The organism is Paenibacillus sp. SER-28 (genome assembly GCF_052906305.1).
Genome location: NZ_JBRECM010000013.1, coordinates 1 through 57671, shown reverse-complemented (window position 1 = coordinate 57671; position 57671 = coordinate 1). Strand labels below are relative to the sequence as shown.

The window sequence follows — 57671 nt, the reverse complement described above, 5'->3', positions numbered from 1 at the left end:
TTTTGAGGAACAAAATGCACTCTGTATTCGAACTCAAAACCTTATCTATATCATGAAGGAGAAGATGAATATGAGTATCTTAGAGGATTTATATTACGGAAAATGGTACCCAAGCGAACGAACCAAACCTAAAAACCCTGAGCTTGAACTAGTCCATCAGAAAATATCCGCTTCTATGAAAGCACTAAAAGCAAGACTGTCGGAACAAGATTACGAATTAATTGAAGAACTATCAGATTTAAATGATGTTTTGTTTTCTATATTATCCCCCTCAGATTATATTTCTGGATACAAAGCTGGTGCTTTGACGATGGTTGAAATATTTGATAGAAAAATCATCTAAACTAAGATAGATCCTAGTACTTTAAAGTTAAAAAAATGTATAGTTAAAAGGCTTTACATTGTGATTAAGGGGCACCAACGTTTAATAATATATAAGTCAGAGGTCGTAGGGATTAAGTCTTCTAATTCATATAACAATTAGTAATAAAGATGGTTTTCCATAAATATGAATAATGTTATTATGTCTTAATGAACTCAACCGAGGTAAATTATGACAACAATTAAAGTGACACCTGAACAACTTATAACTGTCTCTAAGAAATTTGAGCTTGCGCAGCAAACGGCGATGCAAATGAATAGTCAGTTATCGCAGCAAATTTCGTTTATGGAACGATTTTGGGAGGGGATAACAAAGGAGCAATTCTATTATAGATTCCAAACATCTCAGAAGAATATGGCTGACTTTGTTACACTAACAGATTCGATTGCTAGAGAACTACGGCAGCATGCAAATAAGTTTAGATTAACAGATATGATGGAGGATGGGAATCTAGACCCAGGTTGCTTGCCACCTCCACCGAATACTTGCACAGTTCCTGTTGCAGATACACGAAATGCGCTCCAGAAATCGGCGGATAGCTTAACGGAGCTTGGGCAGGATTTTGTAGCAGCTAATTCAGAACGATATGAGAAAAAATTTGATTCAGTCTGGAGCTTCCTAGATTATATGTCGTATGGCATTCCGAAGGGAATGTATCAAGGGTACATGGAACGGGCAGCTAAACAAAACGATTCATGGAATGACATGCTCAATTTCGGTACATTTGGAGTATCGGGCATGATTCAGGGAGCATTTAATCCCACAAATGCATGGTCAAAAGAACATATGGCAAATTTGATTGGTACAGCTGGTTTGATGATAGGTTCTACGACAACTAAAGCGCTGATTAAGCCCAAGAATATTTTGGAGGGATCTGTTAAGTATGAAGGTGCTAAAAGTACAAATATTTTAAAAGAAAGCGAACAGCACCCTGCTTTTGTAAGAGGGCTAAATACAGATATTGATGATATATTCAGAAAGAATCCTGATGATCCTTTAAAAGAAGTTATTGGATCTGGAAGAGAGTCACATCCACAAGAATGGAATAAAATTATTGATGAGTTACATTCAGAGGGAGTAGAAGTAATATATAAAGGTAACACAATGGCATATTCTCCTAGCAAGGGAGGGCCTGGCCAACTAATAATAGATGAAGATGCTTCTATAGGAGCGTTAATTCATGAGTATACTCATTACCTAGATGATTCAAAACAAGGATTTCCAGGAATGAGTTACCATTTTCAAACAATAAATCGTGTGAAGATGGAATTAAATGCATATATGAGAGAAATAAAAATTGCCGAAGATATGGGACGTAATGATATTGCAAATATGCTGTTTGAAAATTATATTCAAGAAAGAAGATTACTGACCAGTCACTTGAAATAAAAATAATTCAGGAGGAACAAAATGAATATAGTAAAAAAAATAGAAGAAGGAAAATGTTCAATACAGGAGTTAGAAAATTTGCTGGATGAAAAGAACCCCATAGTTTTATATCATGCATTGACCCATATCGGAAAAGAAGGCCTCCGTACAGAGGGAATTATAAAAAAGTTGAGTGAATTGTCTTCAAAAAGGGAACCTCAAGATAAGATGATAGGTCATTATAAAGTAGGAGACTTAGCAATAGCTACTATGATAAAACTTGGAGAAAAAGAAGATGAGATAACTGGGTTTAAGATATTAGATGAATTTGAAAAAAAGATGGTTTTCCGTTTATTTGAAGAAATCGAATGGTAATGCCTCCTGTTCGTTTGAATGAATGCACTTAATTCAAAACTTATTTCACCTCGAACCATGAGGAGAAATAAGTTTTTTTCATATCTAATGGAGGTGAACCAAATGAATAGAATACTTATTCAAGCTGTAGAGCGTTTGTATTCAATTCATTTTGAAAGTTTAGTCAAGTCCAAAATTCGCCGAAAACGTCGCTCTAGGAGAAACTACTTAGCTGCTGAGTGTGTAGAGTAAAAGCCTAACCAAAAATGGGTAACGGATATTACGCAATATTGAGTGGGCGAACGCTGGTGGTATCTTTCTGCGATAAGGACTTGCCAAAGCTTTTGCAAGGCAAAAGACGTGACCGGGCTGATCGTTCATAACGACTAGGGATTCCAGATACAAAATAACAATTGTTTATTTAATGTAGTAAATTTCCAAATGATCATTGTCACCATGTTGACGATAATACAAAATGCTGTTATTGTAATTATAGTCAGTATGGTGACAATAAAAAGAAAAGGATATATTTATGGAATATTCTAAAGCGCTTAGAGAGTTATATATAATGCAACAAACTTACGCTACTTTTTTTTCAGTTACTAATAAGTTGCAAATACAAGGCGACAACTATTTTGAGAAATTAACATCACGACAGTACATGATCATGCTGGCAATAGCTCATTTGCCAGAGGATGAAACGACACTTGTTAATATTGCAAGAAAGTTAGAAACAAGCAAACAAAGTGCACAAAAGCTTGTAGTCAATTTAGAGAATAAAGGATACTTGATTACGACACCAAGCAAACGGGACAAACGTGCCATTAACGTGGAAATCACGGAATTAGGGAAAAGAGTCATGCTGGAATGTGGTGAGAAAGCAATATGCCTAATGGCAGATATTTTTAATGAATTCACAACTGAAGAATTAGAAGTGTTATGGAGTTTATTGAAAAGAATATATGGTACTCACAACGAAGAGTACGTTGGTTTTGAGGAAGACGTAAATTATAAATTTGAAGACCTGGAAGGGTTTCAAGGAGCACAAATTCGAGCTTTAGATAGTTTTATTTTGCGGAGAAAACATTTTAAATGATGGAATTGAAAATAGGCAATATTTCCATTCAAGTTCTATATTTTCTTTGGAGGCTACGAGATGAAATTACAAGTACAACCAAGAGTTGCACTTATTGATGAAAAAATCGATTTTTGTGTCACAGGGTTACCACCAGAGGGCAAAACGAAAATAACTGCAACCATGCATTTTCCATGGGCAGTAAGTGAAAAGTATCAATCATTTGCTTGGTTTACTGCGGATTCAAATGGCAGTGTTGATTTATCAAAACACAAACCTGATTCTGGAACTTATGATTATATAGATAGTATGGGGCTTATTACTTCTTTACAAAAGATTAATAGTGAGGGAGGGAATATCGCTCTTAATATTTCAATAGATGATAGTGTATTTATTGATATAGTATGTGAAAATGGACAAGATCGAGAATGTATAAGACTAGAGCGTATATTCAAGTTACCGGAAGTGAAAAGACAACAGATCACTGATGAATTTATGGGAGAGTTATTTTATTCTGAAAACTCAAATAATAAAACGATTGTAGTATTGGGTGGATCTGATGGTGAACGAAGTGGTCTTTCGCTTTTGTCAGGACCATTGGCATCTAGAGGTTTTAATGTTTTAACCGTTGGATATTTCAATGAAAAGGGATTGCCTAAAAAACTAGAGGAAATTCCCCTTGAATATTTTGAAAAGGTGTTCTCTTGGCTTAAAAAGAATCCATTAACACGTGCTAATGAAATATATGTACACGGTACATCTAAAGGCGGAGAATTGGCGTTACTTTTGGCATCGCGATATAATTTCATTTCTAAAGTTGTGGCTTCTGCACCCCATGCATATTGTTTTCAAGCGTTGGATGGTTTGATGAGTGGTAAAAATGTTTCATCATGGTCATATGAAGGGAGATCATTACCATTTATACCCGTTGATAATGATATTTTTTACGATCATCAGCGTCATTGCTTAGAAAAGAATATACCTTTTGGTTTTACTACTACATATAAAAAAGTGTGGAAAGGGCAAGAAATAAAGAGGAGGCTCGAATAAAAATAGAGAATGCAAATGCAAATTTATTGCTAATTTCAGGCCATCAAGATAATATTTGGAATACTCACGAGGCATGTGTAGAAATAATGAGTATTTTGAAAAAAAACAATTATAAATACAAATACAATCTTTTAGATTATAAGGATTTAGGTCACTCATTACCATTACCGTTTATTATACCTTTAAGCGAAACATTGAACTTAAAAATGGGTGGAGGCGTTTTTACTTGTGGTGGTACTTTAAAAGGAAATTCTTTTGGTCAATCAGATTCTTGGCAGAAAACAATAGAATTTTTTATGAATTAGGGCGTGTCTTCAAACTCTAGGCAAGCCAAACCATAATGGTGGCCAAGGCAAAAAAAGACTTGAAAGTACACGCTAATTTATCATAGTGAGTTGCCAGACGACGATAAATTCTTTACTTTATTAAAGAAGCATTCCACCAAATAACGTTTTTTTTGTAAACGTCCTGATCATATTTTAGGGTGACTCGGCGATTTTTCTTTCCGGGAATCACTGAATAGCCTGTTGTTCCTTCAAAAACATGCGAATGACATGGATATCTTACGCGCGGTCGTCAAACACTTGGGATGAACATTCCGGGATTATTCGTTTTAGGCTCCATGTTTTCGACAAACAGTAATGATGGAAGGAGATAAAGGAGTAAACGGTGTTTTATCCCAGTCGGAATATTGATTTTCAATACAAAAGCCGCGGCTCGTTAATAAACGCTGAAGCGTGTCATTATCAGTAAAGCGACATGCAATTCGAGAAATTGTTTTCTCCGATCCCCAATCACGGAATGTGACCCAGTGCATGATCTGGTTACTTGAATCATACGACTGTGTCCCAGATATCTTGACTTTAATTCCATCTTTATCGATAAAATTTCCCCAGATGCTTTCCTCTTGGTTGGATAAATCGGTTCCCAAGGGATTTCGTGTTTCAAAAACAAATATCCCATTTGATTCTAGGTGCTTGTAGACGGTTTCGAGTAAGGCTCGTTGATCCTCATCGCTCAAAAATGCCTGGAATGCATTTCCTGTCAAATAAATCATGGAAAAACGCTTTTCGGAAACGAATGTACGAGCATCACCTTCAATAAAATCCACAGGCAAACCTTGAGCTTTAACCCGCGCATATTCAAGCATCGATGAAGAAATATCAACACCTGTTATATGTATCCCCGATTTTGATAAATGAATGGTTGTCAATCCTGTACCACATGCAAGTTCCAGAACCTCGCCTGGGTTCAATCTAGCCATATCAAGATAGAAATTGTATTTATTAGTCTCACCGCCAAATTCAAGATCATAATTAATCGGGTCTCGATACTCTTCAAGATTATCGTGATTTATCAATATGAATCATCCCTTCACTACACTACAGATTTCTTTAAATCATCCTTCATTATACCATCCATTCTCAGTTTTGCGATATATGGAAACCATGTTGATGTTTTATAAAAAAAAGGACTGACGCGCCAGCACTTTTAAAACAAAAAAGCCGCTAATTTAGCGGATCTGATGAGGCAATATCTTTTTACTGGACGAGAGCGTGTCTTTAAACCTAATTTAACATCACTTGAAGGAATTACACTACTAAGAGATACCATAACCCGTTTAAAAAATGCTGATTTGCATATACGTGATATTAAGGGAGAACTTTATATTGAAGAACGATAAAGGGGCAACGTTAAAATGGGAAAAATAATGGATGTTAGTTTAAGTTTTGAGTCAAAAGATGAAGGTACAATTATAGTAGGAACAAACAAAGGATTAGATCATTTAACCTACCCAGAAATAAAAAAAATGATAGGTAATAAAATTCTTATTAAATATGCAAATCAAAATGAAATGGTATTAAGCGTTGGCTCTGTTCAAATTTCAACTTCAATGGCTGAAAGGAAAAATATTGGAATATGCGTTGGTAAGTTAGCATCTCCTGATCTTGTTCAAGTGGGGGCAAGTATTTACAGTTTGGAACATTAATTAATATTTGTTTAAAGGAGGAATAAAATGAATATAGTAAAAAAAATTGAAGAAGGAAAATGTTCAATAGATGAGTTAGAAAATTTGCTAGAAGAAAAGAACCCCATTGTTTTATATCATGCAATGACACATATCGGAAAAGAAGGCATTCGTACAGAGGAAATATTTTAAAAATTAAATGGATTATCTTTAAAAAGGGAACATCAAGATAAGCTGTTAGGCCATTATAAGTTGGGAGACTTAGCAATAGCTACTATGATAAAACTTGGAGAAAATGAAGATGAAATATCTGGTTTTACAATTTTAGATGAATTTGAAAAAAAGATGCATTTCCGTCTTTTTGAAGAAGTCGATTGGTAAGTCTCCTGTTCATCTGGATAAATGTACTCAGTTAAAAACTTATTTCACCTCGAACGCTGAGGAGAAATAAGTTTTTTATATCTAAATGGGCGACTAAAAGAAAAGGATCGGGCATTAATGAGAGGGGATAAATGTTATTTATAGATTGAAGTTTGAATTGTAAGATAACTCATGATTGATGGCTATTCTGGATAGAACTAGTCGCATAAAATGGCATGAATATAAGCTTCGCAACACCCTGGAATTATTAGCATACTCCACAAGTTGCAAAGCTGTCGCACTTGTTTCAAAGTGGCGTTTATGGTATTATATTCCTGGATATCATTTCCCCGACTGCGTAGCCTAAAATTCGTTTCCACGCTTACCAACGACATAATATTCCTTTGTAATTATGTAAAAGCTTTCAAGTTCAACTCTAAAGTTAAAGTTTTCAATCGGTACGTGAAATGATAAAGAAGGGAGGGGAATTTGGGAATTGACTTTTGAGCACAAACAGTTCGAATGCACCATCTTGTATGAAGACGACTGTTATGGCTTGCCATCGGTGAATTAAGGCGCTGATATCCAAAAGAATGCCTGGAACCCGTGCAACGCAGTTTGCTGTATGTACCGTAACCAAGGTAATTATAAAAAGCCATTAACTGAAATTTATTGGGCGAAAATAAAAATGATGAACTGGCTAATTCGGCTTGATTCGAGTCTCCATTCAAAATTGAAAGCGGTTACAAGTTTAGGGGAGAAGCTATAAACATCTGCTGAAAATATTAAAAGTCCAAGTTTCGGAGCACCAACCTTCAAATAGGATACAAAATTACTAATTAAATCTATGCATAGGCAATTTGTAAACTGTTAATAGACATGATATATAAAAATGGAGGTAATATGTTTATGATTAAAAAAATTTCGGTGTTTTTATTAGCTTTTACATTATTGCTGAGTTGTTTACCAATGGTACCTGTACATGCTGCTAACAATGCAATTGCAAAGCTTCCAGGGAATTCAAATCCTCTTATGGACCATAAATTGGGGGCGGATCCCTATGCGTTGGTCTATGATGGAAGGGTTTATATCTATATGTCAAGTGATGCATATGTATATAACAGTAATGGAACGGTGAAAGAGAATGATTTTAGTGAACTAAATAAAATATTCGTCATATCTTCTGCTGACATGGTGAACTGGACAGACCACGGTGCAATTCCGGTCGCAGGATACAATAACGAAAATAATGGAAAAGGTATTGCAAAATGGGCATCACTCTCATGGGCACCGGCCGTTGCACATAAAAAAATAAATGGTAAGGATAAATTCTTCCTTTATTTTGCAAATGGTGCCTCAGGTATTGGTGTGCTAACTGCAGACACTCCGATAGGACCATGGACAGACCCACTCGGAAAGGCACTTGTTACACACAGTACAACTGGAATGTCTGGAGTTACATGGCTTTTTGACCCGGCAGTATTGGTGGATGATGATGGTACAGGATATCTGTATGTTGGTGGAGGTATACCCAATACTTCGGATCCAGCTTCAATTGCAAATCCTAAAACAGCCAGAGTTTTAAAACTGGGCGCTGATATGACCAGTATTATTGGAAGTGCAGTAACCATTGATGCTCCTTACATGTTTGAAGACTCAGGAATTCATAAGTATAACGGCAAATATTATTATTCTTATTGTATCAATTTCTCCGGTACACACCCGTCAAATTACCCAGCAGGTGAAATAGGCTACATGGTGAGCAGCAGTCCTATGGGACCCTTTACTTATACAGGACATTTCCTGAAAAATCCACAAGCATTTTTCGGAGTTGGTGGAAATAACCATCATTCGGTGTTTAACTTTAATAACCAATGGTATGTAGTGTACCATTCCCAAACTGTCAGCAAGGCTCAGTTGGGAGAAGGGAAAGGATATCGTTCTCCTAATATTAACAAGCTTATCCATAATACGAATGTAACGATACAAGAGGTTCAGGGAAATATGGCAGGCGTGCCTCAGATAGCCAATCTTAATCCATACAATAGGATTGAGGCTGAAACAATCGGGTGGAATGCAGGGATTACAACCGAGGCGAGTCAAGCATCAGGCGGACCGACAAATAATCTTTATGTGACAAACGTTCACAATGGAGATTGGATCGCTGTAGGAAATGCCGACTTTGGTAGCGGTGGAGCCAAGACGTTTAAAGCAAACATAGCATCCAATGCAGGCGGTAAAATAGAAATACGTCTGGACAGTGCAACGGGTCCTCTGGTTGGAACTCTTAATGTCAGTTCTACTGGAGGAACACAGACCTGGAAGGAAGTCGAAACCACTGTAAGCAATGCAACAGGAGTCCACAAGGTTTTCTTAGTGTTTACCGGAACAGGGACTGGTAACTTATTTAATATTGATTACTGGCAGTTTACACCCAATACTACTGGAACAAGGGTTGAAGCTGAGGATATGACTCTCGGTGGTACTTACGCTGGGAAGATCAGTTCTCCTTTCAATGGGGTCGCCTTATACGCCAATGATGATTATAGTGCATACACTCAGTATTTTGCCAACTCTACTCATAGTATTTCAGTCAGGGGTGCTTCGAATAACTCCAGTACCGCCAGAGTAGACTTGCAAATAGGAGGAACCACAGTTGGTTCCTTTTATTTTACGGGAACTACGCCGACGGTCCAAACCTTGTCTAATATCACCCATGTAACCGGAAATCAAGAGGTCAGACTGATCGTAACCACCGATAACGGGACTTGGGATGCCTATGTGGATTATTTACAATTTAATTAACTAAAACTAAAAGCTTTTGAACCTATCAAAGATTAGGGGCGATTCTAATATGTATAGGAGGATAAGTGTGCTTTTATTAGTTTTACCATTATTCATGAGTATGATGTCCAATACTTCTGTATTTGCAACTACTACTTTTACAAATCCGTTTATACATGCTGATTCTCCAGACAACGATGTTATCAGGGTAGGCAATACTTTTTATATGACTAGCACGACCATGCACATGAATCATGGAGTTCCGATCATGAAATCTTATGATCTCGTCAATTGGGAAATCGTAAATTATGTTTACGATACGTATGCCAACAATGACGCACAAAATCTTAACAACGGGCAGAACGAATATGGAAAAGGCTCGTGGGCAAGCAGCCTTAGATATTATAACGGCATCTACTATGTGTCCTTTGGCTCCAATTCTACCGGCAAAACATACATCTATCAAACCAGCAATATAGAAACTGGTCCATGGACATCATCAGTGCTTGGCAACTATTATCATGACGCATCGCTGCTGTTTGATAATGGACGTGTATTCTTGGTTTATGGCAGTGATAATATCAGCATTATTGAGCTTACTGCAGATGCAAAGGCTATCAAGCCAGGGGGACTTAATCAGGTGATTATTTCCGCTGCCAGTAATATTGCCGGGTCCAGCTTCATAGTCAAGGCTGAAGGGGCGCATATACAAAAGATCAAGGGAATGTACTATATATTTCTTATATGCTGGCCATCGGGAGGTAACCGCACACAATTAACCTATCGTGCAAGTAGCTTGACAGGACCCTATACAGGTCAGGTGTCATTGAATGATTGAGGTATTGCACAGGGGGGAATTGTTGATACTCCTTCTGGCTCCTGGTATGCTATGCTGTTTAAAGACAGCGGAGCAATTGGACGTATGCCGTATCTTGTTCCGGTTACATGGTCAAATAATTGGCCGGTATTCAGTGTTAACGGTAAGGTTCCTCTTACGATGGATGTTCCTGTTGAAGGTTATCCCGAAAAGAAGGTCTATGCGTCTGATGAGTTTTCATCTTCTCAAGCCTCCAGTCAGCTTATTGCAAACGGTGGATTTGAAAATGCCACCATAAGCCCGTGGACGAATAATAACACTGCAATTGTTGCAGCAACCACTACAGACTATTACATCGGCTCAAAAAGCTTGTTTGTCAGCGGTAGACAACAAACAGCTGCTGGTCCAAAACAAGTAATTACCGGAAAAGTAACAGCCGGCGGAATGTATAATTTTTCTGCAAAGGTTAAATACACTGAAGGTCCTGCCACTAAGCAATTTAATTTTGGTATTCAGAATGGTCCAAGTTACACAGGTATATCGATTCTTGGGTCCACCACGCTAACCAAGGGCCAATGGGGCACAATTCAAGGAACATATACACTTCCGGCAGGTGCCGACCTCTCACAAACGTTTATTTTCATTGAGACACCCTACAGTTCAACCCCAGACCCAACAAATGATTTGATGAATTTCTATGTGGACGATGTTTCGTTTACAGGAACCTCGTCTTCTGAAGCGACTCTTAAAAAGGAGTGGCAATGGAACCACAATCCTGACAATACTCATTGGTCCCTTACACAGCGTCCTGGATTTATGAGAATGACTACAGGGAAAGTGAGTAGAAGTATTCTGGATGCCAGAAATACGCTTACCCAAAGGACATTTGGACCGAAAAGTATAGGAATCATTGCAATGGAAACAAGCGGGATGAAGGACGGAGACTATTCCGGTCTTGCAGCTTTTCAGGCTAATTATGGATTTGTAGGCATAAAGATGAACGGGACCTCCAAATCCATTGTTATGGTGAATGCCAGCTCTGGAGCAATGACTGAAGTGGCAAGTGTCCCTTTCACCCAGAACAGAGTATATCTTAAGCTTATATGTGATTTTACAAATCAGATGGATAAAGCATATTTCTACTACAGTCTTGACGGCACAAATTGGACGGCTATAGGCAACACACTTCAGATGTCATATACAATCCCTCACTTTATGGGATACCGTTTTGCTTTGTTCAATTATGCTACTAAATCAACGGGTGGTTTTGTTGATTTTGATTATTTAAACTTGCAGTGACAAACAAGAGGGTTTGAAGCTGTGGATCTAAGTTCGTTTCTTGCGCTCCTTCAAGGTTCTTCGGTTCGAAAATCTAACCTTGCTAGGCCGCATGAATTGAAAAGCTCAGAGGAAATTACGGACTTCTCCATTGAGATAACAAGGGAAAATGAATGGACTAAACCGACTCCATAATTGGAGTCGGTTTTTACTTGCCAATTGGATAACAACGATTGAAGCTATGGAACTACGATTTTGATGGGCATGTTGCGTATGAAAAATATATATATTTACAGTTGTTATAGGAACTTCTTCATTTCATTAAATGCTAACTCTCTGTGACCTGCTTGGCAATGTTGCTCACCGCCCGTTTCTTTAGTAAATACTTTGGTTGTAATGGACGCAGCATTGATTAATTCTTGTTGGATTTGAGCGAGTCGGCTAATAGGTACGTATTGATCATCTTCTCCAGCTAATAAAAGAACATCTTGATTAATGAATGCTCCAATGCCTTGCATCGTGTGCTTTTCAAAATTTTTAATGAGATCAAAAGGCGTTACTTCACCGGTGTTTTCCATCCCTTTGGTAATCTTCCAATGCAAATCAATATTGTGAGTCATCATCTGTTCGAATAATGTATTCACTTGATCTACTTCATTGTGATCGACTAGCTGCATCATACTCTGATACGTTTCTTCTGGCATCCCCATTTTTAAGGCATCTAAACCACAATAGAAAATGTTAAAAGCAACTACTTTATCGATTCTCTTTTCGAAGGCTGCCGCACGCATAGCTAAATATCCTCCCCAAGAAGCACCTACGAGACTAACACGATCTAATTTGAAATAATCAATCACCGTTGATATGGGCTTTTCCAAGTTATGAATGAATTTTAGGCCGTTTTTTAAAGCAGTTCCTTGGCCAGGGCCATCGAATACAAATAATATTGCAATCAATTCCCTTCATAAATCTCATCATTTTAAGCATCTCTTCCATGTAAGAATCATACCCACCAAAGACAAGCAATGTTTTCGTAGCTCCAGGTGTCAATAATTTTACAGCAGGAAGATAGGAATCTTCATAGGGAATCTTGTAGGATTCATAATCAAAATCATGAAAGCCTTTATAGAATGTTTCTCTATATTTTCGATACATTTTTTCTTTATTGGGGTCTGTGGTTGCAAGATAAAATTCTGCAGCTTGATAGTAGACTGAGGCTAAGTCATAGTCCTTGCTGTCTTCGCGTTTCTTTGCAAAATTGAGCCAAGCTTCATACCAGCTATGGGTGTCGTTTAATTTCGGAATCATTTTTTCCAAGTCAGCTTGTGCTCGATCATCTTCTTGATAATAATCATTGATAAAACGATTAATTTGAAGATTGAACTGTTCGTTATTGACATAGGATTTAAACATATATTGTCCTCCTTCAATTTGGGTATGTGCTTACTATAGAGTATAGTTACTACATAAAAAATAATTAGTATCGCATAATCTGTAAGATATCTTACACGGTATATATAAAGTGTTCGAAAACTTACACATAAGGAGCAAGTGGTTAAATGAATGAAGATATCAGAATTTATAAAACAAAAATAGCTATTGAGCGAGCTTTTATTGAATTACTTCAAGAACATAATTTTAAAGATATTACGATCAAAAAAATCTGTGATCAAGCTCTTATCGGACGTTCTACCTTTTATAGTCATTATTTGGATAAGTACGACTTGCTAGAAAAAGTAGTTAAACAGGATGCTTCTGATTTTAAAGTTGAAATTGAGCAGCGTTTTGATTCCACGGAAGATGGCAAGGTGGCAAACGCCATAGAACTTGTAACCGATAATATGATTAAAAATAAGCTGGAAATTTCAACATTGTTAACCGTTCATGAAGTATCCGCTGATTTACGTAAAGAATTTGAACAAATTTTGTTTCGGACTTGTTTAGATTATTTAAAGCAACAGAATTCTTCAACTTCGATCGCATTGGAGTATTTAGCTGAACTATATGCTGCTAACTCAATGACGTCTATTCAGTGGGTTTTGAAAAATGGTAAAGATACTAACATCATTCTTCTTTTAGATCAAATGCAGGAATATATTTTTTCTCAGTTAAAGTCTGATCTATATACAAGTTAGCACGCGTGGAGTATGGGTTGCAGGAATAAACAATGAAGATCTATTTTGTGAAATGCAAAATAACACTTTGTTAAAGTTCAATAACGAATTAACAAAGTGTTATTTTAAATAATCTTCTCGATCACAACATCGTTTCACCAAAGGTAACTTGCTGGAACTTTAACTTTATAATCCTTGGGTAAGTCCTAATATCTGATCATTCACATGTACATTACTTAATCCCCCGTGATAACAAACTACGGATGCAATGTCGAGATCTAAATACTTTTTCAATGAGAGACAAGCTGCATCCATATCCGGTGTGGTCGGGACATGAATTCCCCCGAGAATACCGTTAACACTGTACATCGAATCCCCGGCAATAAGAGTCTTACTTTGCATTAAATAAAGGCTGATATGGCCAGGAGTATGCCCAGGCGTATGGATGACTCGAATTCTGCCGCAAAAAGGCAGTTCCTGACCATCTATTAAGGTATCATCCACTTTGCCCTTCGGGGGATTCTCAAGGTGACTATCTTTTAAAAGGGGGATATCCCCCTGAATATACGGCTTATCTAGTTCTTGTGCATAGACTTTGATATGATGGCCACACTCCTGCAAAATCTTAGGAAGACAACCTATATGATCCACATCTTGATGCGTCAAAATCACAACTTTTAGTTTGTCAAACGACACGCCTACCTTTTCCATAGCCTCGCGTAAATCTTCCATTTGCCCAGGGAATCCTGTGTCTATTAAAACAGACGTTTCTTGATCCCACAAAAGAATGGGGTGAATCATATTCCCATGAAAATCTAGCTGAAGCATTTCTACTCCCTGTGAAATTTTCAAAATATCGGGCCTCCGTAACATGAAATTGCCACCCATGCTAAAATAGGTTCAAGGGGCGAATCCAACTCTGTGGCGTTGCCGTTCCTTAATGTCAATGGATACGGTGCGAATGGATGTAATAGGAATAACAAGTGTCTGATATTGCGTAAGGTATTTAACGAACTTGTCGTTAATCTGATCCAGTACCCCGTCACATACATTTGTCCCATCTATAAAATGAATAGTTACTTCCTTGCCTTGTAAGCTTGCTAACATGATATCACCTCGTATTATTTCTTGAAGTTTCTTGCAGATCATTAGCTTTTGAGCATACTCTACAAAGAAGTTATCACTTGATCAATAACACCATATTCCAGTGCCTCCTGAGCGGACATGTAAAAATCCCGGTCCATATCTTTTTCGACTTTTTCAAAAGGTTGCCCGGTCCGTTCAGCTGTGATACGGGTTGCCTTTTCACGAGTCCATAAAATTCGTTTTGCGCTGATCGCAATATCGCTGGCCTGACCTTGTGCGCCGCCGTGCGGCTGATGGATCATGATTTCACTGTTCGGCAACGCCGAACGTTTCCCTTTGGCGCCCGCCAGCAACAGGATCGCGCCAAACGAAGCAGCGAATCCCGTACATATCGTGTGTACATCGGGTTTGATGTACTGCATCGTATCATAAATGGCAAATCCTGCGGAAGTAGAGCCACCCGGGCTGTTGATATACATGTAAATTTCTTTTTCCGGATCTTCTGCCGCCAGGAACAATAATTGAGCAATAATACTGTTAGCCAAATGATCATCGATGGCTGCCCCGACAAACACAATACGATCCTTTAAGAGTCTGGAATAGATATCGTACGATCTTTCACCTTGAGCGGTTTGCTCGACAACATAAGGAACATAAACACTCATTTTGATACCCCCAATTTCCTGTTTTCAGTTGATTTCTCCTTGTAAACGAACCGAGGCCGTAAAAAGATACGGAGGTTTCCAATGGGAAAACGATTTGCGTAAAAGGTGTAACTTTTACAACCACTTGTTCGTTTACTTTGGAGGTAACAAATGGCTTTGCTCTAGGAAAGGGCAGAATAAGACCGTGGAGGAGAGGACCTATGCGCATAGATGATTCTATACAAATGACAGATAATACAATAAACATCGAGAACTTGGAGGAATTACAGGCGGTCCTGAAACGTTACTGTCTGTCGCTTACGAAATCAAATTGGGATGCGGAAGAACTGGCTCAGGACACTTGGATAAAAGCATTAGGTAAGTTAAATAGCTTCGAGCATACAAACCCCAAAGCGCTTTTGCTACGAATTGCTAAGAACACCTGGATTGATGATATACGGAGAAAAGCAGTCTACACTCGAATATTGAATAGGGAACAAGCGAAAGTAACTGTACCGGATCATGGATCTTTTGAAATCGAGATAGCGTTGCAGTCCTTAATGAAACATTTATCTCCGCTTCAGAGAACTGTTTTTTTGCTGCGAGATGTGTTTGGATATTCGATTAGCGAGACATCCGACATGCTCGAAACAACGGAGGGAGCGGTAAAAGTTGCACTCCACCGGGCACGAAAATCGCTTGAAGCAGTCAAGAAGGATATCCTCAAAGGAGAGTTATCCTTACCGGAAAGTGAAAACTCGAAGACTTTTCTAAGGGCGTTGACGGCGGCATATCAGATGGGAGATATTGCAGCAATGCTTATGCTCTCCCATCAGGATGAAATGGAGCCGGACGTGGTGATCGGAATCGTCAATCATAAGCTGCACCGGAGTCTCGCTACAATAAAACAAACGAATTCCCATACCATGAGTATGATAGCGGCGTAGTTTGCGAAGAGAAATGCGGGGCTGATCATAGTAGTTGTTTCTGACCCGGGGGTAGTGTCAGCTTCGCTAGTACTACCCCGTGTAGATCAAGAGGGTACTAGCGATGCATAGGACAAGCACATTGCGAATTTGTCTAGCAAAGCAACCTACCTAAACGAAATGAGTGTAATATTCCAAACGCACTTTTATTGATAACGATGCAAGAAGCCATCAACTAATTTGGCGTTTGTCATCTGAATTACGGACTGATTTTCCAGTTCCTCAGCCATATCATCATCCGTCATGGACACGAAAAAAATAATATCTTCTTTGGATTGGCCAAATTGATTAAAAAGTACATCGTCTGTTTCCTTAACTACTTTGGCCATAATTTTTATCATTTCATCTTTATAGTCAAACACATTTTCGGTTGCATGCAGAAATTTGCTAATATGATTGAGATGTGTTGTATCGCCATATTGATATTCGCTTAATCCCCATCTATAATAATTTTCATCTTCCTTGCTGTTGCACAGGTCTTGGGCTTTCATGTTTGTGATATGTCTAACAAGTGATTCCTCCGTATTAACAGCAAGAAACAAGGTGATAAAATCGCTGTCTGTGCCAAAAGCACAAGCGTAAACCTGCTCATTCTTCACTTCTTCCAGTATGCTTTTAAGATCATCCAAAAATCCTGCCCTAAATCTTTCCTCAAATTCATTTAGAAAATTGTTCATCTGGTTCATATACTCCTTTATCAGTTCTATACTTGATTATATTTTACATTATTAGCACGACCATGTAGCCTAGCGTTCATTCTCTTGCTACTCTTGTCTTGTAGCGACAATCCAAGGATCGTCACAGTTAACGAATGTCACCTTGATAAACTTAGAAAACCCTTTTATTTGTTTAAAAAAAGTTGTTATAATTGTTAGATCAGTGTGTAGAGATATTGGTACTAGTTTTAATGACCAAAAATATATGTCGCATGATACGTCTACCATCTGAAATATTTTTATTTCGGAGGGAAACAATATAACCTTTTCAGAACTTCTTTCACAGTTGGTTTAGAAATTTTGGTGTAGCATTTTGGATTGAGCTATTGGTCGCTCAGCCAATAGCAAGATTTGCAATGAAAAAAATACACGCAAGACAGGCTAGCAAAGCAGAGAGTGTAAATCCGTAACACGATACCAAAGGCATAATAAAAAAACCGTATAACAACGTGGTTTTTCGTAAATCGGTAAAGTTACAAACTATATAAAACAAGCGCTGGTCCCAAGCTGGAACCAGCGCTTTTTCGCGTTTCGAATTACAAACTTTCGTCAGGCCAAGGAGGGCGGGTTGGCGACTTATTTTCCTAAAATGACGCATTGCTGTCCGTTCTCCTCTATTCTTACTGGGCCGTTAAAATCAGTGGTCCGTCCGCAGTAACTGCGATCGTATGCTCATATTGCGCCGACAACTTGCCGTCGGCCGTTCTCGCCGTCCACTGATCGTCGTCGATCGTGATACGGAACGTACCTTCGTTGAGCATCGGTTCAATCGTAAACACCATGCCTTCCTTTAACCGAATGCCTTTGCCGGCTACGCCGATATGCTCGTAGCTCGGCTCCTCGTGCAGGCTCCGCCCGATCCCATGCGCCAGCAGATCGCGTACGACCGAAAACCCGTTCGCTTCCGCATGTTGTTGAATCGCCGACGTTATGTCGCCGAGCCGGCCCCCCGGGAGTGCCCGGGCGATCCCCATATCCAAGCATTCCTTTGTCACCTTCATTAATTTTTGCGCTTCCGGCCGGATATTGCCCACTGCATAGCACCAGCACGAATCGCCAAACCATCCACCGTATTCCACGACGATGTCGAGCTTCAGCAAGTCACCGTCCATAAGTGCCTGGTTCGAAGGAATGCCGTGGGCCACCACATCGTTGACCGAAATGCAGGTTTCGGCGGGGAAACCGTTGTACCCTTTCGTAAACTGCTTGCCACCCAGCTTGGTGATGTGTCTGGCAACAAAGTCATTGATTTCCCGGGTGGTGATCCCAGGCTCGATCAGTTTGACCACCTCGCGGTAGCAGTCCGCAACGATTTGGCTCGCCGGCTTCATCTCTTCGATTTCCCTAGGTGATTTTAAAATGATCATTTTTGTCTATTCGCTCCTTATCAATTCTATAATTTTAAAAACCGGACGATATCTTTGGCCTCTTCGTGCAGCTTTCCGCGGCGAAGCGAAAGCGACGCGCAGCCGACCAAGGCGGCCAGCAGCATTTCCGCGCGCTGTAGCCGATACGGTGGCTCAGCCGCGTTTCCGCCGGAAGCGGCAGCCCCGTCCGCCGCACGACCGGTTTCCAGCAGCGCGGCAAGCGGCGCGAGCACCTCCCGGCGAAAGGCAGCCGAGAGTGGGGCAGAGCGCGCTTCAGGCAGCGAGGCAAAGCCCTCACCGGCCAGCTTATGCAGCAGGTACAAGGCGTGGTCCTCCGCCCAAAGCTGCAGCAGCCGAATGCCGGCGACGGCGACGGAGCCAAGCTCTGTGGAAGCGGCCGTTTCGCGGCTGCTGCTTTGGGAATCCGCGGCAGCCGAGTTCCCGGTGTCCGCCGCAGCAGCCAAGCCGAATTGCCCGCCCGCCGGTGCCTCCCCCGAAGCCGAAGCGCGCGGGGCCTCCAGCCATCCCCCGGCCCGCTCCAACGCGTCCCAAAGCAGATCGTGGAGCAAATTGCCCTTGTTGCTGTAATAATGGTATACCGTGCCATAGCCGAGTCCCGCCTGCACGGCCACATCGCGGATTTCCAGTAAAGGCCCTTTATTCAAAAACACATCGGCAGCGGCTTTTCGGATTTGCGCCAGACGCCGCAGCCGGATCTCTTCGTTTTGTTCCTTCGTACGTGGAGACATCTCGTCCGTTCACCTCTTTTATTTTTGACATACTCTTATGTCAATATAAAACATCGGCTTGCGAATAACAAGAGTCGGGCAAACAAAAGTCCCGGCAACACCTCACAAACGAATGAAGATCAGTTATTTATCAGCTCAATTTTAATGGTTTGATTGTACTGATATCATTTAGCTGGTCCCAGGTGAGCAGAAGTTATGCTATACTTGCGAAGTAAAAGGGGGTGCCTACTGATGGAGAATCTATTGGGATTGTCTGTGACTTCTTACACTCATGCAAAGCCAATTATTAGGAAAGCGTTACTTTGTATGGGGCGAAACAATTTTTAACGCTACAAGCTTTTTTAATATTTTTGGCTTTGCACCTTATTTTAAAGAATCAAAATAAGGGGCGAGCAAAATTGAGATATACGAATGCTACAAAAGTTTTACCTCAAAAATTAATTATGGAAATCCAAAAATATGTTCAAGGAGAGACGCTGTATATTCCTAAGCCAAAAACGGAATATATGGATTGGGGAAGTTTGAGTGGCGGGAGAAGGTTGCTTGAACAGCGAAATGCTGCAATCAGAAATGCTTTTCAAAATAGCAGCAGTATCGAGCAATTAGCTAAGGAGTTTTTCCTCTCTACCGAAACCATTAAGAAAATTGTGTATTCACATAAAAATACCTAGTTTGCAAAGTGGCGTGGTGCTATACTCGCGTCAATGAATTTAATTTTGGCCTCATAACATGGTGAGCTTAGGGCGTGACCGGATGATCGTGGTGAAAAATCAATCCGGTCACGTCTTTTTGTTTGGCAAAAGGTTTAATGTGTGTTCGCATTTCATTTTCTCTCTTGAGCTTTTTTACATACCGTTCTTGATCCCAAAATTCCGTTCACCCTCCCCGATGATCCAACAGACCCATTCTATTTCAAAGGCTGTACTTCATTTTTTCATTATTGTTTTTATGCCAAAAATGATTCTAAATCGTTGTTTTCATTTATTAAGCTTATTTTAATCTTTAAAATATGAATATAAACAACAGCAACAATTAAAGGGAAAAATGTATTGATTCATTGTCTTAAAACAAGAAAGTGAGGAAACGATTACTATGGGAGAGCAAAAAAGTAGAAGTAGACATCTGATTGATCCGGAAATTATCAGTACAGTTGATTTAATACCAACAACCGATCTTACCGAATCTACACTAATGGAAGCACGTAAAAATCAATCTCAAATGATGCAACAAATAGATGTAACGCAGATGTTCCCTATTACATTAGAAAAAAAGGTTGTGCCAAGTTACTTTAGTGGTCCAGATATTCAAATAGAAATCATTAAGCCCAAACATTCAAAGCATCATAAGATGCCTCTATATTATTCGATACACGGAGGCGGGATGGTCTTAGGAAGTCCAGTCGTGGATCGTCCTGCTAATGCATCTCTTGCTGCACAACATGGTTTCTGTTGTGTATCCGTGTACTATCGCCTAGCACCAGAGCATGTGCAGCCAAGTCAGTTACAGGATTGTTATTCGGGCCTAAAATGGTGTATTGAACATGCGGAAGAGTTAGGGATAGATACTCAGAAAGTTGCCGTAGGGGGCAGTAGCGCTGGCGGCGGTCTGGCGGCTGGCCTAGCCTTGTACATTCGTGATCAGAAGGAATTCGAAATCCATCATCTAAGATTGATGAGGCCAATGCTAGACGATCGGACAAGTACCGCACCAGAGCATCCATACGCAGGAGAGTTTATTTGGACAAAACAAAGTAATTATTTTGGCTGGAAATCTGTATTGGGGGAAGAACCGGGTCAAGAGGAGGTAAATGAGTATTATGCGCCGGCCCGTGCTAAGTCATTGGCCGGGTTACCACCGACTTATATAAATATAGGTACCATTGATTTATTCATTGATGAAGCATTGGTTTTTGCCAAACAACTGGCTTTTGATGGAGTCTTAGTGGAATTACATGTCTATCCCGGGTACCATCATATGTCTCCTGCGTTTCCGGATGCACATTTTTCAAAAGAAGGGGCCAGAACAAGTGAATACGCCTTACTGAAAGCGCTGGGGATCTTTGATATAAATTCTAATGAGTATAATGCTAAACGCTAATAAGGTACGATTGCAGTAAATAAAGCACTGATGAAGAATATCCATCAGTGCTTTTTCATACCTACTTATGATCTGAATAAACAATTTATGGATAGATTCGGTTGAGAGTCATTGATACTTCTTAACAATATATTAATTCTAATCTATATCATCTTTTTTTCATCTCTTCCGACTTTTACCACCCATTTAGGGTAAAATAGTACCAAGCATAAAATCCAACTACGGAAGTGGTGATGTCCCATGACAACGAGCAGCAAACCGAATAGACTATCCAAGGAAAAATCACCGTATTTGATACAGCATGCTCACAATCCGGTAAATTGGTTCCCTTGGTCAGATGAGGCTTTTGAAATTGCCAAACGTGATAACAAGCCTATTTTCCTATCTGTTGGCTATTCCACTTGCCATTGGTGCCATGTAATGGGGAGAGAATCTTTCGAGGATGAAGAAGTGGCTGAGCTATTAAACAGGGATTACGTATCCATTAAGGTGGATCGTGAAGAACGTCCGGATGTGGATCATATCTATATGTCCATCTGCCAGACGATGACAGGGCATGGAGGCTGGCCACTGACGATATTGATGACGCCGGATCAGAAGCCTTTTTTTGCGGGGACGTATTTGCCCAAGGAGCAAAAGTATGGCCGTGTCGGACTGTTGGAGCTGCTGAACAAGGTGGGCGCCCGGTGGAAAGAACAGCCCGAAGAGCTGGTGGAGCTGAGTGAGCAGGTGCTTACCGAGCATGAGCGGCAGGACTTGCTTGCAGGTTATCGCGGTGAACTGGATGAACAGAGCTTGAATAAAGCTTTCCATGAATACAGCCACACCTTCGATAAGGAATATGGCGGCTTCGGGGAAGCTCCTAAGTTTCCTTCTCCGCATAACCTGTCTTTTCTGTTGCGATATGCACAGCATACGGGGAATCAACAGGCACTGGAAATGGCAGAGAAAACGCTAGATGCGATGTCCCGTGGCGGAATCTACGACCACGTAGGCATGGGGTTCTCACGATACTCCGTGGACGAGAAATGGTTGGTGCCGCATTTTGAAAAAATGCTGTATGACAATGCTCTGTTGGCCATCGCGTATACAGAAGCTTGGCAGGTGACAGGCAAGGAACTGTACCGACGGATTACAGAACAAATCTTTACATATATCGCAAGAGACATGACGGATGCAGGGGGTGCCTTTTATTCGGCGGAGGATGCGGATTCCGAAGGAGAAGAGGGGAGATTCTATGTCTGGGACCACTCTGAGGTAAGGGCTATACTAGGCGATGAGGATGCCGCCTTTTTCAACGATTTGTATGGGATTACACCTTACGGCAATTTTGAAGGCCACAACATTCCAAACCTGATTGATATCAATCTGGAAGCCTATCGGATCAAGCATGACTTGACTGAGCAGGAACTGGAGCAGCGGGTTAGTGAGCTGCGCGCCAAGCTGTTTGCTGCCAGAAAGCAGCGGGTTCATCCTCATAAGGATGACAAGATTTTGACCTCGTGGAACGGGTTGATGATTGCTGCTCTTGCGAAGGCGGGACAAGCTTTTGGAGACACAAGATATACAGAGCAAGCTCGGAAGGCTGAGACGTTTTTGTGGAACCATTTGAGACAGGAGAATGGACGGCTGTTGGCACGTTATCGGGACGGAGAAGCAGCTTATCCCGGTTATGTAGATGATTATGCTTTTTATGTGTGGGGCTTGATCGAGCTGTACCAGGTGACCTTCGATATAGAGTATCTGCAACGGGCGTTGACGCTCAATCAAAATATGATCGACTTATTCTGGGATGAGGAACGGGACGGATTATTCTTTTATGGGTCAGATAGTGAGCAGCTAATTGCCAAGCCTAAAGAAATCTATGACGGTGCGATTCCGTCGGGTAACAGCATTGCGGCTCATAATTTTGTGCGGCTTGCACGGCTAACGGGTGAATCCCGATTGGAGAATTATGCAGCCAAGCAGTTTAAGGCTTTTGGCGGCATGGTTGCTCATTACCCGTCAGGCTGCTCAGCCTTGCTCAGCGCGTTGCTGTATGCAACAGGAACGACAAAAGAGATTGTGATTGTAGGTCATAGGGACGATCCGCAGACCGTACAGTTCATTCAGGCGATTCGAGCGGGGTTCAGGCCGAATACGGTCGTTATTTTGAAGGATGAAGGACAGTCGGAGATTGCAGAGACGGTTTCTTATATCCGTGATTACGATCTTGTGGAAGGCAAACCAGCTGTATATGTGTGTGAGCATTTTACCTGTCAGGCACCTGTTACCAGGCTTGAAGATCTGAAGGTAGTGTTGGATTGAACTGAATAAAGCGATCAAACCTAATCCCCTTGGGGGTAGTAAGCATAAGGTGATTTTCGAAAATGACCCTATGTTTGCTACCTACAAGGGGATTATTTTCATATTAAGAGGTAGGTATAGTGAGATGAAACTAATATTTTCTTAACATATGCTACGCATTTTTTTTAATATTTTTTAGGTATATTATATCAAAGAACCGGTTCCGACCAGCCTTGCTGTTTTCGAAAATAAGTACATATACCTATTTAACTAGCGTGTTTATATCTTTTATGTCCAAGCGTTTTAGCAGCAGATGTGAAAAATGTGAAAGAGAGTCTGTCGGGTGATTGTCGTCATCGGCAAGACGAAGAGGTTCGCCATAGGTTAGGAAATCCAGGTAATGAAATGGAGATGTTTATTAATGAAGAAGTTATCGGGGAAAAAGTGGCTAGTCGCAAGGATGCTCAGCAAAAATTTTAAAACGAAGCTAATGGTCGCCTTTATTGCATTTCTGATTTTACCGTCCATGATCGTGGGGGCTTTGTCGTTTGTGAGCGCTAGTCAGCAGATTCGAAACCAGATTGAAGAAAGTGCCGAGCAGGCTATCATCCGCACTAATTTTATTATTGATAGTACTATTGAACCCAAGGTACATGACGCAGAATATTTTGCAGAAAGACTAAAAGGCAATCGGGTAGAGACGGAGGAACAAGCGGCCAAACTGGAAGAGTTTTTTAAGCAATATGCTGCACTTCATCCTGAAGCAGAATCCATTTTTTATGGTACGAAGGACGGTAAATTTACAACCTATCCACAGAAGCAATTACCGGATAATTATGATCCACGAGTCAGACCTTGGTACGATAAGGCGATAAAGGAGCAAGCAAAGACAGCGATTAGTTCTCCCTATCTTTCGGCAAGCTCGAAGCAAATGACGGTTACGGTGTCCAAGGCAACGTTAGATGGATCGGGTGTTATTGGCATTGACCTGAAAATAAGTGGTATTAAAGAGACGTTGAACAATATTAAAGTAGGTCATGAGGGTTATACTATATTGCTGGACAGCAACCATACTTACATTGTACATCCGACGAAGGAAGCAGGCACCAAAATTACAGATATTGAATCACGCATGTTTCAGAGCGATACTGGTGAATACGAGTATGAGTATGAAGGACAGCCCAAATATATGAACTATGCGACTAACAAGCTAACTGGCTGGAAGATAGGCGGAACGCTATATTTGTCTGAAGTCGATGAGGCAGCAGGACCGATTTTGATCAGCACTTTACTAACCATCGTCGGTTGTCTTGTGATTGGTATTTTCATCGTTTATTTCCTGATCCGTTCCATCATCAAACCGATTTTAAAGTTAAAAGAACAAGCGGTAAATGTGAGCGCCGGAGATCTGACACAGGACATTCAAGTAAAGAGCGAGGACGAGATCGGAGAATTAGGAGTGGCTTTTCAAAATATGCAGAATAACTTGCGATCTGTCATTCAGAACGTAGGGAACAGTGCAGATCATGTCGCAATTTCTTCGAATGAACTGACAATAAGCGCGGAACAAACCAGTGCTGCAAGTGAGCAGGTGTCCCAGGCTGTGCAAGAAATAGCCAGTGGTGCAGAGAAGCAGACTACAGGGCTGGAAAATAATTCGGTGGCTCTCGATGAAATTGCACAAGGAATCACCCAAATCGCTGAACGCTCGATTTCGGTAGCCGATTTGGCTAAACGATCTGCCTTGCAAGCCGAGGAAGGACGAAAGTCTGTTGAGCAGACAGGTGAGCAAATGAATTCCATTCATCAATCAGTAGAGCGTTCCAACCAGATGATTCAAACCTTGCAAGCCCGCTCTCATGAAATCGGTGAAATTACGAAGGTTATCGGCGATATCTCCAATCAGACAAACCTGCTGGCATTGAATGCAGCTATTGAGGCAGCCAGAGCGGGTGATCATGGAAAAGGCTTTGCCGTCGTTGCTGATGAGGTGCGCAAGCTGGCAGAGCAGTCTCAGACATCCGCCACACAGATTGCCACCTTGATTGCCGAAATTCAGCATGAAACCGAAACAACAGTGAAGACGATGGACAGGGTTACGACTGAGGTGCAGGATGGACTGCAGATTTCCAAAGCAACCATTGTCAAGTTGGGTCATGCGATGGAAGGTATTCGAGAGACAACACCTCAGGTAGAGGAGGTCGCTGCGATTGCACAGCAAATATCAGCCAGTGTACAAGAGATTGCAGCGACAGCCAACGAACTGGCGACGATTGCAACCGGTAATGCCGCCACATCTGAGGAAGTTGCCGCCTCCTCACAAGAGCAGCTGGCTTCCATGGAGGAAATATCAGCTTCTGCACAGTTGCTTTCAACCATGGCTACTGATTTGAAGGTGATGATCAGTCGTTTCAAATATTAAAACGAGCTTGAACCCTATGGAATCTATAGTACAATGAATGCTCGGGACAGTTCTTTAAGCCTTATGGCATAAGGAATCTGTCCTGAGTTTTTTTATATTTTCGATTTATTGTACAAAACATGGAAGATTATAAGGGGGGCGAACACTTGGTTAGAGATTTAATGCTATGTGCTATCGTGATATTATTGTTAGTTTTGATTTTTCAGCGTCAGCTTGTTCGTCAGACGATCACAGGTGTATTTTATGGAGTGGCAGGAATTCTGCTCTTATGTATTGGTATAAGTGATAAAACACTGCTGACCTGCTTGCTGGAGCTAGGGATTGGTCTAATGTTCATGACTCTGTTTGTGCACACTTTAATGACCGCTAAGTATACATATGGACAACGTTTGTTAAACAAAGACCGTGATCTACTGAATTTACTTCGGGTCCAGCCGGGTTTTACCTTCAGGCTGGAGAAAAGTGGTGATGAATTTTATTATAGGCTGCTTGAAGGGGAATTGCTGGAGCGCGTAGGTCTGAATCTGCAAGTCAACTACAATAAAAGGGAGCATGTGAAGCGTCTCGGGGACATATTGGAGCTTTCCTCTGAAACGATGGAGCAGCTTAGTCAATACTACAAGCAAGCCTGGTTTGGTGATCGAACCGTATTTGAATTGGAGTTTTGGGAATATTCGGCTCTCATTACCTTACATCCGGTTATGGAGGACGGGATTACTGGGTATGTTATCGGTCACGTGTTGGATATTACAGAGTATAAAGCCTCCGAGCAGAAGAGAATGGAGATGGACGAGGCTAACCATGCGAAAAGCATTTTTTTGGCTCATATGAGTCACGAAATCCGCACCCCGCTGAATGGAATCATCGGTCTGTCAAAGCTATTAAATAAGACTGAACTGACTGCCGTTCAAAGAGATTACCTCCACAAGCTTCTTGCCTCCTCGCGTACCCTTTCATCCATGCTCAGTAACGTATTGGATTTTTCCAAAATGGAAACCGGCAGTCTGGAACTGGAAAAGGTAGAATTTGAGCCGGAAAAAATGCTTCGGCATCTCGCAGATACCGTTGGAACTTTGCTGGAAGATAAGGAAATAGAGATCGTATTTATAACGGACCTGGCGTTACCGAAAAGGTTTAAGGGAGATCCGCTTCGAATGGAGCAGGTGCTTTCAAATCTTCTGACCAACGCCATCAAGTTTACGGATCAGGGACATGTATTGTTACAGGTGAAAATGCTCAGTCAGCAGGGCGGACGAGTAGGCGTTTCTTTTATGGTAGAAGATACGGGAATAGGAATTTCCGAGACGTGTATGGACAAGCTATTCGTCCCTTTTATCCAGGCGAGTACCTCAACCAGCCGCAGATATGGGGGCTCTGGGCTGGGTTTGGCCATTAGCAAGCATTTGGCTGAAGCTATGGGCGGGAAAGTAGAGGTGAAAAGCCAATTAGGAGAGTACAGTCAATTTTACTTTAATGTCGAGTTGGATACCGGGGAATTGAATGCGGGAAGCACACAAATAGAAAAACAAATCAAAGGCAAAGCCTTAATTGTTGCACAGCATGAACTGGTGAAATACAGCTTGAACGAATTACTGCAAGATTTGGGATTAAAACCATTCACTATTTCATCCTTCCAAGAAAGTATGGACGCTTTTCAAAAGGGTGAGCATTTTGATTTTGTTATCATTGATATGGGGATGGAAGGTTTTAGAGAACTGGACTCCCGGAGGCAATGGCTTCAAATGCTGGATAGGCAGATAACTCAGATCATTGGACTTACAACCGTGTTTCAGATGGAAACCATAGCTGATGGGGACATGGATCATAGGATCGATGCCTTTTTGTCCAAGCCTGTTACCCGGAACGCTCTGCTGGAGGTTCTCTGCTGGAAGAAGGAACAGTCAGTGCCTGCAGATGGTAATACCCTGGAGACTCATGTGACCATGAGTTCCCGCAATGAGATGGGGGATACAACACAGAAGTATCAAATTCTCATAGCAGAGGATAACGAAATTAACCAGGTGGTGATTACTGAGTTTTTAGCAGAGCGTAACTTTGAGGTAACGATGGTCACGAACGGAAGAGAACTAATAGCGTTACTGGAACTGCGTTACTGGGATATGGTGTTGCTTGATCTGCATATGCCAGAGATGCATGGTTTTGAGACGGCGAGACATATTCGGAGAAACAAAGCTTTTAACAGGCTTCCCATTATCGCTTTTACCGCTGATGCTGTGCAGCATGAACAGGAAGTTTGTCTTCGTGCGGGTATTAATGCCGTGCTTCTCAAGCCTATCCATGAACTGACCGCTGTTAGAGTGTTAACTAGCTGGATTAATTTAGCGTGGCTGCAAGATTTACATGGTATTCACGCAGAGCAGGCGATAGCCGCTATGGATGGCAAGGTATATATTTTTCAATTTGCCCTTTATAAATGGATTCAAGAATACCAGCATCTTGATAAGAGAGTTCTGAAAAAAATGGGCAATGGGCAGTTATCTTCTGCTCTTCGATTAATCCACTCGCTTAAGGGAGGAACGGGGAACCTGTGTGCGCCTGAGTTGCTGGCAAAGGTAATAGAGCTGGAAAAGGCATTGAAGCGCAGTAATGAAACCTCAACAGGTGAACTGTATTCAGACTGGAAAGAGCAACTCAGTACGGTTCAGAAGGAGATTAATCAGATCAAGTCATCACTTCCCTGGAGCTGACCGTATTATTGCATAAATTTGTAGCCGATTCCCCAGATGGTCTTAATCAATTGCGGTTTCTTGGGGTCTTTTTCGATTTTTCTGCGTAGATGGTTAATATGTACGTCCACAGCCCTCTCATTAATAAAGGAGTCTGTGCCACGGAGAGCCTGAATCAAAGCATACCTACTGAATACAATTCCCCGGTTCAAATAAAAAAGCTTCATGAGCTCGAATTCTGAATATGTTGTCTCCACATCCTGTCCGTTAACGGTAATCATTCTTTTCGCTAGATCCAAAGTAATGCCCGTTTCAGGTTCAGGTGCTCTGCCTCTTCCTTGCAAGCGTGTGATTTCAATACGACGGAAAAGAGCCTCTATCCGTGCTTTTAGCTCTTGCATACTAAAAGGCTTGCAAATATAATCATCTGCTCCCAACGTAAGTGTACGAATGCGCTCTGATATGTTGTTTTCTGTAGAAATCACGATGATGGGCACGTCCGTATGCTTGCGTATCAGTGGGCAGGGATTCATTCCATCCAAATCTGGAAGCAACAGATCCAGCAAAATAATATCAGGCTGTACGATCTCAAGCCTAGCAATACCCTCAGACGCTTGTTCCACTCGAGTAACGTTGTAGTCTTCTCCTGTTAAATACAAGGAAAGGGTATCTCCCAGCATATTGTCATCTTCAATAATTAAAACATTAGACATGATCATATTTCCTTATCTTTCTATCAAATTCGAGCCAAATAGTTAGGATAACTGCAATGTTTACAACAAGTTTTTGGCAGGTCCTGTTGATAGAGTAAACTCCTTTGGACAGTCTGTCAAAAGATCAGGCTTGTTGTGGCAATCCTGTGGACAAATAGTCCGGATATATATCTATTTGATATGGAAATGTACTATTTTTGAGATTTATTTCTATAATACGACATTTTTCGTTTTTTTATAACAATATACTACAAGTCGTTGATGATAAATTACAAAAAATTAACAAAACACCTCAGAAACATGCATTGACTTAAATGAAAATTATGGTATTTTATTACATAGGAGTTGACATCCTCTGATAGGCCTCTTAGAGAAAAACCCACTATTTAATCTTCTACTAACTTACTCTCAATGTGCTATCTCTGTATTTAATTTTCGTACTTTAATTGTTCTTGCGATCATACTTATGATTCTTTGGTGTGGATATCCCATTGTGAATTCAGACTGTCTACTCTTTTAGATTACATATTTACATTTTTTTGCTTTCCATGCTTGTATTTTTTAAAATCAGGTCAGCGGGAGGACGAGAGATCATGAACACATTCGAAGTGCTGGAGTCCAATGTAAGATCCTATTGCAGAAGTTTTCCAGTTGTTTTCAACAAAGCTAAAAACGATGTACTGTACACGGAGGCAGGCAAGGGTTACATTGACTTTTTTGCCGGTGCAGGGGCTTTGAACTATGGGCACAATAATGATTTTATGAAAAACCGGATATTGGATTATTTAACTTCCGATCGGATTATGCATGGTCTGGATATGTACACGACGGCCAAGCAAGAGTTTATGGAGTCTTTTTCAGAGCGTATTCTCCAGCCCAAGGGCTTGAATTATAAGCTGCAATTTTGCGGACCGACCGGAACTAATGCAGTGGAAGCAGCACTGAAACTTGCACGCAAGGTGAAAAACAGAAATGGTATCTTTGCTTTTATGGGTGCGTTCCACGGGATGTCGCTGGGTAGTTTATCTATTACCAGCAACAACTCCATGCGAGAGAGCGCAGGGGTCCCCCTGAACAATGTTACCTTCATACCTTATAACAGCACATTTAACGGAATGGATACCATTTTGTATATGGAGCAGCTTTTAACAGACACCCATTCGGGTGTGGAAAAGCCTGCCGCGATCATTTTGGAAACGGTACAGGCTGAAGGCGGTATTCATATTGCAGAGACCGAATGGCTGCGTGATTTGCGACAGCTGTGCGATGATCATGATATTTTGCTCATTGTTGACGATATTCAAGTCGGTTGCGGCCGGGTTGGATCGTTCTTCTCATTCGAGCGGGCGGGAATTGTTCCTGATATGGTTGTTTTGTCCAAATCGATCAGTGGATACGGATTGCCAATGTCTCTGTTGCTACTGAAGCCAGAATTGGATATATGGAGTCCGGGTGAGCATAACGGCACTTTCCGTGGAAATCAGCTTGCTTTCGTCGGGGCAAAGGCTGCGCTGGAGTTCAGAGATACGGTAGAGCTGGAAGCACAAGTGAAGGAAAAAGAGGCATTTGTTCAGCAGTTCTTGCGTGAACATATCCAATCGATAGATCCTCTTATTGAAATTCGTGGCATGGGATTGATCTGGGGGATTGATGTGTCTCATCTGGGAGAAGCGTTCGCCAAGGAGGTAGCGTCTCTCTGCTTTAGTAGGGGACTCATTATTGAACGTGCTGGGCGTAACGATACGGTAATTAAAATTATGCCAGCGTTAACGATAAGCTTGGAAAACTTGCGTAAGGGCTGCGAAATTATTAAAGAAAGTATGGCACAAGTAACCAGTACCTTGGTTACGATGTAAATCGATCAGTAAAGCCCCTTGGCTGGAGCTGCCGTCTGCTGTAAAGCAGGTATGGCGGGCGCCGTCCAAGGGGCTTTCTAGTAAAAAATTAAGAAATAACCGTTTGCGCGTATTTTTGTGCGGATTGCTCTAGTTGCTCATCGGTCAATACTGCAGCACCATATTGTACGAAATAAGGGAGCAATTTGACACCAATCATATGGGCTGTAGCTTCCAGAGGTCTCAACAGCTCTTCGATCGTATACCTGTTCCGTCCGTCATGTTGATAATTTTCCTCAACGCTGGCAGCAGACAAGGCGATCAACAACTCTTTGCCCTGTAGCTTGCCACCTTCGCTTCCATAAGCCCAGCCATAGGTTAGAACCTTATCCAGCCATTTTTTCAGCAGGGAAGGAGTGCTGTACCAGTAAAAAGGGAATTGCAGAACGATACGGTCATGCTGCTCTAGCAGTTCCTGCTCCTGGGCTACATTGATTTGCTCATCTGGATATACTTCATACAGGTTGTGAACGATCACGTCGGATTGTTCCTTGAGTTCTTGCACCCATCTTTTGTTAATGCGAGATTGCGCAAGATCAGGGTGAACGACAATAACGAGGGTTGACATTTAAAAACCATCTCCTTCAAACTTATTTATTGTAAGTAAATAACCAATACATATGTAACAAGTTTAGTTTCAACTTATGGAATTGTCAACTCTATTACATTTTAAGCTCTATATTCAAAAGACTCCGGCAAGCTCATGCCGGAGTCTCAACAAATGAAGTGTTTTTACATTAAGCGATATGATTAAGAGCAACAATTTTGTTTTTCCCGGAGCGCTTAGCTTGATACAGATAGTCATCTGCTTGCTGAAAAAATACATCTTTATCTTTGTTCATTTCCTCTGTATAGCTTTTCAGTCCAATGCTTACGGTTACAGAAACGATTTGCAATTTCTCCTGAAAGGTCATTTTCTCCACTTCACGCCGGATGTTTTCGACGATCTGATAAGCTTCTTCGAAAGTATGCTCGAACATCAAAATAGCAAATTCCTCACCGCCATAGCGAGCTGCAATGTCATTTGCGGTAATCTGTTCTGTAATGATTTGCGAGATGCCTTCCAAAATTTTATCTCCGAACTGGTGTCCGTAAGTGTCATTGATCTTCTTGAAATTATCAATATCCACTAACGCCAGATGGATGATCGCGCCTTGTTCGGCATATTCGAGTGCTTTTTCATAAAAGTTTTGAAAGGACAAATGATTGTACAGCTTTGTCAAACCATCAGTCATTGACATTTTGCTGATAATCGCGTTACTGATCATTAATTCCTGTTGGGCACGCTTTGTTTTATACAAATCCACTAACAAATCGCGGCCGCTGGCCTGAATAATGAGAGCAAGAAAAGTGGACATAATCAAAAAGGTTGGAATCGCCACGATATCAAAGTCTGACAAATAGCTGCGGAATGATCCATCTGCTGCCAGCAACAGAAAAAAGACGACCACTTGCAATACAAAGGAAAGCCATATTAAGCGACGATTGAAGAACAGAATAGAAGAGAAAATAGGCAACAAACATAGCGCAGGAATAATCCGGATATCATAATTTAGGCGAATAATCATCCAGCAAATGACGGTGCTTGCCATAAACAGGATCGCAAAAGAATACCTGTTAAATTTAAAATGAGCCAACTCTGCCAGTAAGTTGGAACCACTCATGATTAGCGTGGGAATAATAAGGGTTCCGACGTAAAATTCATAAGGCGAAGCGTGGTAATCAAGAAATAAGTAGCTGCCCAGCTGGACGATAAAATGTACAGCTATAATCATCCAATACAGTAATAACATTTTGCGTACCCAGCGGGCTTGCTTTGTTTTGTAATCCATGGTTTGAGTAAGCCGTTTTGTCTTGTTCATGATGTCACCACACTTAATGTATCTTTAGCCATTCTCGTATTATAAGATACTATGTGATGAAGTTGAAGCTAATTTTTTTGAAGGCCATGAACTTGTTAGCCTAGCAACACTTTTACTTGGTGGATAGCCCCGTCCCCTGCAACCGACAGGGTATTATTCGTAAGGACGGTGCCATCTAAGGTAACTGTAACTACACCCTTGGAGACATGCTGTGGATTCGTGATATGAATCACGTAGGTATCACCGCGGAAGACACGGGTGACTGTGAATTCGTCCCAGGCTGTAGGAATGCACGGATCAATACGCAGACCATCCCATTCGGGCTGAATACCGAGAATGGATTGAGTAATAGCTATAAAGTTCCATGCCGCTGTACCCGTCAAAAGACCCAACACATGATTATATTCAAACATAAAGCCGTTCTTTCTTTAGAAAGACATTTCCTGCCTTATACAAAATGAGCTTGATTTTCTCAACCATTCTTTGGAATTTGCAAAATATTTGAAATGGGTAAATATACCTTTTTATGCTAGAATGAAAAAGTTAGAACTTAGCAAGGCAGGAGGTTGCAAGAATGGCACCTATCACATTATTTTTTATCCCGTATGCAGGCGGATCGGCGTCGGTCAGCTTCAAATGGAAAAAGTTGCTACTTCCGCAGATCAAGCTTGTTCCACTGGAATTAGCGGGCAGAGGTATTCGTTCTGGGGAACCGCTAAAGGAAAGCATTGAGGAGATGAGCGAGGATCTGTTGCACAAGATCAGCGAAGAGATAGCCCCGGGCGATCCTTATGCCATATACGGACACAGTATGGGGACGATGATCTCATTCGAGCTGTACTACAAGCTGGTGGCGAGTGGATATGGAAAGCCTGCTCATCTGTTCGTTTCAGGTGGACGGGCACCGCATGTCCCAAGAAATTCCCCGTGGTTACACGATCTGCCCGCAGATCAGTTCAGGACGCATTTGCAGCGGTACGGTCAGCTTTCGGAAGCGATTTTTGACAATCGGGAATTATACGACTATTTTATGCCAGTGTTAAGAGCGGATTTCAAAGCTGTCGAGTTGTATAAGTACATGGCTAAAGCCGCACCTTTACATTGTTCTATCACCGCTTTGACGGGAATGACCTATAACACGGTGACCTTACAAGATGCGGAGGCATGGGCACACCATACGGATCAGCAATTTCGTATGTTTACCTTTGAGGGAGGACACTTTTTTATTCATGATGAAGTGGAACGGATTACGCACATCATCAATGAGACCTTGGAGCAGAGTACGGTAACAAGTAGCATACAACAATAAAAATAAGAGGTGATTTTTAGTGACAGTAGGTGTATTGGCACACTTGTTTGGCAAGTTGCCTTATCGCGAATTGGCTGCAAAGGTAGGCGCAGCGGGCTTTACTCATGTTCAGCTGGCTCCGTGGAGAGCGATCAGTGATGTAGATTTTAATAAACCGGGTAAGTTCAATCCGGGATTGGCACTGTCTATCGCAGAAGAATTTCGTAAGCATGGTGTATCCATATCAGTGCTCGGGTGCTATTTACATTTTTTTATACAGGATGAGGAATTGCTGCGTGAAAATGTAGAGCGCTTCAAAGAGCTGATCCGATATGCGGGTCTGTTAGGAGCACCAATGGTTGCAGCTGAAGTCGGACGTAATGAGGACGGTACCGCCTATACGGAACGTGACTGGAGAGTTGTAAGGGAAGTAGTGCGTGAATTAGCAGATGAAGCGGAGAAGTGGGGCGTATTCGTAGGATTGGAAGCTGCAAACGATCACTTGGTCGGAACCGCCGTAGAGTTGGCTACCTTTCTGGAGGAAGTACCTTCTTCACATATCGGTGTTGTGATTGATCCGGGTAATCTGCTGAAAACGGAAAATCTGGCGCAACAGGATGAGATCATCCGCGAAGCTTTCCAACTGCTGGGCCCCCGGATTATCGCAGCGCATGCCAAAGACCGGCGGTTGTCATCGTCAGGTGAAATTGAGACGGTGCCGCCGGGTTTTGGAGACATGAACTATGGCCTCTACATGGAACTGCTGGAGCAGTACAAGCCGGGGGTTCATATTATTATGGAAGCTGCTCAGGAGCATGAGATGGCTGAATCCAGACGTTATATCGAAGGTCATCGGATAGCCGCTCAGAAAGCGCAACAAGTGCAGACGAGATAGTGCATTCTTTCATATAATCAGGAATGCTGCGTTAATAATTGAGAGACTTGGAAGCGCCTCCTTTTCCAAGTCTCCGTTCCTTTATCCTTCTTTAACCTTGCACAACCGCCACGATTACAATGACCCAGCTTGCCAAAAAAGCCAACCCGCCAAGGGGAGTGATTGCCCCAAGCTTTCTCACACCGGATATACTAAGGGCATACAGACTCCCGGAAAACAGGAGAATACCCACTAGCATAACCCAACCTGCGGTTACGATGAGAGAAGAATGGACAAGGCTGTCAGCAAGAACTCCAAGCAGTAGCAAACCCAGTCCATGAGCGATTTGATATTGAATTCCTGTCTGGAATATACTGAGCATGTCTGCGGAAAGTCTTTTTTTCAATGCATGCGCGCCGAATGCTCCCAGAGCTACGGCTAAAAACATCACGATACAACCAAGCAATAGCAAAATTTTCATGTTTTAACGCCTCCCTGTGAAATAGTACCGATTCCAATCGATTTCGTCAATTTTCCTTGTGAATCTCTAAACTTATAGAATTTTTCGACTCTCATTTGGCGCCTAGTATGATATATTTTTTCCAGGGCCAATGCGAAGCATTTGGAGCAATAGACAGCGTGTCCTCCACCTTTTTTACGGGAAAGTGAGGTGATGATGCTGTCTTTTTGTGCTGTCGTTTTTCGGAATAAAATCTTGTGTAAAGCCAAAATTGATAATGGAGAGGATGAATGCAAAAGTGATCAGCAGAAAATCCGTGTTCAGAAAATCTGTCTCTATGGTCATGTCAGCCATTTTGGTACTTCCGTTAACCTTGGGCTTATTTCAGGCAGGACCCGACCGTGCATCAGCCGCAACACCGGAATCGACACGTTTTCTACAACTATATAAACAGCTAAAGGATCCGGCTAGCGGATACTTTTCAAAAGAAGGCATCCCTTATCATTCCGTTGAAACGCTCATGAGCGAGGCTCCGGATTACGGACACTTAACGACTTCGGAAGCGTACAGCTACTGGATGTGGCTGGAAGTGCTGTATGGTCATTATACCGGGGATTGGGGGCATTTGGAATCCGCATGGGACAACATGGAGAAATATATCATTCCTGTTAATGAAGGGGACGGTAAGGAAGAGCAACCGACAATGAGTAACTATAATCCGAACAGCCCCGCCACTTATGCCGCAGAATATTCGCAGCCGGATCAGTACCCAAGCCGTCTGAGTGGTCAGTATGGTGCTGGCAAGGATCCACTGGACTCTGAGCTGAAGGCAACCTATGGCAACAACCAGACTTATCTGATGCACTGGTTGTTGGATGTGGATAATTGGTACGGCTTCGGCAATCTTCTGAATCCGTCGCATACAGCTGCCTATGTAAACACCTTCCAGCGTGGGGAACAGGAATCAGTATGGGAGGCTGTACCGCATCCATCACAAGATAATCATAAGTTTGGCAAGCCTAATGAAGGCTTTATGAGCTTGTTCACCAAGGAAAATAATGCCCCGGCACAGCAATGGCGCTACACGAATGCCACCGATGCGGATGCACGGGCAGTTCAAGCGATGTACTGGGCTAAGGAATTGGGATATGACAACTCCGTATATTTGGATAAAGCCAAAAAGATGGGAGACTTTTTGCGGTACGGAATGTACGATAAATACTTCCAGAAAACCGGAAGCGCTTCCAATGGAAGTCCTATTGCTGGTACGGGCAAGGATGCCAGTCTTTACCTGATGGCATGGTATACGGCTTGGGGCGGCGGACTTGGCCAAAGCGGCAACTGGGCTTGGCGAATTGGTGCCAGCCATGCGCATCAGGGCTACCAAAATGTCGTCGCGGCGTATGCGTTGTCCGATCAAGATGGTGGATTAATACCGAATTCACCAACGGCGGGACAGGACTGGGCAACCTCGCTGAAGCGCCAACTGGAGTTTTATACTTGGCTGCAATCCGATGAGGGGGCCATTGCAGGCGGAGCGACGAATAGCTGGGATGGTGCCTACAAGGCTTATCCATCTGGCACAAGTACCTTTTATGGCATGGCTTATACAGGGGCTCCTGTATATAACGATCCACCGTCGAACAACTGGTTCGGGATGCAGGCTTGGCCTGTCGAGCGGGTTGCCGAGCTGTACTACATTTTAGCCAAGAAAGGGGATACTTCGTCCGAGCAGTTTAAAATGGCTAAACAAGTGACGGAAAACTGGATAGCGTGGTCCAAGAGCTATGTATTTGCCAACGAACGGCCTGTGACTGATGCAAAGGGATACTATTTGGACGCTCAAGGTAAGCGTATTCTGGGTGGCAAGAATCCGAAAGTGGCTACTACAGCAGCTAAAGGGGAATTCTGGCTGCCGAGCAATCTGGAATGGAGCGGAAAGCCTGAAACCTGGAGCGGATTTGCCAATCATAAAGGGAATACCAATCTCCATGTGGTAACAAAGAATCCAGGGCAGGATGCTGGAGTGCTGGGCAGCTATGTTAAAGCACTTACTTTCTTTGCTGCTGGAACGAAAGCTGAAAAAGGAGACTATTCCGAGTTAGGCAAGGAAGCTAAGGATCTGTCTAAAGCTTTGCTTGATGCTGCATGGGGTTATAACGATGGTATAGGCATTACAACGAAGGAAGCGCGCGAGGATTATTATCGCTATTTCACGAAAGAAGTGTATATTCCGAGCGGCTGGAGCGGTAAGACTGGACAAGGCAACACAATCCCTGGCACAGGCGCTACACCGTCTGATCCGTCCAAAGGCGGTAATGGTACGTATTCCAGCTATAGTGACATCCGGCCTAATATCACTAAAGATCCACAATGGTCTTATCTCAAAGATAAATACACGATTTCTTGGAACAATCAGACCAAAAAATGGGATAAAGGTGCTCCAGAATTTACGTATCATCGTTTCTGGTCCCAAGTGGATATGGCAACGGCTTATGCCGAGTATGACCGTCTCATTAACGGTAGTGGACCAACCGAGCCGACAGCTCCCAAAGCTCCGGCAAATGTGAAGGCAAATGCAGGGGACGCTCAGGTTACACTGACCTGGAGCAAAGCGACGGGTGCCGATAGCTATACGGTCAAGCGCTCGACAACCAGTGGTGGCCCTTATACCACAGTAGCAACCGTAACAGACAGCACTTACAAGGATACAGGAGTGGTGAATGAAACCACTTATTATTATGTGGCCAATGCAACAAATTCTTTAGGAACCAGCCCAGATTCTGCCGAGGTCAGTGCCAAGCCTACAGCAGCACCCATTCCAGCAACGGGAGATGTGATTGCACAATACCGCGTGGGTGACACCAACCCGGGAGATAACCAGATTCGGCCACTGTTCCGTGTAGTAAACAAGGGTAAAGAGGCAGTTGATCTGAAAAATGTCAAGCTGCGATACTACTACACTGTAGATGGTGACAAGTCACAGGAATTCCAGTGTGACTATGCACAGTTGGGCAGTAGTAACGTTCAGGGACGTTTTATGAAACTGGATAAGGCCGTTACAGGCGCAGATTATTATCTGGAAATCTCCTTTGGAGCTGGTGCGGGAAGTCTGGCAGCAGGGGAAAACACAGGGGATATTCAGATTCGCATGAACAAGGCGGATTGGAGCAACTATAACGAAAGTGATGATTTTTCCTATGATCCAACCAAGACATCTTATATGGATTGGGACAAAGCACCTTTGTATATAACCGACAAACGTGTCTGGGGTCTGGAGCCTTGATTATGAACTGATTGTGGAAATTGCGGACGGAACGTGAGAGCACTGAATTCACTTCCGTCCATTTTTTTGTGATCGGATTCGTGGTACACTATGATCGTTACATCACTACATACATGACCGAGGTGACCTGAGACATGAATGACAATTTGGCACAGGCTCTGAATGAGCAAATGAACTTTGAATTTTACTCCGCTCACGTATATCTGGCGATGGCTGCTTATTGCTCCAGTGAAAGTCTGGATGGGTTTGCAAACTTCTTCCTGGTACAAGCTGAGGAGGAACGGTTTCATGCCATGAAACTGTATAAATACATTAATGACCGTAGAGGACGCGCCACATTGGCTGCATTGCCGGAGCCAAAAAATAGCTACGATTCCATGCTGGACGTATTTGAGCATGGCTACAAGCATGAGCAGCAAAACACGCAAAAATTTTATCATCTGGCTGACTTGGCCCTCGATGGACGCGAGCATGCAACGATCCATTTCTTGAAATGGTTTATTGATGAGCAAGTCGAAGAGGAAGCTCTGTTCGACAGTGTTATCCAGAAGCTTAAGCGCATTGAAAGAGACAGCAACGCCTTTTATATGCTGGACAGCGAGTTTGCCAAACGCAGCTTTACTGCCCCTGCGGAGTAATACAGCATACATGGTTTGTTTTGAATGCCGGAGCTAAGACCAGCATTTTATTCGTCTAGAAAGTAGAGGAGCCCGATTTTCGGGCTTTTTTGCGTTGACTTTAATGAACGAATTCCCATCTTTCGAGGGGCTATTGTTATTTTAAATGGAGTTATAGAAAAAATTAATTTGTCGCTGAATGGTGAGCATGCTACAGTTATGTTAACTTTTATATCTTATTAAATAGATGGGAATAGTTATATAGTGGTTCACTCGTTTTATAAAAACATTAGAAGGAGGCGGGTTAGTATGAGTGAAATCTATCGTCTGGCACTCCAGGAGGACGCAGAAAGATTGCAGTATGTGACGTATGAGGCGTATGAAACAATTCGGCAGTTGGAGCTTCGATGGCCTGCCGCTCAGGCAGACGTTGCTCTCATTCAAGAAAACATTAAAAATAATGATTGCTATGTGCTGGAAGTAGACGGTGTCATTCAGGCTACCGTTAGCCATCTCAAAAATAGAGCCCTTAATTTTATAACCGATCTACCGTTTGTGATGTGGTTTGCTGTAGACCCGGCTGCCCAGGGCAAAGGATATGGGAAAAAACTGTTGAATTGGGTAGAGCAAACGATTATTCGTGACAAGGTCGGTGCTCCTGCTGTGACACTGGCGACTGCGGAAAAGCATCCCTATTTGCTATCCATGTATGAGCGTTGGGGGTATGAACGTATCCATGCTTTTGACCATGGAACAGGGGACGGGACGATGCATTTACTGCGCAAAGTGGTGAATCCTGAATTATTCTCCACCTACATTCGTGAAAAAAATGAAGCGGAGACAGCTAACCGAAATTAGACACGACCATAGGGAACGGACGAAGCCGATTCGTTCGCAGAAGGGGGGCAGGAGCGAATGAAGTTTGTATTGTTCAGCCTAATGGCTAATCTGCCTAATGCGATTACCGGAGAAGCCTGGAGTTCGCAGCAAAAATTCCAAAATGTAATTAAGCAGGCTGTGCTCGCAGAGGAGCTTAGTTTTGATGCGTATGGTGTGGGGGAGCGGCATGGTACGCCTTTTTTGTCGTCTTCACCTCCACTCGTTCTGACCGCTATAGCAGCGAGAACTGAACGGATTCGTCTGCTGACGATGGTAACAGTGCTTAGTATTCTTGACCCGGTACGCGTAGCTGAGGATTATGCGACATTGGATCATTTATCGGGCGGAAGATTAGAACTGATTATCGGAAAAGGCAATGATCCACGCCATTACCCGTTGTTTGGAATTACGGAGGAAGAGCAGTGGGAGTCGCTAGCAGAACGCTATCGTCTGCTCAAACGGCTATGGAGCGAGGAAGAGGTTACGTGGGAGGGCAACTATCGGCCCCCGCTGTATCAGGTCACGACACAGCCACGCCCGTATCAACAGCAAATTCCGATATGGCATGGAAGTGCCTCCAGTACATTATCGACGGAGCTGGCTGCACAATATGGAGAGCCTTTATTTTCCTCAAATTCTTTCCATCCTCAGGCCAAGTATAAAGCCTTAATTGATCATTACCGTGAACGGCTCGCTTATTACGGTCATGACCCGGTTCAGGCTGTAATTGGTGCCGGAGCCGGGAGTTTGTATCTGGCGGATACAGACGAGGAAGCGATCAGACGCTATCGCCCGTATTATGATGCTTACCACTCGACGGCGGCGGCTCAGCATAATCAATCCCCGTTTACAAGTTTGGAGGACAATATCCGCAACGGTCCAGTTCTGATTGGTTCTGCAGACAGCGTTCTTGAAAAAATACGAAACTATTATACTGCGTTCGGCCATCAGGTACTTAGCATAAGCGTGGATGGGCTGGAAGAGCAGGAGCAACTTGAACAGTTGCATCGGTTTGCCGAGGATATCATCCCTGTGCTGCGGCGAGAGATTCCCAGCACTATTTGGCAGCAGGTGCCGAACCTACACAAAGAAAATGGATCACTGGCTGCTATTCCTAAAGGTGCTCCCTCCATTTCTCCTATTTTTCAGTTGTGATTGATGAATAACGTTACCCTCTCTCATGAAAGCAACCGAAGTAGCGGTGCTTTCGGGTCGATAGCGACTGAGAGAGGTGCTTTTTAGTTTTAGACAAATTGACAGAGATACATAAAAAGAGTAACGTAATTGTATATTTATTTAAATCGCATAAAATTAATCGGATTAATTAAAATTTAAAGATGTGGAATCTAATGATATAAAGGAGGAATTTTTTTGAGCGACCCACAATCTAGTGCGACCAAGCGCTGTATAACAGCCGAGGATTTATATCGACTTCACTGGGTTAGCGATCCAGCTATTCATCCTTTCAGCAGTGAAATTGCTTACGTAGAGCAGCATATTAATAAAGAGCGGACAGATTATAACTCAGGAATTTGGCTATTATCGCCTGAAGGCGCTAACGCAGTACCCTTTACATATGGACCCAAAGATGAAACGCCTGTCTGGTCACCAGATGGAACACAACTAGCTTTTCTCCGTACGACAGACGGCAAGCGCCAGGTATGGATTATTCCGAAACGCGGGGGGGAGGCACGACAGCTTACACACGTAGAGAACAACAACATTCGTTCATTAGCCTGGTCTCCTGATGGGACCTGCATATCGTTTGTAGCTAAAACGGCCGAGAACCCGTCAAGCCCTACATCCGATGGAGGAACTCAGGAGGCACAACTTAAGGGACGAGTCGTTAATCGAACGAAAGCTAAATCCGACGGATATGGACTGTGGGATGATACTCGTGATCACTTGTATGTAACTGATGTGACTTCGGGGTACACAGTTCAACTGACTTCCGGCGCTTATGATGTGGCGGAGCCTGTGTGGTCACCGGATGGTCAACGTATTTTATTCGTCGCCAGAATAGCAGAGCATTCGAAAGAGGATACGGATTTACGTAAGCAGAATGATTTGTTTACGATAGCTCCTGCGACGTCAAATGGTGATGCAGCAGCACCGCTTAAGCTGACCCATTCTGAACTGCACATCGAGAGTGCTGCTTATTCTCCCGACGGTTCAACGATTGCCTTTTACGGTCATGATCGACATGCCAAAGACGCTACACAGACCCGACTGTACACGGTTCCTTCCAGTGGGGGGACGGCAGTATGCGTTAGTGAGACGCTTGACGCTCACCTCGGAAACGCGGGTATGAGCGACATGCGTTCACATCTTCATGTAGGACCACCACGCTTTAGTGCGGACGGTCAATCCCTGTATACGCTGGTAACCCTTGAAGGCAATGTACACGTATATCAGTTTGCGCTTGATGGAACTTTTAAAATTTTAACCCAAGGAGAACGGGAAATTTACCAATTCGAACTTACTTCGGATGAGCAGCATATCATTGCCGCTTCCACCGATGTAGCTTTACCAGGTGATTTGTTCCGGATTGCGATTCATTCAGGAACTGAGGAACAGCTGACACGAGTGAATGATTCTCTGCTTGATGAGATTGAGATCAGTGTGCCTGAGAGCTTCTGGACTGAGGTTGAGGATGGACGACGGGTGCAGGGATGGGTGATGAAGCCTGCTGGGTTTAAGGAGGGGGTATCTTATCCTGCTATTTTGGAGATTCACGGTGGTCCTCATGCCATGTATTCCAATTCTTTTTTTCATGAATTTCAGTTGCTGGCCGCTCAGGGGTATGCAGTCATTTACACGAATCCGGGAGGAAGCCGAGGGTATGGACAGTCTTTTACCAATGTCGTCCTTGGAGATTACGGCGGGCGCGATTACACCGATCTGCTGAGCGCAGTGGACGAGGCTATACGTCAATTTCCATTCATTCATCCAGAAAGGTTGGGTGTGACAGGAGGAAGCTATGGTGGCTTTATGACAAACTGGATTGTCGGCCATACCGATCGCTTCCGTGCAGCTGTGACCCAGCGATCCATATCTAACTGGCTGTCCATGTATGGAGTGAGTGATATAGGATACTCGTTTACTGAAGATGAAGTCGGCGGGAATCCGTGGGACGATTGCGAGCTCTTGTGGAGGCAATCTCCGCTGGCTTATGTGCAGCAAATCAACACACCGCTGCTCATATTGCACGGGGAGCAGGATCTGCGATGCCCTATAGAGCAGGGAGAACAGCTGTTTACAGCATTGCGTCGCTTGGGGAAACCTACGCAATTTGTCCGTTTTCCAGCTTCAAGTCACGAGCTTTCACGAAAAGGGCACCCGCAGCTTCGCGTGGAACGACTGCAACGTATTACCAATTGGTTTGCCCAACACGAATTATAAGTAAATCGCTTTCTTGTATTAATGTAAAAATGTCAGGTCCTAATCATAGGACTTGGCATTTTTAGTATGCCTTGCTACAATTCTCTCAACCTCATTCAAAAGGAGATATATAATGGCCGAGCCCTTAAAAAATATGTACACGGAGAATTTTCTTCAACTATTCGGTGAAAAAGTACAGTCTGCGTACATGCCGTTCGATACCAACGGATTCATCCATCAAGTGATGGATGAAAAATGGGATGAGCTGGAGCTAAAAGAACGAATACGGCGTATTTCGTTTACATTAGGGGTATTTTTGCCCAGCAATTATGAAGAAGCTCTGGATATTCTTTTTGCTATAGACGAGCATTGCAGTGGTTTTCCGTACTTGTTTTTCCCCGATTTTGTGGAGGTTTATGGGCAGGGAGAAGAGCATTGGGACCTGTCCATGAAGGCACTGGAGCGCTTCACATCTAAATCCTCTGCGGAGTTTGCCGTGAGACCCTTCCTCCTGCGTGAACCGGAACGGATGATGCAGCAGATGACGACCTGGGCGGGACACCAAAGTGAACACGTTCGCCGTCTTGCCAGCGAAGGCTGTCGTCCACGGCTACCATGGGGACAGGCATTGCCTGTGTTTAAGCGCAATCCTGCTCCAGTATTGACCATATTGGAATTACTGAAGGCGGATCCTTCACTATATGTACGTAAAAGTGTAGCCAACAACCTGAACGATATCGCCAAGGATCATCCTGATGTGGTCATTGCTACGGCTCAACGGTGGAAAGGGATACATCCTGACACCGACTGGATTGTGCGTCATGGCTGTCGGACCCTAATTCGCAAATCCATCCCCGAAGTGATGGCAATGTTTGGCTATGCGGATGAAACAGACGGGGCGCCGTTAGTCACTGAAGCCTCTTTCAGCACAGACCCTGCCTTGCTAAGGCTCGGTGATAACTGTGAGTTGAGCTACGCGCTTCAGCTTCGAGAAGGTGACCCAGTACGAGTCCGTATCGAGTACGGCATCGATTTTGTGAAGGCGAGAGGACAAGTCTCACGTAAACTGTTTTTGCTATCTGACAAAACGGTCCCCGGAGGAACCCGTCTTACAGGTACACGGACACACCGTTTTGCAGACCTGACAACTCGTCGCCATTATGCGGGAGCGCACGGGATTGCGCTGCTCGTAAACGGGCAGGAAGCAGCTTTTACAATGGTAGAACTCCAGTTGTAGATCACGATAGGGGTGAAGAAAAAGAGCCTGAAATCAGGCTCTTTATTTTTGTCGTTCGCTTTACCAAATTTATTTTTTTCCAAAAAAATGATCCTGGTATTAGAACCTGGTACTAAGACGTGTTATACTACAGTAAGAAAGTGGATCTCATCTTATGTATAAAGGGGAAGGTATAATTTGACGGATCAACAACAATGGCTTGCGCCTGAATATTACAATATGACTTCGGAAATGGAACACCATGATGCTGGTAAAACTGCACTCAAGTGGCTGAGTGAGACAGGAGAATACGAAGAAATCACCTACGGAGAGCTGTTGAAAAAGGCTAACCGGCTGGCTGGAGGACTCGCAAATCTGGGATTTAACAAAGGTGACAGGGTTCTGGTCGTAGTACCACGGCGTATTATTGCGTATGTAATTTATCTGGCCTGCTTGAAGCTGGGGCTTGCTGTCATTCCATCTTCAGAAATGCTACGTGCCAAGGATATTGCATATCGTCTTCGCCATTCGGAAGCGCGTGCAGTCATTGCCTGGACGGGAGTAACAAGCGAAGTGGACAAAATAAATGATGATTTGCCTGCTCTGGATTATCGTATCGTGGTCTCCGGGGACGACACGGCAGATGTATCTGGCTGGCTCGTGCTGAATGAGCTAATGGATGGACAGGAAGATACTTTTGAAGCTGTGAAGACGCACCGTGACGACATGGCCATTCTGGCCTATACTTCAGGCACCACAGGAAATCCTAAAGGTGTTGTACATAGCCATGGCTGGGGATATGCCCATCTGCGGATAACATCACCATGGTTGGATATTCGAGCTTCAGACGTAGTATGGGCTACAGCTGCACCAGGATGGCAAAAGTGGATTTGGAGTCCGTTTTTATCTGTGCTGGGGAATGGAGCGACCGGATTCGTATATAATGGTCCGTTTCGTCCGGGTCGCTATTTGCAGTTCATGCAGCAGTACGGAATCCAAGTGTTGTGCTGTACGCCGACAGAATACCGGATTATGGCGAAAACGGATGGTTTGGATCAATATGATCTATCCCAATTGCGCAGCGCAGTTTCTGCGGGAGAGCCTCTCAATCAGGAGGTCATTAATAAGTTTCAGGAGCAGTTCAACATTACGATTCGTGACGGCTACGGTCAAACAGAGAGCACATTAATTATTGGTAATTTAAAGGATGCACCTCTGCGCACAGGCTCGATGGGCAAATCTATTGCACCGGGACTCGTTGAGGTCGTAGACGAGGATGGCATTCCGTTGGCTCCGGGACAAGTGGGCGATATTGCGGTACGCGCTGATCTGCCGGCATTATTCCATACGTATTACCATGATCCAGAACGCAAATTAGTTAGTGTCCACGGAGATTATTTTGTTACGGGAGACCGGGCTCGCAAAGACGAGGATGGATATTTCTGGTTCGAAGGACGTGGGGATGATATCATTATCAGTTCTGGCTATACCATTGGTCCTTTTGAAGTAGAGGAAGCGCTTATGAAGCATGACTCCGTGCAGGAATGTGCTGCCGTAGCCAGCCCTGACGAAATTCGTGGACATGTTGTAAAGGCTTTTGTCGTACTCAAAGCTGGGGTAGAAGGATCACCGGCGTTAGTGAAGGAACTGCAACATCATGTGAAAACATGGACGGCGCCTTATAAATATCCACGAAAAATAGAGTTTATTCAAGAGCTTCCTAAAACTAGTTCGGGCAAAATACGAAGAGTGGAGCTGCGTGAAATGGAGAAGCAATCCGTACTGTAGTGATGAAATCATTCAATATAATCAAAACGGAACAGGAGCGTGGAAAAATGAGTACATTTGAATCATTGTTGGAGCAATACGCAGAACTGGTCGTAAGAGTAGGGGTTAACATTCAGCCCGGACAGGTGTTTTTGGTAACTGCACCACTGGAAACTGTTGAGTTTACACGCCTGATTGTCAGCAAAGCCTATGAAGCAGGCGCTAAATATGTACAGGTAGAGTTCGAGGATGATTCCATCATACGTAGTCGTTTTGAACATGGTGACGAAGCCAGCTTTGATTACTATCCTGCTTGGAAGGCAGAAATGATGGAGAAATTTGCCGAAGAGGGTGGAGCTACACTAACGATTAAAGTGCCGAACCCGGATTTATATCAAGGCATTGATCCACAAAAGGTATCTCGTGCGACTAAGGCGGCAGCTACGGCGAGAGAAGGTTTTTCCAAATATACCCGAAATCATAAAATTAGCTGGTGTTTGATTAAAGCGCCGACGAAGGCTTGGGCCGATAAAGTATTTGCAGATGTAGCAGAAGAGGATCGTATACGTGTCATGTGGGATACAATCTTCCAAATGAATCGTGTAGATGGCTCTGATCCTATTCAGAATTGGCAGAAACATTTGAAAAACCTTGAACAGGTACAAGACAAGCTGAATCATAAAAAGTATAAAAGCCTCCATTATCGTGCACCAGGAACAGATTTGAGAATTGAACTGGCTGACGGACATATTTGGCGCAGCGGTGGTGGTGAGAACGAGCACGGAGATTATTTTGTCGCGAATATGCCGACAGAAGAAGTGTTCACGATGCCTAAGCGTACAGGTGTCAATGGTCATGTCACAAGTACAATGCCACTCAACTTAAATGGACAACTGGTGGATCGCATAACGTTTACCTTTAAGGACGGTAAAGTCACTGAATATACAGCAGAATCCGGCGAGCAGCATCTGACTCATTTGCTCGCTACGGATGAAGGGGCCAGCTATTTGGGAGAAGTTGCACTGGTGCCGCACGATTCACCGATTTCCAATCTCAATCGCATTTTTTACAATACAGGTATCGACGAAAATGCCTCCTGCCACTTGGCTCTAGGCAGTGCGTATCCATTTAATATGGAAAATGGGACACAAATGAACCGGGAGGAGCTGCTCCAGAACGGTGCCAATGTCAGCCTGACTCATGTGGACTTCATGATCGGCTCGGCTGAGCTGGATATTGACGGCGAATTGCAAGACGGAAGCAAAGAAGCCGTGTTCCGCAAAGGAAATTGGGCTATTTAGGCCTTTTTTCAATCTCCATTCAATCGACCCGCAAACGATCTCATTCGTTATGCGGGTTTTTCTATTCCCTAAATCTCAAATTGCTCCTTGTTTTGTGATATATAAAGTGCTAAACTGAGTTCAAACAATAATTTAAACAATGTTTTAATTATTGTTTGAAAAGTCATTTACATAAAATCGTCCCATTTCATTCATCCGTTATGATTGGACGAAACAGGAGGAGGAAGAACATGAATCACCCAGACAAAAAACAACAAACCAAAGAAAAAATCTTAGACGCTACGCTGGAATTTATTCAAAAGGAAGGTTTTGAGGCGGTTACAATTAGAAAAATTGCCGAGCTGTCTGCTACTAATATTTCTTTAGTTAATTATTATTTTGGCTCTAAGGAAAATCTGCTCAGTGAAGCTATTGAAGTGATATTAAATGGCTTTCAGCATACCTTTTCTATTTTGGACAATACAACGATGCCCCCCCAAGATAGACTGAAACAATTTTTACTTAACTATCTGCAGGTCATTCGTCAATATCCAGAGCTTCTTTCGCGAATTATTGCCATGGGCAGCACGCCCTTTACATCTCAACAGGAATACGGAAGGTTTTTAAACATAATGGGATTTCCAAAGGTTCAGAGCACGATCAAGGAGCTGACAGGTGAGCAACAGCCGGAGCGCTTGTTAGCGATGATGCTGCAAATATTTGGAGCTATTTTTCTGCCTGCACTGATGAGTCCAATTCTTGAATCAGGGGCAGTTGTGGAAATACCTTCAATAGAGGAACAATTAAATCTGCTGTTCGAAAGATATTTTGATCAAAAATAAATCATAGGAGTGACTAATATGAATTTTTTGAGAAAATATTGGCAAGATGCAGGGGCTATAATCGGTATGGTTGTATGTATTGTTTTACTTATGAATCCAGCTATCCTTTCGGATATAACAGGCATGTTATGGTTGAGTTTTGTGGCTATATTGTTTCATCAATTTGAGGAGTACCGCTGGCCTGGATATTTTGCTGGTTTATTTAACAATGTTATGTTTAAAAGTGACACACCGGATCATTACCCTTTAAACACTCAATCAGCGATGATTATCAATGTGGCAATTGCCTATGTGTTTTATCTGCTTCCCGTATGGTTTCCGCAAGTAATCTGGCTTGGACTCGCACCAGTTTTTATGGGATTCTTTCAGGTCGTTTGGCACGGCATCGTTGTCAATATTAAAGCAAAAACCTTATATAATCCTGGCTTGTTTACGGCACTTCTCCTGCATGTTCCAGTCGGAATCTGGTATATTCATGAAATAGTACAGCGAGACATCCCAACGGCAATAGACTGGATTGCGGGTACGATCTACTTTGTTTTTGCTGTATACATCTTCATCATTAAAGGGAATATATGGTTGAAGAAGAGTGACTCTCCTTACTCCTTTTCTAAACAACAGCTGGGAGCTTATGGTCGTAAATAGGGTATGTTAGAAAATCATCAATGTCCTTGTTTACAAGTTGGAAACAAGTAGAGGTATTCCGGAAATGAGGTTCGGTTACACTTGGTTTGTACCCAAGAACAAGGAAAGAGTGATCTTATAATGAAGCATACACATCAATCTTATGATCGTAAAAAGTTGGCTTACAAGCTAATCACCACTAGTGCTTTATTGGCTATAGGTTTTGCTGTGATGACAGGATGCAGCAATAGCGGGGAGGAAAAATCAACTGCTCCTACTAAAGCAGAAACAGTCACACCCCCTGCTAGTTCTACAGATCAAAACACGGATCTCAATACTAATGGGCAAGGCTCAACCTCGACGCAGCAGGAACCTGCTAGTAATCCAGCTTCACCTCACAGTAAACACAGCTCCGCAGCTGCTATACTCAGCGCAGCCAAGCAGGGGACCTTACCGAATTTGCCTAAAGGTCTTGGCTTGGGAACTAGTAGCGATTTGTTATTTGAGCTGTGGGGGAAATCCGAGTCAGGTTCTACAGGTCCTATGAGAAGCTATGCTAAGTATCATACAGACATCATGCTGGATGGAAGCGATAAAGTTACAGAAATTACATCTTTCGATCCAGACTATAAGAAGTTGCTTATCAAACAAGTTGTTGACGAATTGGGCGAACCTGCGGAAACCGTTGACACCTCTAGAGACATACCTGATACATCAGAAGCTAATTATACGATCAATAACACATCAGGACTTAGTTATTATTTAGTGTTTTCCTATCAAACCAAAACGCAAAAGATCAATTATATCCGATTATATTTTAACTCTAAAACACCATAATTGGATGTAGTAACAGAGTCGTTTCCGTCAGAATTGCGGAGGCGACTTTGTTCAAACTCATTGCATTTTTAGGGTATGTCGTTTATACTAATTTGTAATTGATTAATCACTAATCGGAAAACTGTGCTAAATAAAGGGATGAAAAAAACATGGCTAAAGCTACGTCAACATCTATAAATCGCCAAAAGGAAATCATATCTGCTGCTATTGAAGTGTTTGCAGAAATGGGCTACTACCGAGCTACAACAGCCAAAGTTGCGGAACGGGCCAATATTTCTCAGCCCTATGTCTTTCGTTTTTTCGCTACCAAGGAAGCGTTGCTTGTTGAAGCCCTGAAGGTTTCATTTGCACGTATCATAGACTCTTTTCACAGCGTCATTCATTCGGCCTCATCTGAACAGCTCGAGCAAGAGCTAATTGCAGCCTATTCGCAAATGATGATGGAATACCGCAATGAAACACTTTTGCAAATGCAGGCGCAGACGATCCGCGAGGATGAGGTCGTAAGCGTGATGCAGCAAGGATTCCGTGAAATTCATACGACGGTTTATGATGCTTTCCGACGGGCAGGTATTGAACAAGCAATGGAAAGAACGATGCTTTTTCTTGCCAGAGGTATGCTGTGCAATATTTCGATGTCGCTGGATCTGCCAGAACTGATGAAAAAAGACGATTAATTTGGGTTTATGCATTAGAGTCGCGTTTTTGCGCGGCTTTTTTGCTTTTAATTTTATTTTGTTCAAGACATGATTTCGTTTGCTTCTGAGAAAAAACGGCCAAATAAGTTGACAAGAGAAGCGAGTCTCGTTATCCTAATACCCATAGGGGTATATGTATAAAGGGATTTAACTAAGCTAAGCCCCCTCAAAAAACAGGCGGAGGTTATAGAATGTCATCAACTAACAATATCCAAGCAGATCATATTCTTGATTGCAAAGGGCTAGCTTGTCCTATGCCTAGTAAGAACAAAAAAGGCTATGAATGAGCTCGTTCCCGGGAAGATTATGGAGGTTCAGGCGACTGACAAAGGTTCATTAGCCGATTTTCAGAGCTGGGCCAAAAACACCGGACATCAATATTTGGGCACTCTCCAAGAAGGAGATGTAATGCGACATTATTTACGCAAAGCAAATCCGGCTGAAGTGAAGAAGGAGCAAATATTATTTTCTTCTACGATAAGCCATGAAGAGCTACAAGCAAAATGTTCTGGAAAAGAGAACTTCATTTTGCTCGATGTTCGTGAACCCGCTGAATTTGCGCTTAAACATATCCCTGGATCTAAGCACATCCCTCTTGGCGAACTGGAGAACAGACTCTCTGAACTGAACTTGGAAGAAGAGATAGCAGTGATTTGTCAAGCTGGAGCACGCAGTGAAATGGCTTGTCAGTTATTAGTTTCCAAAGGCGCTAATAAAGTCAAATCTGTACTTTCAGGCATATCCGAATGGGCTGGAGAGACTAAAGGAAGCGAATCCATATGAGTACGACAGCAGGAATTTATACAAATAATCAAGAATATGCTTAGCCCAAAACAACGATTGTATTATTCAGCGGGGAGCTGGATAAGGCGATTGCTGCATTCATTATTGCGAATGGAGCGGCAGCATATGATCATGATGAAATCGTGAGCACCAATAAGGGAATGCTCGAAAAAGCCTTTGGCTGGATCATGCCTCGTGGACCCAAAAAGCTTGCACTATCCAAAATGAATTTTGCCGGACTTGGTCCACAGATGATCAAGCATGTCATGAAAAAGCACAATGCGCTTTCCTTGCCGCAGCTTATAGAGTTGGCACGAGAGCAGGGGATCAAGCTCGTCGCCTGTACCATGACCATGGATTTGTTAGGGCTGCAGCAAGAAGAGCTAATCGACGGTTTGGAATATGCTGGTGTAGCCGCCTACTTGGGGGATGCTTCGCAGGGCAAGGTGAATCTATTTATTTAGGGTATCCTATTTATTTTTTTGGTTTATAATATACCTATACGTGTATATGGTAAGTCAAAAAAGGAGTGCATTACTTATGGATTACAATTACAGTGATGAACTGAAAACGCGCCTGAGGAGGATTGAGGGACAGGTGCGTGGGGTACTTCGTTTAATGGATGAAGGAAAATCGTGCAAAGACGTCGTTAGCCAGTTATCTGCCGTACGTAACGCATCAGATAAAGCGATTGCCCAAATTGTAGCAGAGAATCTGCAACGATGTATATTGGAAGAGCAAGAGGCTGGAGGAGACACGGATAAGCTGGTTAAAGAAGCGATTCAGCTTCTTGTGAAAAGTAGATAATCCTGACTCCAGAGTCCAAGCTAGCGGGCAATATGTCACAATGCACAAAATTACGGGAGCTGGCATATTGCCTTTAACCAGCCACATATATTGGACGTGGTTAAGAGTTTTTTGATAAACATCTGAAAGATTAAGATTATATAATAGCTGGTAATTAAAAAGTTCGCTGCCTCTAGTTGGTAGCGGGCTTTTTTAATCGGACAATTTTAGGAATAAGCCTCTGTTTATGCTGAGGTAGACAGGTGTAAATAACACATAAGGAAAACAACTTCTTCCGGGAGGCATACTTATGGAGGTATTTGTTACGATTGGTGTCAAATTGATCATCAGCTTTTTTGGCTTGTGGATCATTACTTTTATTACAGGTCGGAAAACACTCAGTCAGTTAACACCACTCGATTTCCTAACATCATTGGTGTTAAGCGAAATTGTGGGAAATACGTTATATGACGATAAGGTAACCATTGGGCAGCTATTGTTTGCTTTGGCACTATGGTGCGCGCTGGCCTACTTTTTTGAAAAGGCGACGACCCGTTTTGTGAAATTTGGCTATATGGCAGAAGGTCGAACAGTGCTGCTCGTGGATAAGGGCCAGGTCAATCAAGAGATGCTTGAAAAATATGATATAGAATTCACACAGTTGCTCTCCATGCTGCGCCAGCAGAATATTTTTTCTCTACGTGAGGTCTGGTATGCCACGTTAGAGACGAACGGTTCATTGTCAGTCATGTGCAAACCCGAATACGAGCCACCCGCCGCTCAGGATATGGGAATAGATGCACAGCCTGATCTTTTTTCTGTTACAGTCATTGATAAAGGAAAATTCCTGAACGAATCTATGCGTGGGAAGTCAATCGATATTGAAGAGATTAAAGCAAAACTGCGAGAGCAGGGATATGATAGTATCGATGAGATTGCCTATGCAGAGTTTAGCGAGGATGGAACACTTCACATCGTGCCGATGAAATAGAAAAAGCACAATAAAAGAGGCTGAATTACGAATCGGGCTGTTTTTTAGCTTCTTTCTTTTTCTAATAACTATTACTATAAGAAGCAATAATGGGAGGATAAACTGAAAAATAGGAAACCAAAAAGTAACCACAGTCTTCCGACCTGTCATAATGTGATGAGTGTAGTTAGGGGATAGAAATGAAAGCCCATAAATGAGAGCCCCGAGAGGCAAAACCCATTTTTTAAATCCAATTTTAGTTATTTTTTCAAGCCCTATCACGGCACCATTAAAAAATGCGACCATTTTGATAATTAAGCCAAGAAAGAGGAGCAAGGTGAAAAGTGCATCCATGCGTTCGAACACTTCTGCCAATTCAATCAATTGTACAGTTTCCAAAAGAGGCAGCGTGCTGCTTGCGGCGATCTTGGGACCCAGAACAAAAATAACCATCTAATTCCAAAATAGGAAGTATAAACTCAAAGTGAAAAAGGCCGGTGGCCGGGATTAATACAGTAATTACAGTAAATGCAATCGCAAAAACAGGTAAAAGAATTAAGCTAAATGAAAACAATACTTTGTATCCGTAACGAACCGTATTGGATATAACCATGACTGTAATCAAGGTAATGACCCATATTGGTGTTTGGTTCAGCAAAGTCATCACTGTCACCTCGCCTAAATCGCGTAAATTCCGGGAAGTTTCATATGCAAAATATCCAACAAACAACAGGTTGAAGAGTGTACCCCAATATTTCCCCATGTATCGCCGAAACAACATGTACAAATCTAAATTAGGGCCTGATGGTGAATGGCTAGATGAAGCAGAAGGACAAATAGTCCTACTAAAGCTCCTATTAGCATAGCTAACCAAGCATCTTGCTTAGCTTCATCACCTATTAAATACAGGGTTGTACTTCCCAACTCAAACAATGAAATACAGACGATCAACTCTGATACCCGGAGTGTATTTTTACTCATGGCTTACATTCACCCCTCCCATATTTATTTCATGCATTTAATTATCATTTTCAGATTCCAGCAGTTCTTTAAAAGATTTTTGAAATAACCCTGGGCGTTTAATGTTTACTTTTACATCTAGTTCCATGTCCATGCTTGCCAACTCTTTAGGCCACGTTTCCTTAATTTTTTTTCCAATCTTGAGAATATTTTTGGTGGATTTTATTCCCGATTCCAACAAGATCGATATTCCGTTTCTGAGCTGCTTCCCATCCTTCCCGAATTTTAGGGCATAAAATAATTAATGCCGAACGACCTGAGTGATACAAGGTGAACCAAAAGGGGGATGATCCCCATCAGAATACCGAATAGACCCAGTGCTCCTGCTAGCAGCACTGAGAGCAAAACGCAACAACCGGACTGCTGAGCCCATACTAAAATACGGAATTACAAAGTTAGATATAGCTGTGAAGGCAACAACGATAACCACTGCACCTGAAACCAGTCCGGCTTGTACTGCTGCTTGCCCAATAACCAGAGCCCCTACGATTGAAACGGCTGGTCCGATGACCCGGGGCATCCGTACACCGGCTTCACGAATCACTTCAAACATTAATTCCATCATGAATGCTTCCAATAATGCAGGAAAAGGGGTTCCTTCCCGTTGAGCAACCAACGAGATATCCTCTGTAAATCCTTATTTAGGCCCCCTAATGACGGTTTGGGAACTGGGCTCCTCAACAGCTCTTCTGGCTCCGCCTGCTATGGAAATGGCCAAAGCACATACATTACCGTCAATCACAATGACAGCACTTCCAGACAAGATAGCTTGATATATCTGATTTTGCGAATTGATGATTTGAATATTTCCTGACGGAATAGTTCTTTTTAATAATGAAGCAGCAATATTTCCTTCAAGCTTAAAATCTGCGGACACAATCTCTGTAATCAAGCCCTCCATTAAATCGGAAAGCAAGTTTTGGTCAATCAGTCCTTCAATATAACAAACGGCAAATTGGCCGGCATGGGTAGGACTTTCGGGAAAATCACGAATAATAAAGTCAGAACTTTGCCCAAGTTTTAATTTGAGCAAAGATAGAGTATGTGCTAATGATGGATTTATGGGTTCTGAAGAGGCTTGCTGTTTGGATTTTTCGATATCCTGTGTGTACCTTTTTCCAGGTTTCAGAACATTTCTAATCCAACGTGTTAGCACATGTGAACCCCCTCTTTTTTTGATAAAGCATATCTTTGCCCTGCAACCCAAAAATATACGTTATTTTTATGAATTGGATACTTAGTGAAAGACATTTGGAAGCCTCATAATTCTCCGAATTTCGCAAATCAACCACCACAGGGTCTAGAGAGTTTACATTATAGAATATTTGAGTTCCGGATTGAGAAGACTACCTCATACGGGTTTGAAATTTTTTAGAAAGTGGTGATCAGGTTTGAGTTTCTCGGATGATCAGCTTATCTGTCTCAAATTTGAGGGCGAACTAGGGTATTTTGCTAAGGCTGCTGCTCCTCCTATTTATGAGACTGCTCCATTTTTCTTTGATACTTACGAAGATTATGCTGAAGCAGCTAATAATGAAAAGGAGCATTATGTCTATTCGAGGGGAACCAATCCTACCGTTCAGATTGCAGAGCAAATGATTGCTGCGCTGGAAGGTGGGGCGGACTGCAAGTGCTTTGCTTCCGGAATGGCTGCTATCAGTGCCGCGCTAATGTGTAGCTTGTCCGCAGGGGACCATCTGATTCTGGTCGGACACATATATGAAACCTCCGTCAGCCTAGCCCAATATTTAAAGAGGTTCCATATAGACTATACAATCGTACATTCGACTTCAACAGAAGCAGTCGCTGGTGCCATCAAACCGCAGACCCGAGCTATTCTTATGGAGTCTCCTACCTCATTCACATTCGATATGGTAAATATTCAGGAGGTAACTTCGCTTTCCAAAGCGAAGGGTATACGCACAATCGTAGATAATTCATGGGCTACACCCCTTTTCCAAAAACCATTGGAATGGGGAGTAGATATCGTTGTTCACTCCGCATCCAAGTACTTGGGTGGTCATAATGATTTAATTGCAGGGGCAGTGATCGCTTCTAAAGAGATAATAAACCGTATGTATGCTGAAGAGTATGAGTTGATTGGCGGCTCGTTGGGCCCTTTTGAAGCCTGGCTACTCATTCGGGGGCTAAGAACACTCCCGCTCCGAATGGAAGCCCATCAGAGAAACGCTTTGTTGGTTGCTCGTTTTCTATCAGATCATCCGGCCATTTCCAAAGTGAATCATCCCGGACTCCCTTCTCATCCACAACATGAGCTCGCATGTAGACAGCTCAAAGGCTATGCCGGATTATTCAGTTTTGAACTAAAGGATTCGACTTATGAGGATATATGTAGAGTGATCAATAAACTGCGACTGATCCGGATCGGTGTATCTTGGGGGTCCATGGAGAGTCAGGTGATCTCACCAAACTACGGCTTCAATAAACAGAGTCTAAAAAAACAACACATGCCTGAATCGCTTATCCGCTTGGCTGTAGGGCATGAGCCCGCTGAACTTTTGATACAGGATTTAGCTACAGCTTTAAGCTAAACGAACATTTCAGGATTTTTATCATAAAAGCTAAAGCAGCAGCTCATCCAATACATAAAGAGCTTCTGCTTTTCTGATTTATGACGTTTATACCCGATCAACTTTGCACTTCAAGTAGGAGAAAAGAGAGTTTCGGTTATTACAGGTAAATCATCGTGTGTTGGAGTGTTTTAATAAAAACTACACCGTGTAGAAATACAAATTAGCAAACTGGTAAATATTACAACTTGCCTGATGGGTATACACGTGATAAATTATATATCCAGCCAGTTAAACGGCTGTTGATTTGATCTTTGAAAACTGAACAACGAGTGAGTACGGATTTTGTTTACAAAATCCAACGTTGTATGAAATGGAAGCGAACAAGAGATATTTTTATCTCGTCAGTTTCAACATGAGCTTATCGCTCTTTCTATAAACCAGCTTCGGTTGGTCTTTAATGGAGAGTTT

Annotated in this window: 53 protein-coding genes and 4 pseudogenes; 38 read left to right on the top strand and 19 right to left on the bottom strand. The window is 42.6% G+C overall.

From position 1 onward, the window contains the following. Nucleotides 1–70 precede the first annotated feature (70 nt). The 6 genes from ACUYLD_RS22640 to ACUYLD_RS22615 all read left to right on the top strand — a co-directional run bounded on the left by ACUYLD_RS22640 (nt 71) and on the right by ACUYLD_RS22615 (nt 4534). Nucleotides 71–343, top strand: coding sequence for a DUF6809 family protein (locus ACUYLD_RS22640; RefSeq protein WP_446676041.1), 273 nt, complete (start codon nt 71–73; stop codon nt 341–343). Between the two features lie 210 nt (nt 344–553). Beyond that, nucleotides 554–1771 carry a WXG100 family type VII secretion target gene (locus ACUYLD_RS22635; RefSeq protein ID WP_061830183.1) on the top strand — a complete coding sequence of 406 codons (1218 nt, stop codon included), beginning with the start codon at nt 554–556 and terminating at the stop codon, nt 1769–1771. Between the two features lie 21 nt (nt 1772–1792). Beyond that, on the top strand, nt 1793–2125 hold the full coding sequence (locus tag ACUYLD_RS22630) for a hypothetical protein (protein WP_061830184.1): 333 nt from the start codon (nt 1793–1795) through the stop codon (nt 2123–2125). Between the two features lie 511 nt (nt 2126–2636). Further along, nucleotides 2637–3200 carry a MarR family winged helix-turn-helix transcriptional regulator gene (locus ACUYLD_RS22625; RefSeq protein ID WP_061830185.1) on the top strand — a complete coding sequence of 188 codons (564 nt, stop codon included), beginning with the start codon at nt 2637–2639 and terminating at the stop codon, nt 3198–3200. 60 nt (nt 3201–3260) lie between these two features. Next, nucleotides 3261–4229, top strand: a complete 969-nt coding sequence (locus ACUYLD_RS22620; RefSeq protein WP_446676040.1) for an acyl-CoA thioesterase/BAAT N-terminal domain-containing protein — start codon at nt 3261–3263, stop codon at nt 4227–4229. Then, complete coding sequence (locus tag ACUYLD_RS22615) at nt 4193–4534, top strand: acyl-CoA thioester hydrolase/BAAT C-terminal domain-containing protein (RefSeq protein WP_446676039.1); 342 nt, start codon at nt 4193–4195, stop codon at nt 4532–4534. Before ACUYLD_RS22620 ends, ACUYLD_RS22615 begins: the two co-directional genes overlap by 37 nt. 308 nt (nt 4535–4842) lie before the next feature. Here the strand turns inward: ACUYLD_RS22615 and ACUYLD_RS22610 are convergent, their stop codons facing one another. Further along, nucleotides 4843–5589 (bottom strand): class I SAM-dependent DNA methyltransferase, encoded by a 747-nt coding sequence (locus ACUYLD_RS22610; protein ID WP_446676038.1) that lies wholly within the window; start codon nt 5587–5589, stop codon nt 4843–4845. A 339-nt stretch (nt 5590–5928) separates the two neighbouring features. Between ACUYLD_RS22610 and ACUYLD_RS22605 the strand changes: the two genes are divergently transcribed. The 5 genes from ACUYLD_RS22605 to ACUYLD_RS22585 all read left to right on the top strand — a co-directional run bounded on the left by ACUYLD_RS22605 (nt 5929) and on the right by ACUYLD_RS22585 (nt 11458). Next, a complete protein-coding gene (locus ACUYLD_RS22605) occupies nt 5929–6219 on the top strand; it encodes a hypothetical protein (RefSeq protein WP_446676037.1) in 291 nt (96 codons plus the stop codon). 27 nt (nt 6220–6246) lie between these two features. Next, complete coding sequence (locus tag ACUYLD_RS22600; protein ID WP_446676036.1) at nt 6247–6390, top strand: hypothetical protein; 144 nt, start codon at nt 6247–6249, stop codon at nt 6388–6390. 1077 nt (nt 6391–7467) lie between these two features. Beyond that, the gene (locus tag ACUYLD_RS22595) at nt 7468–9363 is read left to right on the top strand and encodes a carbohydrate-binding protein (RefSeq protein ID WP_446676035.1); all 1896 of its coding nucleotides are present in this window, start codon (nt 7468–7470) and stop codon (nt 9361–9363) included. A gap of 67 nt (nt 9364–9430) precedes the next feature. After that, complete coding sequence (locus ACUYLD_RS22590) at nt 9431–10180, top strand: glycoside hydrolase 43 family protein (protein WP_446676034.1); 750 nt, start codon at nt 9431–9433, stop codon at nt 10178–10180. Nucleotides 10181–10264: 84 nt separating this feature from the next. Then, nucleotides 10265–11458: a beta-xylosidase family glycoside hydrolase gene (locus ACUYLD_RS22585; protein WP_446676033.1), complete on the top strand. Its 1194-nt coding sequence runs from the start codon at nt 10265–10267 to the stop codon at nt 11456–11458. A gap of 278 nt (nt 11459–11736) precedes the next feature. On the opposite strand, the pseudogene ACUYLD_RS22580 reads toward ACUYLD_RS22585, so the two are convergent. After that, nucleotides 11737–12850, bottom strand: a pseudogene (locus ACUYLD_RS22580) (alpha/beta fold hydrolase). A 146-nt stretch (nt 12851–12996) separates the two neighbouring features. On the opposite strand from ACUYLD_RS22580, the gene ACUYLD_RS22575 reads away from it, so the two are divergent. After that, nucleotides 12997–13572: a TetR/AcrR family transcriptional regulator gene (locus ACUYLD_RS22575; RefSeq protein WP_446676032.1), complete on the top strand. Its 576-nt coding sequence runs from the start codon at nt 12997–12999 to the stop codon at nt 13570–13572. A gap of 165 nt (nt 13573–13737) precedes the next feature. Here the strand turns inward: ACUYLD_RS22575 and ACUYLD_RS22570 are convergent, their stop codons facing one another. The 3 genes from ACUYLD_RS22570 to clpP are packed head-to-tail and all read right to left on the bottom strand — an operon-like array spanning nt 13738 to nt 15302. Continuing rightward, nucleotides 13738–14403 carry an MBL fold metallo-hydrolase gene (locus ACUYLD_RS22570; protein ID WP_446676031.1) on the bottom strand — a complete coding sequence of 222 codons (666 nt, stop codon included), beginning with the start codon at nt 14401–14403 and terminating at the stop codon, nt 13738–13740. 48 nt (nt 14404–14451) lie between these two features. Beyond that, the gene (locus tag ACUYLD_RS22565) at nt 14452–14658 is read right to left on the bottom strand and encodes a hypothetical protein (protein ID WP_446676030.1); all 207 of its coding nucleotides are present in this window, start codon (nt 14656–14658) and stop codon (nt 14452–14454) included. Between the two features lie 59 nt (nt 14659–14717). Beyond that, nucleotides 14718–15302 (bottom strand): ATP-dependent Clp endopeptidase proteolytic subunit ClpP, encoded by a 585-nt coding sequence (clpP, locus tag ACUYLD_RS22560; RefSeq protein WP_254351648.1) that lies wholly within the window; start codon nt 15300–15302, stop codon nt 14718–14720. Nucleotides 15303–15502: 200 nt separating this feature from the next. Between clpP and ACUYLD_RS22555 the strand changes: the two genes are divergently transcribed. After that, nucleotides 15503–16228 carry an RNA polymerase sigma factor gene (locus ACUYLD_RS22555; protein ID WP_446676029.1) on the top strand — a complete coding sequence of 242 codons (726 nt, stop codon included), beginning with the start codon at nt 15503–15505 and terminating at the stop codon, nt 16226–16228. Between the two features lie 185 nt (nt 16229–16413). Here ACUYLD_RS22555 and ACUYLD_RS22550 read toward each other — a convergent pair whose 3' ends face one another. The 3 genes from ACUYLD_RS22550 to ACUYLD_RS22540 all read right to left on the bottom strand — a co-directional run bounded on the left by ACUYLD_RS22550 (nt 16414) and on the right by ACUYLD_RS22540 (nt 19099). Continuing rightward, nucleotides 16414–16944 carry a DUF4303 domain-containing protein gene (locus ACUYLD_RS22550; protein ID WP_446676028.1) on the bottom strand — a complete coding sequence of 177 codons (531 nt, stop codon included), beginning with the start codon at nt 16942–16944 and terminating at the stop codon, nt 16414–16416. Nucleotides 16945–17603: 659 nt separating this feature from the next. Further along, nucleotides 17604–18350 (bottom strand): type I methionyl aminopeptidase, encoded by a 747-nt coding sequence (map, locus tag ACUYLD_RS22545; protein WP_446676027.1) that lies wholly within the window; start codon nt 18348–18350, stop codon nt 17604–17606. A gap of 26 nt (nt 18351–18376) precedes the next feature. After that, entirely contained in the window at nt 18377–19099 is a 723-nt protein-coding gene (locus tag ACUYLD_RS22540; RefSeq protein WP_446676026.1) for a TetR/AcrR family transcriptional regulator, read from the bottom strand. Nucleotides 19100–19497: 398 nt separating this feature from the next. On the opposite strand from ACUYLD_RS22540, the gene ACUYLD_RS22535 reads away from it, so the two are divergent. The 5 genes from ACUYLD_RS22535 (at nt 19498) to ACUYLD_RS22515 (ending at nt 28612) form a co-directional block, all read left to right on the top strand. Beyond that, a complete protein-coding gene (locus ACUYLD_RS22535; RefSeq protein WP_076161227.1) occupies nt 19498–19770 on the top strand; it encodes a CD3324 family protein in 273 nt (90 codons plus the stop codon). Nucleotides 19771–20191: 421 nt separating this feature from the next. Continuing rightward, on the top strand, nt 20192–21196 hold the full coding sequence (locus ACUYLD_RS22530) for an alpha/beta hydrolase fold domain-containing protein (protein ID WP_446676025.1): 1005 nt from the start codon (nt 20192–20194) through the stop codon (nt 21194–21196). A gap of 240 nt (nt 21197–21436) precedes the next feature. Then, nucleotides 21437–23503, top strand: a complete 2067-nt coding sequence (locus ACUYLD_RS22525; RefSeq protein ID WP_446676024.1) for a thioredoxin domain-containing protein — start codon at nt 21437–21439, stop codon at nt 23501–23503. Nucleotides 23504–23903: 400 nt separating this feature from the next. Then, nucleotides 23904–25904, top strand: a complete 2001-nt coding sequence (locus tag ACUYLD_RS22520) for a methyl-accepting chemotaxis protein (RefSeq protein ID WP_446676023.1) — start codon at nt 23904–23906, stop codon at nt 25902–25904. Nucleotides 25905–26050: 146 nt separating this feature from the next. Next, complete coding sequence (locus tag ACUYLD_RS22515) at nt 26051–28612, top strand: response regulator (RefSeq protein ID WP_446676022.1); 2562 nt, start codon at nt 26051–26053, stop codon at nt 28610–28612. A gap of 5 nt (nt 28613–28617) precedes the next feature. On the opposite strand, the gene ACUYLD_RS22510 is transcribed toward ACUYLD_RS22515, so the two are convergent. Beyond that, on the bottom strand, nt 28618–29304 hold the full coding sequence (locus tag ACUYLD_RS22510; RefSeq protein ID WP_254327414.1) for a response regulator transcription factor: 687 nt from the start codon (nt 29302–29304) through the stop codon (nt 28618–28620). A gap of 593 nt (nt 29305–29897) precedes the next feature. Here ACUYLD_RS22510 and ectB point away from each other — a divergent pair. Continuing rightward, a complete protein-coding gene (gene ectB, locus ACUYLD_RS22505) occupies nt 29898–31160 on the top strand; it encodes a diaminobutyrate--2-oxoglutarate transaminase (RefSeq protein ID WP_061831657.1) in 1263 nt (420 codons plus the stop codon). A gap of 88 nt (nt 31161–31248) precedes the next feature. On the opposite strand, the gene ACUYLD_RS22500 is transcribed toward ectB, so the two are convergent. The 3 genes and pseudogenes from ACUYLD_RS22500 to ACUYLD_RS22490 form a co-directional block, all read right to left on the bottom strand. Next, a complete protein-coding gene (locus ACUYLD_RS22500) occupies nt 31249–31767 on the bottom strand; it encodes an NAD(P)H-dependent oxidoreductase (RefSeq protein ID WP_446676021.1) in 519 nt (172 codons plus the stop codon). A gap of 169 nt (nt 31768–31936) precedes the next feature. Next, nucleotides 31937–33061: a GGDEF domain-containing protein gene (locus ACUYLD_RS22495; protein WP_446676020.1), complete on the bottom strand. Its 1125-nt coding sequence runs from the start codon at nt 33059–33061 to the stop codon at nt 31937–31939. A 95-nt stretch (nt 33062–33156) separates the two neighbouring features. Beyond that, nucleotides 33157–33444 (bottom strand): annotated as a pseudogene (locus tag ACUYLD_RS22490) (glycosyl transferase); the annotation flags it as partial. Between the two features lie 191 nt (nt 33445–33635). Here ACUYLD_RS22490 and ACUYLD_RS22485 point away from each other — a divergent pair. Then, nucleotides 33636–34370 (top strand): thioesterase II family protein, encoded by a 735-nt coding sequence (locus tag ACUYLD_RS22485; RefSeq protein WP_446676019.1) that lies wholly within the window; start codon nt 33636–33638, stop codon nt 34368–34370. A gap of 19 nt (nt 34371–34389) precedes the next feature. Continuing rightward, the gene (locus tag ACUYLD_RS22480; protein ID WP_061831661.1) at nt 34390–35244 is read left to right on the top strand and encodes a sugar phosphate isomerase/epimerase family protein; all 855 of its coding nucleotides are present in this window, start codon (nt 34390–34392) and stop codon (nt 35242–35244) included. A 91-nt stretch (nt 35245–35335) separates the two neighbouring features. Here the strand turns inward: ACUYLD_RS22480 and ACUYLD_RS22475 are convergent, their stop codons facing one another. Continuing rightward, nucleotides 35336–35704: a DUF423 domain-containing protein gene (locus tag ACUYLD_RS22475; protein WP_061831662.1), complete on the bottom strand. Its 369-nt coding sequence runs from the start codon at nt 35702–35704 to the stop codon at nt 35336–35338. A gap of 316 nt (nt 35705–36020) precedes the next feature. Between ACUYLD_RS22475 and ACUYLD_RS22470 the strand changes: the two genes are divergently transcribed. The 16 genes and pseudogenes from ACUYLD_RS22470 to ACUYLD_RS22395 all read left to right on the top strand — a co-directional run bounded on the left by ACUYLD_RS22470 (nt 36021) and on the right by ACUYLD_RS22395 (nt 53670). Continuing rightward, a complete protein-coding gene (locus ACUYLD_RS22470) occupies nt 36021–38969 on the top strand; it encodes a glycoside hydrolase family 48 protein (protein ID WP_446676075.1) in 2949 nt (982 codons plus the stop codon). A gap of 134 nt (nt 38970–39103) precedes the next feature. Next, nucleotides 39104–39607, top strand: a complete 504-nt coding sequence (locus ACUYLD_RS22465) for a ferritin (protein WP_013310291.1) — start codon at nt 39104–39106, stop codon at nt 39605–39607. 288 nt (nt 39608–39895) lie between these two features. Continuing rightward, the gene (locus tag ACUYLD_RS22460; protein ID WP_023988541.1) at nt 39896–40444 is read left to right on the top strand and encodes a GNAT family N-acetyltransferase; all 549 of its coding nucleotides are present in this window, start codon (nt 39896–39898) and stop codon (nt 40442–40444) included. Nucleotides 40445–40501: 57 nt separating this feature from the next. Then, nucleotides 40502–41620: an LLM class flavin-dependent oxidoreductase gene (locus tag ACUYLD_RS22455; RefSeq protein ID WP_446676018.1), complete on the top strand. Its 1119-nt coding sequence runs from the start codon at nt 40502–40504 to the stop codon at nt 41618–41620. A gap of 216 nt (nt 41621–41836) precedes the next feature. Continuing rightward, nucleotides 41837–43867: a S9 family peptidase gene (locus ACUYLD_RS22450; RefSeq protein WP_446676017.1), complete on the top strand. Its 2031-nt coding sequence runs from the start codon at nt 41837–41839 to the stop codon at nt 43865–43867. 112 nt (nt 43868–43979) lie between these two features. Beyond that, the gene (locus ACUYLD_RS22445; RefSeq protein ID WP_446676016.1) at nt 43980–45083 is read left to right on the top strand and encodes a DNA alkylation repair protein; all 1104 of its coding nucleotides are present in this window, start codon (nt 43980–43982) and stop codon (nt 45081–45083) included. A gap of 177 nt (nt 45084–45260) precedes the next feature. Further along, nucleotides 45261–46850 (top strand): acyl-CoA synthetase, encoded by a 1590-nt coding sequence (locus ACUYLD_RS22440; protein ID WP_446676015.1) that lies wholly within the window; start codon nt 45261–45263, stop codon nt 46848–46850. A gap of 47 nt (nt 46851–46897) precedes the next feature. Continuing rightward, complete coding sequence (locus ACUYLD_RS22435; protein ID WP_446676014.1) at nt 46898–48130, top strand: aminopeptidase; 1233 nt, start codon at nt 46898–46900, stop codon at nt 48128–48130. Nucleotides 48131–48360: 230 nt separating this feature from the next. Further along, nucleotides 48361–48951: a TetR/AcrR family transcriptional regulator gene (locus tag ACUYLD_RS22430; RefSeq protein ID WP_061831668.1), complete on the top strand. Its 591-nt coding sequence runs from the start codon at nt 48361–48363 to the stop codon at nt 48949–48951. 18 nt (nt 48952–48969) lie between these two features. Continuing rightward, nucleotides 48970–49596, top strand: coding sequence for an HXXEE domain-containing protein (locus ACUYLD_RS22425; protein ID WP_446676013.1), 627 nt, complete (start codon nt 48970–48972; stop codon nt 49594–49596). A 120-nt stretch (nt 49597–49716) separates the two neighbouring features. Then, nucleotides 49717–50412: a DUF4309 domain-containing protein gene (locus ACUYLD_RS22420; RefSeq protein ID WP_446676012.1), complete on the top strand. Its 696-nt coding sequence runs from the start codon at nt 49717–49719 to the stop codon at nt 50410–50412. Nucleotides 50413–50561: 149 nt separating this feature from the next. Continuing rightward, nucleotides 50562–51089 (top strand): TetR/AcrR family transcriptional regulator, encoded by a 528-nt coding sequence (locus tag ACUYLD_RS22415; protein ID WP_254327402.1) that lies wholly within the window; start codon nt 50562–50564, stop codon nt 51087–51089. Nucleotides 51090–51301: 212 nt separating this feature from the next. Then, nucleotides 51302–51893 (top strand): annotated as a pseudogene (locus tag ACUYLD_RS22410) (sulfurtransferase TusA family protein). A 56-nt stretch (nt 51894–51949) separates the two neighbouring features. Then, on the top strand, nt 51950–52357 hold the full coding sequence (locus ACUYLD_RS22405) for a DsrE/DsrF/DrsH-like family protein (RefSeq protein ID WP_446676074.1): 408 nt from the start codon (nt 51950–51952) through the stop codon (nt 52355–52357). Between the two features lie 76 nt (nt 52358–52433). Further along, on the top strand, nt 52434–52700 hold the full coding sequence (locus tag ACUYLD_RS22400) for a metal-sensitive transcriptional regulator (RefSeq protein WP_013310304.1): 267 nt from the start codon (nt 52434–52436) through the stop codon (nt 52698–52700). Between the two features lie 289 nt (nt 52701–52989). Then, nucleotides 52990–53670 (top strand): YetF domain-containing protein, encoded by a 681-nt coding sequence (locus ACUYLD_RS22395; protein WP_446676011.1) that lies wholly within the window; start codon nt 52990–52992, stop codon nt 53668–53670. Here ACUYLD_RS22395 and ACUYLD_RS22390 read toward each other — a convergent pair. The 6 genes and pseudogenes from ACUYLD_RS22390 to ACUYLD_RS22365 all read right to left on the bottom strand — a co-directional run bounded on the left by ACUYLD_RS22390 (nt 53551) and on the right by ACUYLD_RS22365 (nt 55825). Continuing rightward, entirely contained in the window at nt 53551–54102 is a 552-nt protein-coding gene (locus ACUYLD_RS22390; RefSeq protein WP_446676010.1) for a GerAB/ArcD/ProY family transporter, read from the bottom strand. The genes ACUYLD_RS22395 and ACUYLD_RS22390 overlap by 120 nt on opposite strands. After that, entirely contained in the window at nt 54026–54412 is a 387-nt protein-coding gene (locus ACUYLD_RS22385; protein WP_446676009.1) for a GerAB/ArcD/ProY family transporter, read from the bottom strand. The genes ACUYLD_RS22390 and ACUYLD_RS22385 overlap by 77 nt, the downstream gene beginning before the upstream one ends. 26 nt (nt 54413–54438) lie before the next feature. After that, nucleotides 54439–54630 (bottom strand): GerAB/ArcD/ProY family transporter, encoded by a 192-nt coding sequence (locus tag ACUYLD_RS22380; RefSeq protein ID WP_254330291.1) that lies wholly within the window; start codon nt 54628–54630, stop codon nt 54439–54441. A gap of 37 nt (nt 54631–54667) precedes the next feature. Then, on the bottom strand, nt 54668–54850 hold the full coding sequence (locus tag ACUYLD_RS22375; RefSeq protein WP_446676008.1) for a hypothetical protein: 183 nt from the start codon (nt 54848–54850) through the stop codon (nt 54668–54670). 47 nt (nt 54851–54897) lie between these two features. Beyond that, nucleotides 54898–55291, bottom strand: a pseudogene (locus ACUYLD_RS22370) (spore germination protein); the annotation flags it as partial. 15 nt (nt 55292–55306) lie between these two features. Continuing rightward, nucleotides 55307–55825, bottom strand: a complete 519-nt coding sequence (locus ACUYLD_RS22365; protein ID WP_446676007.1) for a spore germination protein — start codon at nt 55823–55825, stop codon at nt 55307–55309. 235 nt (nt 55826–56060) lie between these two features. Here ACUYLD_RS22365 and ACUYLD_RS22360 point away from each other — a divergent pair, with 235 nt between their 5' ends. Further along, nucleotides 56061–57221 carry a trans-sulfuration enzyme family protein gene (locus ACUYLD_RS22360; RefSeq protein ID WP_322162244.1) on the top strand — a complete coding sequence of 387 codons (1161 nt, stop codon included), beginning with the start codon at nt 56061–56063 and terminating at the stop codon, nt 57219–57221. Nucleotides 57222–57671 lie beyond the last annotated feature (450 nt).

Excerpts from the sequence above, each read along its gene's own strand:
- ACUYLD_RS22385 (WP_446676009.1), bottom strand. The coding sequence starts at position 54,412 with ATGGGGAAATATTGGGGTACACTCTTCAACCTGTTGTTTGTTGGATAT.
- ACUYLD_RS22550 (WP_446676028.1), bottom strand. The coding sequence starts at position 16,944 with ATGAACAATTTTCTAAATGAATTTGAGGAAAGATTTAGGGCAGGATTT.
- ACUYLD_RS22475 (WP_061831662.1), bottom strand. The coding sequence starts at position 35,704 with ATGAAAATTTTGCTATTGCTTGGTTGTATCGTGATGTTTTTAGCCGTA.
- ACUYLD_RS22620 (WP_446676040.1), top strand. The coding sequence starts at position 3,261 with ATGAAATTACAAGTACAACCAAGAGTTGCACTTATTGATGAAAAAATC.
- ACUYLD_RS22400 (WP_013310304.1), top strand. The coding sequence starts at position 52,434 with ATGGATTACAATTACAGTGATGAACTGAAAACGCGCCTGAGGAGGATT.
- ACUYLD_RS22445 (WP_446676016.1), top strand. The coding sequence starts at position 43,980 with ATGGCCGAGCCCTTAAAAAATATGTACACGGAGAATTTTCTTCAACTA.
- ACUYLD_RS22460 (WP_023988541.1), top strand. The coding sequence starts at position 39,896 with ATGAGTGAAATCTATCGTCTGGCACTCCAGGAGGACGCAGAAAGATTG.
- ACUYLD_RS22625 (WP_061830185.1), top strand. The coding sequence starts at position 2,637 with ATGGAATATTCTAAAGCGCTTAGAGAGTTATATATAATGCAACAAACT.
- ACUYLD_RS22630 (WP_061830184.1), top strand. The coding sequence starts at position 1,793 with ATGAATATAGTAAAAAAAATAGAAGAAGGAAAATGTTCAATACAGGAG.
- ACUYLD_RS22565 (WP_446676030.1), bottom strand. The coding sequence starts at position 14,658 with ATGTTAGCAAGCTTACAAGGCAAGGAAGTAACTATTCATTTTATAGAT.
- ACUYLD_RS22600 (WP_446676036.1), top strand. The coding sequence starts at position 6,247 with ATGAATATAGTAAAAAAAATTGAAGAAGGAAAATGTTCAATAGATGAG.
- ACUYLD_RS22495 (WP_446676020.1), bottom strand. The coding sequence starts at position 33,061 with ATGAACAAGACAAAACGGCTTACTCAAACCATGGATTACAAAACAAAG.
- ACUYLD_RS22395 (WP_446676011.1), top strand. The coding sequence starts at position 52,990 with ATGGAGGTATTTGTTACGATTGGTGTCAAATTGATCATCAGCTTTTTT.
- ACUYLD_RS22640 (WP_446676041.1), top strand. The coding sequence starts at position 71 with ATGAGTATCTTAGAGGATTTATATTACGGAAAATGGTACCCAAGCGAA.
- ACUYLD_RS22585 (WP_446676033.1), top strand. The coding sequence starts at position 10,265 with ATGCCGTATCTTGTTCCGGTTACATGGTCAAATAATTGGCCGGTATTC.
- ACUYLD_RS22520 (WP_446676023.1), top strand. The coding sequence starts at position 23,904 with ATGAAGAAGTTATCGGGGAAAAAGTGGCTAGTCGCAAGGATGCTCAGC.
- ACUYLD_RS22525 (WP_446676024.1), top strand. The coding sequence starts at position 21,437 with ATGACAACGAGCAGCAAACCGAATAGACTATCCAAGGAAAAATCACCG.
- ACUYLD_RS22485 (WP_446676019.1), top strand. The coding sequence starts at position 33,636 with ATGGCACCTATCACATTATTTTTTATCCCGTATGCAGGCGGATCGGCG.
- map (WP_446676027.1), bottom strand. The coding sequence starts at position 18,350 with ATGATCATTTTAAAATCACCTAGGGAAATCGAAGAGATGAAGCCGGCG.
- ACUYLD_RS22435 (WP_446676014.1), top strand. The coding sequence starts at position 46,898 with ATGAGTACATTTGAATCATTGTTGGAGCAATACGCAGAACTGGTCGTA.
- ACUYLD_RS22380 (WP_254330291.1), bottom strand. The coding sequence starts at position 54,630 with ATGAGTAAAAATACACTCCGGGTATCAGAGTTGATCGTCTGTATTTCA.
- ACUYLD_RS22425 (WP_446676013.1), top strand. The coding sequence starts at position 48,970 with ATGAATTTTTTGAGAAAATATTGGCAAGATGCAGGGGCTATAATCGGT.
- ectB (WP_061831657.1), top strand. The coding sequence starts at position 29,898 with ATGAACACATTCGAAGTGCTGGAGTCCAATGTAAGATCCTATTGCAGA.
- ACUYLD_RS22455 (WP_446676018.1), top strand. The coding sequence starts at position 40,502 with ATGAAGTTTGTATTGTTCAGCCTAATGGCTAATCTGCCTAATGCGATT.
- ACUYLD_RS22575 (WP_446676032.1), top strand. The coding sequence starts at position 12,997 with ATGAATGAAGATATCAGAATTTATAAAACAAAAATAGCTATTGAGCGA.
- clpP (WP_254351648.1), bottom strand. The coding sequence starts at position 15,302 with ATGAGTGTTTATGTTCCTTATGTTGTCGAGCAAACCGCTCAAGGTGAA.
- ACUYLD_RS22555 (WP_446676029.1), top strand. The coding sequence starts at position 15,503 with ATGCGCATAGATGATTCTATACAAATGACAGATAATACAATAAACATC.
- ACUYLD_RS22595 (WP_446676035.1), top strand. The coding sequence starts at position 7,468 with ATGATTAAAAAAATTTCGGTGTTTTTATTAGCTTTTACATTATTGCTG.
- ACUYLD_RS22390 (WP_446676010.1), bottom strand. The coding sequence starts at position 54,102 with ATGGTTATTTTTGTTCTGGGTCCCAAGATCGCCGCAAGCAGCACGCTG.
- ACUYLD_RS22500 (WP_446676021.1), bottom strand. The coding sequence starts at position 31,767 with ATGTCAACCCTCGTTATTGTCGTTCACCCTGATCTTGCGCAATCTCGC.
- ACUYLD_RS22430 (WP_061831668.1), top strand. The coding sequence starts at position 48,361 with ATGAATCACCCAGACAAAAAACAACAAACCAAAGAAAAAATCTTAGAC.
- ACUYLD_RS22465 (WP_013310291.1), top strand. The coding sequence starts at position 39,104 with ATGAATGACAATTTGGCACAGGCTCTGAATGAGCAAATGAACTTTGAA.
- ACUYLD_RS22415 (WP_254327402.1), top strand. The coding sequence starts at position 50,562 with ATGGCTAAAGCTACGTCAACATCTATAAATCGCCAAAAGGAAATCATA.
- ACUYLD_RS22540 (WP_446676026.1), bottom strand. The coding sequence starts at position 19,099 with ATGTCTCCACGTACGAAGGAACAAAACGAAGAGATCCGGCTGCGGCGT.
- ACUYLD_RS22530 (WP_446676025.1), top strand. The coding sequence starts at position 20,192 with ATGGGAGAGCAAAAAAGTAGAAGTAGACATCTGATTGATCCGGAAATT.
- ACUYLD_RS22510 (WP_254327414.1), bottom strand. The coding sequence starts at position 29,304 with ATGTCTAATGTTTTAATTATTGAAGATGACAATATGCTGGGAGATACC.
- ACUYLD_RS22420 (WP_446676012.1), top strand. The coding sequence starts at position 49,717 with ATGAAGCATACACATCAATCTTATGATCGTAAAAAGTTGGCTTACAAG.
- ACUYLD_RS22605 (WP_446676037.1), top strand. The coding sequence starts at position 5,929 with ATGGGAAAAATAATGGATGTTAGTTTAAGTTTTGAGTCAAAAGATGAA.
- ACUYLD_RS22470 (WP_446676075.1), top strand. The coding sequence starts at position 36,021 with ATGGTCATGTCAGCCATTTTGGTACTTCCGTTAACCTTGGGCTTATTT.
- ACUYLD_RS22635 (WP_061830183.1), top strand. The coding sequence starts at position 554 with ATGACAACAATTAAAGTGACACCTGAACAACTTATAACTGTCTCTAAG.